Origin of the sequence: Streptomyces sp. RB17 (genome assembly GCF_009604455.1) — a bacterium.
Taxonomy (GTDB): domain Bacteria; phylum Actinomycetota; class Actinomycetes; order Streptomycetales; family Streptomycetaceae; genus Streptomyces.
Genome location: NZ_WEGL01000001.1, coordinates 681,767 through 737,324, shown reverse-complemented (window position 1 = coordinate 737,324; position 55,558 = coordinate 681,767). Strand labels below are relative to the sequence as shown.

The 55,558-nt window shown below is 69.5% G+C and carries 53 protein-coding genes and 4 pseudogenes (2 of these 57 cut by a window edge); 26 read left to right on the top strand and 31 right to left on the bottom strand.

Annotation, left to right across the window (positions count from 1 at the left end; genetic code table 11):
• Positions 1-300 (bottom strand): annotated as a pseudogene (locus SRB17_RS03380) (ATP-binding protein) (its annotated part extends 63 nt beyond the left edge of the window); the annotation flags it as partial.
• Positions 301-437: 137 nt separating this feature from the next.
• On the opposite strand from SRB17_RS03380, the gene SRB17_RS03375 reads away from it, so the two are divergent.
• Positions 438-1,325: a helix-turn-helix transcriptional regulator gene (locus SRB17_RS03375; protein ID WP_323374906.1), complete on the top strand. Its 888-nt coding sequence runs from the start codon at positions 438-440 to the stop codon at positions 1,323-1,325.
• A gap of 3 nt (positions 1,326-1,328) precedes the next feature.
• Positions 1,329-1,535, top strand: a complete 207-nt coding sequence (locus SRB17_RS03370) for a DUF397 domain-containing protein (protein WP_323374905.1) — start codon at positions 1,329-1,331, stop codon at positions 1,533-1,535.
• A gap of 140 nt (positions 1,536-1,675) precedes the next feature.
• Here SRB17_RS03370 and SRB17_RS03365 read toward each other — a convergent pair whose 3' ends face one another.
• From SRB17_RS03365 to SRB17_RS03355, 3 genes are all read right to left on the bottom strand, one after another.
• Complete coding sequence (locus SRB17_RS03365; protein ID WP_153534439.1) at positions 1,676-2,356, bottom strand: hypothetical protein; 681 nt, start codon at positions 2,354-2,356, stop codon at positions 1,676-1,678.
• Positions 2,357-2,568: 212 nt separating this feature from the next.
• Complete coding sequence (locus tag SRB17_RS03360) at positions 2,569-3,030, bottom strand: hypothetical protein (RefSeq protein WP_153534437.1); 462 nt, start codon at positions 3,028-3,030, stop codon at positions 2,569-2,571.
• 381 nt (positions 3,031-3,411) lie between these two features.
• Positions 3,412-3,852 carry a gamma-glutamylcyclotransferase family protein gene (locus SRB17_RS03355; protein WP_323374904.1) on the bottom strand — a complete coding sequence of 147 codons (441 nt, stop codon included), beginning with the start codon at positions 3,850-3,852 and terminating at the stop codon, positions 3,412-3,414.
• Between the two features lie 138 nt (positions 3,853-3,990).
• Here SRB17_RS03355 and SRB17_RS03350 point away from each other — a divergent pair, with 138 nt between their 5' ends.
• The 8 genes from SRB17_RS03350 to SRB17_RS03315 all read left to right on the top strand — a co-directional run bounded on the left by SRB17_RS03350 (position 3,991) and on the right by SRB17_RS03315 (position 13,221).
• Positions 3,991-5,643 (top strand): M4 family metallopeptidase, encoded by a 1,653-nt coding sequence (locus SRB17_RS03350; protein WP_153534433.1) that lies wholly within the window; start codon positions 3,991-3,993, stop codon positions 5,641-5,643.
• A gap of 351 nt (positions 5,644-5,994) precedes the next feature.
• Positions 5,995-6,501: a hypothetical protein gene (locus tag SRB17_RS03345; protein WP_153534431.1), complete on the top strand. Its 507-nt coding sequence runs from the start codon at positions 5,995-5,997 to the stop codon at positions 6,499-6,501.
• A 247-nt stretch (positions 6,502-6,748) separates the two neighbouring features.
• On the top strand, positions 6,749-7,387 hold the full coding sequence (locus SRB17_RS03340; RefSeq protein ID WP_153534429.1) for a class F sortase: 639 nt from the start codon (positions 6,749-6,751) through the stop codon (positions 7,385-7,387).
• A 148-nt stretch (positions 7,388-7,535) separates the two neighbouring features.
• The gene (locus SRB17_RS03335) at positions 7,536-8,753 is read left to right on the top strand and encodes an NAD(P)/FAD-dependent oxidoreductase (protein WP_153534426.1); all 1,218 of its coding nucleotides are present in this window, start codon (positions 7,536-7,538) and stop codon (positions 8,751-8,753) included.
• A complete protein-coding gene (nirB, locus tag SRB17_RS03330; protein WP_153534424.1) occupies positions 8,753-11,359 on the top strand; it encodes a nitrite reductase large subunit NirB in 2,607 nt (868 codons plus the stop codon). Before SRB17_RS03335 ends, nirB begins: the two co-directional genes overlap by 1 nt.
• On the top strand, positions 11,356-11,709 hold the full coding sequence (gene nirD / locus SRB17_RS03325; protein ID WP_153534422.1) for a nitrite reductase small subunit NirD: 354 nt from the start codon (positions 11,356-11,358) through the stop codon (positions 11,707-11,709). The genes nirB and nirD overlap by 4 nt, the downstream gene beginning before the upstream one ends.
• Before the next feature lie 55 nt (positions 11,710-11,764).
• Complete coding sequence (locus tag SRB17_RS03320; RefSeq protein ID WP_323374903.1) at positions 11,765-12,349, top strand: helix-turn-helix domain-containing protein; 585 nt, start codon at positions 11,765-11,767, stop codon at positions 12,347-12,349.
• 74 nt (positions 12,350-12,423) lie between these two features.
• Positions 12,424-13,221, top strand: a complete 798-nt coding sequence (locus SRB17_RS03315; RefSeq protein ID WP_153534418.1) for an SDR family NAD(P)-dependent oxidoreductase — start codon at positions 12,424-12,426, stop codon at positions 13,219-13,221.
• Between the two features lie 22 nt (positions 13,222-13,243).
• Here the strand turns inward: SRB17_RS03315 and SRB17_RS03310 are convergent, their stop codons facing one another.
• The 3 genes from SRB17_RS03310 to SRB17_RS03300 are packed head-to-tail and all read right to left on the bottom strand — an operon-like array spanning position 13,244 to position 16,261.
• Complete coding sequence (locus SRB17_RS03310) at positions 13,244-14,077, bottom strand: carbohydrate ABC transporter permease (RefSeq protein WP_153534416.1); 834 nt, start codon at positions 14,075-14,077, stop codon at positions 13,244-13,246.
• Entirely contained in the window at positions 14,070-14,972 is a 903-nt protein-coding gene (locus SRB17_RS03305; RefSeq protein ID WP_323374902.1) for a sugar ABC transporter permease, read from the bottom strand. Before SRB17_RS03305 ends, SRB17_RS03310 begins: the two co-directional genes overlap by 8 nt.
• Positions 14,969-16,261: an ABC transporter substrate-binding protein gene (locus SRB17_RS03300; RefSeq protein WP_153534414.1), complete on the bottom strand. Its 1,293-nt coding sequence runs from the start codon at positions 16,259-16,261 to the stop codon at positions 14,969-14,971. Before SRB17_RS03300 ends, SRB17_RS03305 begins: the two co-directional genes overlap by 4 nt.
• A 384-nt stretch (positions 16,262-16,645) precedes the next feature.
• Here SRB17_RS03300 and SRB17_RS03295 point away from each other — a divergent pair, with 384 nt between their 5' ends.
• Complete coding sequence (locus SRB17_RS03295) at positions 16,646-17,035, top strand: DUF4232 domain-containing protein (RefSeq protein WP_194293887.1); 390 nt, start codon at positions 16,646-16,648, stop codon at positions 17,033-17,035.
• 92 nt (positions 17,036-17,127) lie between these two features.
• Here SRB17_RS03295 and SRB17_RS03290 read toward each other — a convergent pair whose 3' ends face one another.
• The 3 genes from SRB17_RS03290 to SRB17_RS03280 form a co-directional block, all read right to left on the bottom strand.
• Positions 17,128-19,419, bottom strand: coding sequence for an FtsX-like permease family protein (locus tag SRB17_RS03290; RefSeq protein ID WP_323374901.1), 2,292 nt, complete (start codon positions 19,417-19,419; stop codon positions 17,128-17,130).
• Positions 19,416-20,102, bottom strand: a complete 687-nt coding sequence (locus tag SRB17_RS03285) for an ABC transporter ATP-binding protein (RefSeq protein ID WP_323375110.1) — start codon at positions 20,100-20,102, stop codon at positions 19,416-19,418. Before SRB17_RS03285 ends, SRB17_RS03290 begins: the two co-directional genes overlap by 4 nt.
• Before the next feature lie 63 nt (positions 20,103-20,165).
• Positions 20,166-20,579 (bottom strand): hypothetical protein, encoded by a 414-nt coding sequence (locus SRB17_RS03280; protein WP_153534405.1) that lies wholly within the window; start codon positions 20,577-20,579, stop codon positions 20,166-20,168.
• A 186-nt stretch (positions 20,580-20,765) separates the two neighbouring features.
• Between SRB17_RS03280 and SRB17_RS03275 the strand changes: the two genes are divergently transcribed.
• Positions 20,766-21,182, top strand: coding sequence for a TIGR03668 family PPOX class F420-dependent oxidoreductase (locus SRB17_RS03275; RefSeq protein ID WP_153534403.1), 417 nt, complete (start codon positions 20,766-20,768; stop codon positions 21,180-21,182).
• A 663-nt stretch (positions 21,183-21,845) separates the two neighbouring features.
• Here the strand turns inward: SRB17_RS03275 and SRB17_RS03270 are convergent.
• From SRB17_RS03270 to SRB17_RS03230, 10 genes and pseudogenes are all read right to left on the bottom strand, one after another.
• Positions 21,846-22,406: a hypothetical protein gene (locus SRB17_RS03270; protein WP_153534400.1), complete on the bottom strand. Its 561-nt coding sequence runs from the start codon at positions 22,404-22,406 to the stop codon at positions 21,846-21,848.
• Between the two features lie 551 nt (positions 22,407-22,957).
• The gene (locus tag SRB17_RS03265) at positions 22,958-23,233 is read right to left on the bottom strand and encodes a tyrosine-type recombinase/integrase (RefSeq protein ID WP_228395883.1); all 276 of its coding nucleotides are present in this window, start codon (positions 23,231-23,233) and stop codon (positions 22,958-22,960) included.
• Positions 23,210-23,653 (bottom strand): annotated as a pseudogene (locus tag SRB17_RS03260) (transposase); the annotation flags it as partial. The pseudogene SRB17_RS03260 and the gene SRB17_RS03265, both read right to left, overlap by 24 nt.
• A 42-nt stretch (positions 23,654-23,695) precedes the next feature.
• A pseudogene (locus SRB17_RS03255) lies at positions 23,696-23,866 on the bottom strand (VOC family protein); the annotation flags it as partial.
• Between the two features lie 197 nt (positions 23,867-24,063).
• The gene (locus SRB17_RS45300) at positions 24,064-24,240 is read right to left on the bottom strand and encodes a hypothetical protein (RefSeq protein WP_194293886.1); all 177 of its coding nucleotides are present in this window, start codon (positions 24,238-24,240) and stop codon (positions 24,064-24,066) included.
• A 243-nt stretch (positions 24,241-24,483) separates the two neighbouring features.
• Complete coding sequence (locus tag SRB17_RS03250; protein ID WP_153534398.1) at positions 24,484-24,750, bottom strand: hypothetical protein; 267 nt, start codon at positions 24,748-24,750, stop codon at positions 24,484-24,486.
• Between the two features lie 917 nt (positions 24,751-25,667).
• Positions 25,668-25,841, bottom strand: a complete 174-nt coding sequence (locus SRB17_RS03245) for a CsbD family protein (protein WP_153534395.1) — start codon at positions 25,839-25,841, stop codon at positions 25,668-25,670.
• Between the two features lie 134 nt (positions 25,842-25,975).
• Entirely contained in the window at positions 25,976-26,332 is a 357-nt protein-coding gene (locus tag SRB17_RS48405; protein WP_416237019.1) for a hypothetical protein, read from the bottom strand.
• Positions 26,333-26,543: 211 nt separating this feature from the next.
• Positions 26,544-29,264 carry a pyruvate, phosphate dikinase gene (ppdK, locus tag SRB17_RS03235; protein WP_323374900.1) on the bottom strand — a complete coding sequence of 907 codons (2,721 nt, stop codon included), beginning with the start codon at positions 29,262-29,264 and terminating at the stop codon, positions 26,544-26,546.
• A gap of 422 nt (positions 29,265-29,686) precedes the next feature.
• Complete coding sequence (locus tag SRB17_RS03230) at positions 29,687-30,907, bottom strand: ROK family protein (protein ID WP_153534392.1); 1,221 nt, start codon at positions 30,905-30,907, stop codon at positions 29,687-29,689.
• Positions 30,908-31,038: 131 nt separating this feature from the next.
• Here SRB17_RS03230 and SRB17_RS03225 point away from each other — a divergent pair, with 131 nt between their 5' ends.
• The 3 genes from SRB17_RS03225 to SRB17_RS03215 all read left to right on the top strand — a co-directional run bounded on the left by SRB17_RS03225 (position 31,039) and on the right by SRB17_RS03215 (position 36,398).
• Positions 31,039-32,568, top strand: coding sequence for an MGH1-like glycoside hydrolase domain-containing protein (locus tag SRB17_RS03225; RefSeq protein ID WP_323374899.1), 1,530 nt, complete (start codon positions 31,039-31,041; stop codon positions 32,566-32,568).
• A complete protein-coding gene (locus tag SRB17_RS03220; protein WP_153534390.1) occupies positions 32,565-34,502 on the top strand; it encodes a glycogen debranching N-terminal domain-containing protein in 1,938 nt (645 codons plus the stop codon). Before SRB17_RS03225 ends, SRB17_RS03220 begins: the two co-directional genes overlap by 4 nt.
• A gap of 111 nt (positions 34,503-34,613) precedes the next feature.
• Positions 34,614-36,398, top strand: coding sequence for a CDP-alcohol phosphatidyltransferase (locus tag SRB17_RS03215; protein WP_228395824.1), 1,785 nt, complete (start codon positions 34,614-34,616; stop codon positions 36,396-36,398).
• On the opposite strand, the gene dusB is transcribed toward SRB17_RS03215, so the two are convergent.
• Complete coding sequence (dusB, locus tag SRB17_RS03210) at positions 36,399-37,529, bottom strand: tRNA dihydrouridine synthase DusB (RefSeq protein WP_153534388.1); 1,131 nt, start codon at positions 37,527-37,529, stop codon at positions 36,399-36,401.
• A gap of 195 nt (positions 37,530-37,724) precedes the next feature.
• Here dusB and SRB17_RS03205 point away from each other — a divergent pair, with 195 nt between their 5' ends.
• Entirely contained in the window at positions 37,725-39,176 is a 1,452-nt protein-coding gene (locus SRB17_RS03205; protein ID WP_153534386.1) for an MFS transporter, read from the top strand.
• On the opposite strand, the gene SRB17_RS03200 is transcribed toward SRB17_RS03205, so the two are convergent.
• Both SRB17_RS03200 and SRB17_RS03195 read right to left on the bottom strand, forming a co-directional pair.
• Positions 39,173-39,487, bottom strand: a complete 315-nt coding sequence (locus SRB17_RS03200; RefSeq protein ID WP_153534384.1) for a hypothetical protein — start codon at positions 39,485-39,487, stop codon at positions 39,173-39,175. The genes SRB17_RS03205 and SRB17_RS03200 overlap by 4 nt on opposite strands.
• A 33-nt stretch (positions 39,488-39,520) precedes the next feature.
• On the bottom strand, positions 39,521-40,420 hold the full coding sequence (locus SRB17_RS03195) for a helix-turn-helix transcriptional regulator (protein WP_194293885.1): 900 nt from the start codon (positions 40,418-40,420) through the stop codon (positions 39,521-39,523).
• A 101-nt stretch (positions 40,421-40,521) separates the two neighbouring features.
• On the opposite strand from SRB17_RS03195, the gene SRB17_RS03190 reads away from it, so the two are divergent.
• Positions 40,522-41,949: an MFS transporter gene (locus SRB17_RS03190; RefSeq protein ID WP_153534382.1), complete on the top strand. Its 1,428-nt coding sequence runs from the start codon at positions 40,522-40,524 to the stop codon at positions 41,947-41,949.
• A 136-nt stretch (positions 41,950-42,085) separates the two neighbouring features.
• Positions 42,086-42,310 (top strand): hypothetical protein, encoded by a 225-nt coding sequence (locus SRB17_RS03185; RefSeq protein WP_153534380.1) that lies wholly within the window; start codon positions 42,086-42,088, stop codon positions 42,308-42,310.
• A gap of 176 nt (positions 42,311-42,486) precedes the next feature.
• Here SRB17_RS03185 and SRB17_RS03180 read toward each other — a convergent pair whose 3' ends face one another.
• The gene (locus SRB17_RS03180) at positions 42,487-42,768 is read right to left on the bottom strand and encodes a hypothetical protein (protein WP_153534378.1); all 282 of its coding nucleotides are present in this window, start codon (positions 42,766-42,768) and stop codon (positions 42,487-42,489) included.
• On the opposite strand from SRB17_RS03180, the gene SRB17_RS03175 reads away from it, so the two are divergent.
• Positions 42,761-43,039, top strand: a complete 279-nt coding sequence (locus SRB17_RS03175) for a PKD domain-containing protein (RefSeq protein ID WP_153534376.1) — start codon at positions 42,761-42,763, stop codon at positions 43,037-43,039. The two genes, SRB17_RS03180 and SRB17_RS03175, sit on opposite strands and share 8 nt — an antisense overlap.
• Here SRB17_RS03175 and SRB17_RS03170 read toward each other — a convergent pair.
• Positions 43,020-43,616: a TetR family transcriptional regulator gene (locus SRB17_RS03170; protein ID WP_153534374.1), complete on the bottom strand. Its 597-nt coding sequence runs from the start codon at positions 43,614-43,616 to the stop codon at positions 43,020-43,022. The two genes, SRB17_RS03175 and SRB17_RS03170, sit on opposite strands and share 20 nt — an antisense overlap.
• A 53-nt stretch (positions 43,617-43,669) precedes the next feature.
• The gene (locus SRB17_RS03165; protein ID WP_153534372.1) at positions 43,670-44,680 is read right to left on the bottom strand and encodes an aldo/keto reductase; all 1,011 of its coding nucleotides are present in this window, start codon (positions 44,678-44,680) and stop codon (positions 43,670-43,672) included.
• 160 nt (positions 44,681-44,840) lie between these two features.
• Between SRB17_RS03165 and SRB17_RS03160 the strand changes: the two genes are divergently transcribed.
• On the top strand, positions 44,841-45,884 hold the full coding sequence (locus SRB17_RS03160; RefSeq protein WP_153534370.1) for a chitinase: 1,044 nt from the start codon (positions 44,841-44,843) through the stop codon (positions 45,882-45,884).
• Positions 45,885-45,897: 13 nt separating this feature from the next.
• Here SRB17_RS03160 and SRB17_RS03155 read toward each other — a convergent pair whose 3' ends face one another.
• Positions 45,898-46,464: a TetR/AcrR family transcriptional regulator gene (locus SRB17_RS03155; protein ID WP_323374898.1), complete on the bottom strand. Its 567-nt coding sequence runs from the start codon at positions 46,462-46,464 to the stop codon at positions 45,898-45,900.
• 85 nt (positions 46,465-46,549) lie between these two features.
• On the opposite strand from SRB17_RS03155, the gene SRB17_RS03150 reads away from it, so the two are divergent.
• Positions 46,550-46,978 (top strand): nuclear transport factor 2 family protein, encoded by a 429-nt coding sequence (locus tag SRB17_RS03150; RefSeq protein ID WP_323374897.1) that lies wholly within the window; start codon positions 46,550-46,552, stop codon positions 46,976-46,978.
• Positions 46,979-47,069: 91 nt separating this feature from the next.
• Here the strand turns inward: SRB17_RS03150 and SRB17_RS03145 are convergent, their stop codons facing one another.
• A complete protein-coding gene (locus tag SRB17_RS03145; protein ID WP_323374896.1) occupies positions 47,070-48,452 on the bottom strand; it encodes a glycine--tRNA ligase in 1,383 nt (460 codons plus the stop codon).
• A gap of 197 nt (positions 48,453-48,649) precedes the next feature.
• On the opposite strand from SRB17_RS03145, the gene SRB17_RS03140 reads away from it, so the two are divergent.
• The 4 genes from SRB17_RS03140 to SRB17_RS03125 all read left to right on the top strand — a co-directional run bounded on the left by SRB17_RS03140 (position 48,650) and on the right by SRB17_RS03125 (position 51,773).
• The gene (locus SRB17_RS03140; protein WP_153534366.1) at positions 48,650-49,609 is read left to right on the top strand and encodes a metal ABC transporter substrate-binding protein; all 960 of its coding nucleotides are present in this window, start codon (positions 48,650-48,652) and stop codon (positions 49,607-49,609) included.
• Between the two features lie 20 nt (positions 49,610-49,629).
• Complete coding sequence (locus SRB17_RS03135; protein WP_153534364.1) at positions 49,630-50,397, top strand: metal ABC transporter ATP-binding protein; 768 nt, start codon at positions 49,630-49,632, stop codon at positions 50,395-50,397.
• Positions 50,397-51,299 (top strand): metal ABC transporter permease, encoded by a 903-nt coding sequence (locus SRB17_RS03130; protein ID WP_153534362.1) that lies wholly within the window; start codon positions 50,397-50,399, stop codon positions 51,297-51,299. Before SRB17_RS03135 ends, SRB17_RS03130 begins: the two co-directional genes overlap by 1 nt.
• A gap of 63 nt (positions 51,300-51,362) precedes the next feature.
• Complete coding sequence (locus tag SRB17_RS03125) at positions 51,363-51,773, top strand: Fur family transcriptional regulator (RefSeq protein ID WP_323374895.1); 411 nt, start codon at positions 51,363-51,365, stop codon at positions 51,771-51,773.
• A gap of 30 nt (positions 51,774-51,803) precedes the next feature.
• Here SRB17_RS03125 and SRB17_RS03120 read toward each other — a convergent pair.
• The 3 genes and pseudogenes from SRB17_RS03120 to recO all read right to left on the bottom strand — a co-directional run bounded on the left by SRB17_RS03120 (position 51,804) and on the right by recO (position 54,841).
• Positions 51,804-53,134: pseudogene (locus tag SRB17_RS03120) on the bottom strand (histidine-type phosphatase).
• A 40-nt stretch (positions 53,135-53,174) separates the two neighbouring features.
• Positions 53,175-54,026 (bottom strand): isoprenyl transferase, encoded by an 852-nt coding sequence (locus tag SRB17_RS03115; protein ID WP_153534359.1) that lies wholly within the window; start codon positions 54,024-54,026, stop codon positions 53,175-53,177.
• Positions 54,027-54,094: 68 nt separating this feature from the next.
• Positions 54,095-54,841, bottom strand: coding sequence for a DNA repair protein RecO (gene recO, locus SRB17_RS03110; RefSeq protein ID WP_153534357.1), 747 nt, complete (start codon positions 54,839-54,841; stop codon positions 54,095-54,097).
• Between the two features lie 88 nt (positions 54,842-54,929).
• Here recO and SRB17_RS45950 point away from each other — a divergent pair, with 88 nt between their 5' ends.
• On the top strand, positions 54,930-55,558 hold the 5' portion of the coding sequence (locus tag SRB17_RS45950; RefSeq protein ID WP_323374894.1) for an AMP-binding protein. The gene runs 400 nt beyond the window's last position; the window shows 629 of its 1,029 coding nt (coding positions 1-629); it begins with the start codon at positions 54,930-54,932; its stop codon lies beyond the right edge, outside the window.

Here is a 55,558-nt window from a genome sequence, read left to right as displayed (position 1 = left end):
GTCATCTGCGGCGGCCTCGCGGAGGTGCGGCCGTAATTCCCCCCTCGGGTCGGACAGGGAAATTCGCAGAACACGTTCCATAAGAGTGAGTTCGACGCGGAAGAGCCGCTCTCGGAGGCATCCGTGCAGTACGGCGTTGCCGCCCAGCTCGGAGACCAACTGGGCGGCATCGGCGGCGAGTTCCGGATAACCCCACTCGGTGAGCAGGCGCTGGGCTCTCTGCCGGGCCAGGGTGACGCTCCTGGGGAGCGGGGTGTAGTCGAGGCGGTCGTGACGCAGGGGTGTTTCGGGGGCAGACATGCGGCGCACCTCCAGCGCCGTGTGTTCGATGCGTCACGGAAAGTAGTAGGGGCGTGCCTCCATTGCAAGTTATCGATGGAGGAATTCATCCATATGAGGTTTGTGTGGCACTCCGCACAAGGCCCAGACTGATCGCCGTGAGCACACAGCACATGACGCAGGGCAACTGCACGTCCTCAGTCCTTGGGCGCCGACTCGGCGGCGAGCTTGCCAAGTTGCGCATGGCAGCTGGCCTTACGCAGAGCCATGCCGCCAAGACACTGACGGCGTCCACAACCAAGGTGGCCAAGATGGAGGGTGGTTGGGTGTCGATGCGGGATCCGGACATCCGCGCCCTGTGCGAGCTGTACGGCGTCCGTGATCCCGGAGTCGTCGGCGCGTTACTGGAGTTGGCCCGAGTCGACCGGGAGCGTCGCAGAGCGAAGGGCTGGTGGGACGACTACACGATCTCCGGCCTCATGCAGGAGTACGTCGCACTGGAGAGCGCGGCAACGGTCATCAGGGTGTGGCAACCCGCGTTCGTTCCGGGACTGCTTCAAACGCCGGAGTACGTACGGGCTGTGAGGAACACGCCCGTGGCTGCATTGAGGGAGGGCGTGCAGCCGGATGACGACTTCATCGCGGCCCGGCTCGCCCGCAAGCACCGCCTTACCGATGACCCGCCGCTGAAGCTGCGGGTGGTGATCTACGAAGCGGTGTTCCGCAGCATCCCTGGAGGCGCTGAGACGGCCAAAGCACAGCTTGACGAGCTGGTGAGGGTGGCCGACCTGTCCAACATCAGCTTGCGGGTCTTCCCGTTCAGCGGCGGAGCGCACGCGGGCCTCAACGGGTCGTTCAACATCCTTTCGTTCGCTGCCCCTGGGGCCATGGACGTCGTATACGTAGAGGCTCCCTTCGCCAGGCGATGGGCGGAAGGGGGAGAAGCGGCGACCTCCTACGACAACCTGTTCCAGAAGATTGCCGAATGCTCCCTCTCCGAGAGAGAGTCGGTGTCGCTCCTCAGTAAGCTACGTAAGGATCTGTGAGCCGTGCCTGCATTCGAGTACCGCAAGTCCAGCTACAGCGACCACGAAGAGGAGTGCGTCGAGGTAGCCACCAACATCCCGACGATCATCGCCATACGCGACTCCAAGAACGCCATCGGACCGGCACTCCGAGTCCCACCCATTGCGTGGAGGACCTTCCAGACCGCCCTTGCGAGCGGACGCCTTCGACGGGCCCTGGGGTCCGTCTGACCAGAGGTCGGATCCGTCGATCTACAGAACGTGCTGCGGCAGTGCGTCCGACGTAGCGGCGTACGAGCGCGCAGCCAGGCCGGACAGGGTTACCCTGCCCGGCCCGAGGCTGTACTCGCTCGTTGCCCAACGCCGCCGCATCAATGAACTGCACTCAGCTTGACGTGCTGCTGAACCTCCGCAGGTGTCCAGCCGGTGCCAGGGTCGTCACCTGTGACGTTGAAAGTCATGAAGTACTCCACCGAGCTTCCGACTCGGCCGGCGTCCAGATACACGGGCACGGTTTGCTGGCCGATCCTTGTCGTCAACCGGAGAGCGATGCTGCTCTGAGCGGTGAGGTGGCCGCCATATTCCGCCACCTCCATGTGCTGTCGCACGCCGTTCCCCGTACCGGTGAAGCCCTTGCAGCTGGTGTCCGCATTCGACAGGCCCGACATGACCTTCTCGGCACCGCCACCGGGATACGAGGCGAGACGAATCCGCACCATGACGCCGGAACGGTCCTTCGCCACAGCGCTCCGTTCCACCGCAGCAACCGCCTTGACGGCCCCACTCTCGCTCAGCGCGTCGGCGATGGGCTGGCATGCCGGCTTGTCAGCCATCATCCGCTGACCGCCAATCGGCCAGGCCGACGACTTGGGAACGCTCACCTCCCATCCGGACACGTCACCACTCTTGATCGCAGCGCCCTCGAGTTGCTTGCGCGTCAGCGCCGGCGAGGCGTTCTTGCCTGAGGAGGTTCCTTTTGCAGCCGCGACCCCACCACCTGACCGCTCAATAGGCTTGGAGTCATTTCCTGCACAGGCCACAGCGAACGCCATTGAGACACCAGCGCACAAGACTGCGAGTGATTAAGGAGCTGATGCCCAGATGTCGGCAAACGCAGCGCAACCGTGGCACGGGCGGACGGGTCGCAACACCGAGTCGGTCAAGGCGATCCGCACGTTTGGCCTGGCGATGTCAAGCAGAGTAGAAAAGGCTTACGCTGTCCGGCGCTCTGGCCACCAAGTAAATCTGTGACTCCGCCGAGGGCTTATACTGTCGGAATAGTTGCGACCGTCACTTGCCCATCCATCAGGCATTCTATGAGAACGGAACTACCAAGCGGGTAAATCCAGAAGTGCGGCCCCACATCAAGGATCTCCCGTGCATGCCGGACGGCAACATCCGCAGGCAGCGTGACAGTGGGTAGTACGAGATTCCCCCAGAAGATTGCGACTCGCACCCCACTTTCCACGTAAGGCGACAGCAATTCCGATGCCATCCTCGTCCAGCCCTCCTCATCATCCCACCAAAGACGATCCTCATACGAAGCGGAGTCCCAGTCAAGAGCTGCACTGAAAGTCGGCGGAAACCGATTAAGGCTCATCGTCTCCAATTTCCGACTATCGGTCCATCCCAACTTCACAACCTGACGGCCGTCGCGATCCTCAGGATCGTTCATAAAATCCGGAAGATAGTCTGGGCGACTTGCATATTCGTTGTTCTCAGTCATCTTGGAGCACCTTCAACCAGGGCGCAACGGTATCAGACGGCCACCTAATGGCATATTTACGGACGGCTGAACCCTTTCCGGTCATCACGTTGATGTGTGCACCCTTCTCCGGGTCAACGTCCAAGCGAAACTCCCTGTACTCACCACCGCTTTTTCCGGTAAACCCAGTCACTTTCCCAAAGGTTTCAACCGCGCTTTCCAGCCGCCCTCTGAGAGTCCTCCGTGTACCGGCATCAAGCGTCCCCATGATGTCCAGTGCCGGGACTCGCAAACCCCGCCTCGTAAGGGCGCCGACCGACCAAGGGGCGCACGGCTCACCGCGGGCCGTACGCCCCCTCCGCGCATCCAGGCCCTGCACATGAACACGCCGCACCATGACCGTCAGCGCCGGGACAGCCAGTCGCCGCCCTCGATCGGCTTTCCCTGGGCGCGCAGTTGGCCGGCGACCCGTGGGGCGGCCAGGTAGACCCAGGCCAGGGCGGTGGTGCCGTCGGTGCGGATGACGTGGCGGGCCACGCGTTCGTAGAGGTTGCGGGGGTCGCCCGGGGTGTACTCCTCCAGGCGGTCCAGGGCGGCGAGCAGGGCGGCGTACGTCTCCGGGCGGGCCGTGACCAGTTCGCCCCGGATCTCGCCGCCCGGCCGTTCCACGGCGTAGGGGTAGCCAGGGCCGGCGTAGAGCGCGGCGCCGGGCAGGCGGGCAGGTTCCTCCGCCGCGGTGCGGTCGCGCAGGAACAGGTCGTGGTTGGGCTCGCCGGGGCGCAGGGTGCCGTAGACGAAGAAGGGCAGCGGGGTTCCGGGCTCCTCGGGGTCCGAAGTGATCACGGAAACGATTCTGGACCCCCTTCGGCTCCTCACACATCTCCATGGAGGGGCTATGGACATGACATGTCATGGTCCCTTAAATCTCTGAGGACACAGCGCCGCCCCCACGCCTAGCCGGGCGCTTCCCCGAGGAGACCGATGAGCCGGATACGCCAGCACGTCCGAGGATCCCGTCGTCTCGCCACCACCGCCGGCGTCGCCGTCACCACCGCGACCCTGCTGTCCGTGGCCCTCTCCCCCACCGCCCACGCCGACGCCGGTCCGACCCGGGCCACCGCGATCCAGAACGCGGCGTCGGCGCTCCTGGCCCATGCCACGAGCCTCGGGCTGACCTCCGCCGAGGACACCAGCGTCCGCGACGTGATCGTGGACAAGGACGGCACCCAGCACGTCCGCTACGACCGCACGTACCACGGACTGCCCGTGCTGGGCGGCGACTTCGTGGTCCACCTCACCCCGGACGGCGCCTACCGCAGCGCGAACCGGGCCACCCGCAGCGAGATATCCCTCGCCTCGGTCCTCCCGAAGGTCTCCGCCGCCAAGGCCGCCGACCTCGCCGTGAACGCCCTGCGGGCCGTCAACCTCGGCGACGCGCTGAAGCAGGTCAAGGCCAGGCCCGAGCTGATCGTCGACGCCCTGCACGGCAGCCCGAAGCTCGCCTGGCGCACCGACGCGGCCGGCCTGGACTCGCTCGGCAACCCGGTCGCCCGGACCGTGCTGACCGACGCCCGCACCGGCCGGCAGATCGACGCCTGGGACAGCATCGAGACCGCCGCCGGCGACGGAAAGTCGCTCTACAGCGGGACGGTGCCGCTGGAGACGACCCCGTCGGGATCGTCGTACCAGCTCAAGGACCCGACGCGCGGCAACACCTACACCGGTGACGCCGAGGGCAAGACGGACCTGTGCTTCCTCAGCATCTGTTTCAGCCGGGCCCCCGCGGACCTGTTCACGGACGCCGACAACCACTGGGGCAGCGGCACCACCTCCGACCGCGCCTCGGCCGCCGTCGACGCCCAGTACGGCACCAACATGACCTGGGACTACTACAAGAACGTCCAGGGCCGGAACGGCATCGGGGGCGACGGCAAGGGCTCGTACAACCGCGTTCACTACGGCAGCAACTACAACAACGCCTTCTGGGACGACAGTTGCTTCTGCATGACGTACGGCGACGGTGACGGGACCACCTTCGGGCCGCTGGTCGCCCTCGACGTCGCCGGGCACGAGATGACCCACGGGGTGACGGCGAAGACCGCCGCGCTGACCTACTCCGGTGAGTCCGGCGGGCTCAACGAGGCCACCTCGGACATCCTCGGCACCATGGTGGAGTGGTACGCGAACAACCCGTCCGACCCCGGTGACTACCTCATCGGCGAGAAGATCGTGAAGCCCGGCTTCGGCCACACCGCCCTGCGCTACATGGACAAGCCGTCGAAGGACGGCAACTCGGCGGACTACTGGAGCAGTTCGGTCGGCAACCTCGACGTCCACTACTCCTCCGGCGTCGCCAACCACTTCGCCTATCTGCTGGCGGAGGGCAGCGGCCCGAAGACCATCAACGGCGTCAGCTACGACTCACCGACGTACAACGGCTCCACGGTCACCGGCATCGGCCGGGACAAGGTCGGCAAGATCTGGTACCGGGCGCTGACGGTCTACATGACCTCCTCCACGAACTACGCGGGGGCCCGCACGGCGACCCTGAACGCCGCCAAGGACCTGTACGGCGCGGGCAGCACGGAGTACAACGCGGTGGCGGCGGCGTGGAGCGCCGTCAACGTGAACTGAACCCCACAGCGGATACGACGGTCGCGGCCGCCCCGGTGCTGGGTCCGGGGCGGCCGCGGTGCGCTCGCCGCGATGACCTGCCGTCACCCGCGACCCGCCGTCACCCGTGACCCGCCGTCACCCGTTCAACGCCCGGCGGCGCTCCATTCGTGTGCTCTTCGCACGGCCGGGTCACCGGCCCTTCCGTGCGCCCGTGACCTGCTGGAACTCCACGACGGTTACTCCGTGTGGGGCGGGTCGCGGCACCCGTTCACCACGTTCCTGACGGGCACTCAGGGAGCGGGCCCGGGCGAAAGCCATTTTCCTCGGAAGGGCAGAGGGACACACCAGTCGGACCACCTGGGGAGCACCATGCGACGCACCGCTCGTCTGCTGACCGGCACCGCGCTCGTCGTGGTGGCCGCGGCACCCGCCCGGGCCGGCACCGGCAGCCTGGACGTGTACCCCTCCAGCGTGGTGCCCGGCGGCCAGGTCACGGTGAACACCGCCGCGTGCGGCGAGAAGGGCTCGGCGGTCGGGAACGCCGGCGCGGTCGGCGCCGGCACCTTCACGCTGGCGCCCAGCTCGCACCAGGGCGAGGCGATCGGGCAGTTCCAGGTGCCCGAGGGCGCGCAGCCGGGGACGTACGAGATCGTCGCCAAGTGTGCCGAGGGCGACAAGCAGGTGACCGGCGACCTGGTGGTGGCCTTGAGCGCGGCGCACGAACAGGTGCAGCCGCGAGGAAGTGTGAAGACGGGGGTCGGCGGCGCACTCGGCGCCGACCCCGTGCAGACCGCGGCGGGTGTGGCGGCGCTTGCCGTCGCCGCCGCGGGCGGTACCTGGCTCCTGCATCGCCGGGCGAGAGGCGACGGGATCTGACGGACACCCTCCGCTGTCCGTCAGCCGGTACCGCTCATCCCGCCCCCTCCGGGTCCGACCGCCCCTCGCGGCCCGGAGGGGGAGGGGGTGAAAGGGGATCCGCCCCCGGTCCTCGGGGGACCACCCCCGGACCACGGGGATCCGCCCCCGATCCACGGGGATGGTCCCCCAGTCCCCGGGGGTCCATCCCCGGCCCTCGGGGATCCGTCCCCGATCCGCGGGGGACCGACTCCGGGAGAGGGTTCGTATGCGCACCAGAACCAGGCGCGACAGGCTCGGCGACACCGCGATAGCCGCGGTCACCGTCGTGGCCCTCGGCTCCGGGGTGTGGCTGCTCGGCGACGGCGCCGGGACGCACACGCCGCCGCAGCCCGCCGCGGCCGAGGGACGCCCCGAGCCGAGTGGCGGGCGGCTCGCGGCCCCCGCCCTCGTCCCGTCCATACCCACCCGCATCCGCATACCCGAGATACGTGTGAACGCCCCGCTGATGGGTCTGTCCCTCACCCGCTCCGGCAGCCTGGACGTCCCCCCTGCGCAGAACAAGAACCTGGCCGGCTGGTACGAGGCCGGCACCATACCCGGCGAGACGGGCACCGCGATCGTCGCCGGCCATGTCGACAACACCGAGGGGCCCGCCGTCTTCTACGACCTGGGCGCGCTCAAGCGCGGCGCCCGCATCGACATCGACCGCCGCGACGGCTCCGTGGCCGTGTTCACCGTGGACGCGGTGGAGGTGTACGCGGCGAGCAACTTCCCCGACGAGAAGGTCTACGGCGCGGCGCCCCGCCCCGAGCTCCGCGTCATCACCTGCGGCGGCGGCTACTCCAGGGCCACCGGCTACCAGGGCAACGTGGTGGTGTTCGCCCACCTCACCGGGAGCCGCTGAGAGCAGTGCCCCGACGGCGCCGCAGCCGAAACCCGGCCCACCGCACCCGGGACCTCACACGCCGGGCCGGCGGCAGCTGAGGGCAGCGTTCCTCACGGGAAACAGAGGTGATGCGGCCGGGTAACGTCCGGACCGCACGCTCAAGGGCATGACCTCGAATACGCGTGTGGTGGTGATCGGCGCCGGCCTCGCGGGCGTACGGCTCGCCCGGCGGCTCGGCGAGCTGGGCACGCCCACGCTGCTCGTCGGCGAGGAGGAGCACCCCCCGTACAACCGGGTGCTGCTCGCCGAGGTGCTGGCCGGCCGGTACGCCCCCGAGGTGATCGGCCTGCCGGCGCCCGAGGGGCTGCTGCGCGCCCGGGTCACCGGTATCGACCGGGGCGCCCGGACCGTCGAGTGCGCCGACGGCACGTCGATCGCATACGACACGCTCGTTCTCGCCACCGGCTCCAACCCGGTGCTGCCCCCGCTGCGCGGCCTGTTCACCCCGGACCACCAACTCCCCGAGGGCGTCCACGCGTTCCGCACGCTGGACGACTGCCTGGGGCTGGCCAAGGCCGTCCGGCCGGGGGTGCGCGCGGTCGTCATCGGCGGCGGGCTGCTCGGTGTCTCCGCCGCCCGCGCGCTCGCCGTGCGCGGCGCCCAGGTGGTCCTCGCCCAGCAGGCCGAGCGGCTCATGGAGCGCCAGCTCGACCCGGACGCCTCCCGGCTGGTGCTGCGGCACCTGACGGACCTGGGCGTCGAGGTGCACACCGAGTGCCGGGTGCGGGACGTGCGCTGTGTCGCGGGGGCCGTCCGATCCGTGGAGATGTCCGACGGGTACGCGCTCGACGCCGACCTCGTCGTACTCGCCTGCGGGGTGCGCCCGCGCACCGGACTCGCCGAACAGGCCGGTCTCGCCGTGCACAAGGGCATCCTCGTCGACGACGCGCTGCGCACCTCCGACCCGCACATCCACGCCGTGGGCGACTGCGTCCAGCACGATGGCACGGTCTACGGCCTGGCGGCCCCGGCACTCGAACAAGCCGACGCCCTGGCCGAGTTGCTCGCCGTGGACCCGGACGCACGCTATTCCGGTACCCGTTCCCTGACCCGGCTGACCCTCACCGGCCCGGGCTCCCCCTTCGACCTGGCCGCGTTCGGCGAGACCGAGGCGCGCCCCGGCGACGACGTCGTACGGCTCGCCGACGCCACCCGCGGCACCTACCGCAAGGTCGTCGTCCGCGACGACCGCCTGGTCGGCGGGGTGCTCGTCGGCGAACTCGGGACCGTCGGCGCGCTCGCCCGCGCCTGGGAGGGAGCAGAGCCGCTGCCCTCCGACGGCGGCCCCCTGCTCCACCTGCTCACCAATGATGGAGGCTCCTGATGACCAGCGCCCTGGGGGTCACCCCCACGATCGTGCTCGTCGGCCACGGCATGGTCGGCCAGCGCTTCCTCGAAGCGCTCGCCGAGCGCGGCCTGACCGCCACGCACCGCGTGGTCGTGCTGTGCGAGGAGCCGCGTCCCGCGTACGACCGCGTCGCCCTCACCTCGTACTTCTCGGGCAGGACCGCCGAGGACCTCTCCATGACGGACATGGAGTTCATCAAGGACCACGGCATCGAGCTGTACGTCGGCGACCCGGCCGAGACGATCGACCGCGAGGCTCGGACGGTCACGGCCAGGTCCGGTCTGGTCTTCGCGTACGACACCCTCGTGCTGGCCACCGGCTCGTACCCGTTCGTTCCGCCGGTGCCGGGCAAGGACGCCGAGGGCTGTTTCGTCTACCGCACGATCGAGGACCTGCTCGCCATCGAGGAGTACGCGACGACGCGGGCGACGACCGGCGCCGTGGTCGGTGGCGGTCTGCTCGGGCTGGAGGCGGCCGGTGCGCTGAAGGGGCTCGGGCTGACCACGCACGTCGTGGAGTTCGCGCCGCGGCTGATGCCGGTGCAGGTCGACGAGGGCGGTGGTGCGGCGCTGCTGCGGACCATCGAGGGCATGGGCCTGAGCGTGCACACGGGTGTGGGCACGCAGGAGATCCTCACGGGCGACTCCGGTTCCGTCACCGGCATGAAGCTGTCCGACGGCTCCGAACTCGCCGCCGACATGGTGGTGTTCAGTGCCGGCGTGCGCCCCCGCGACCAGCTGGCCCGGGACTGCGGCCTGACGGTCGGCGAGCGCGGCGGCATCACGGTCGACGAGCAGTGCCGTACGGTGACCGACCCGCACGTCTTCGCGATCGGCGAGTGCGCGCTGGCGGCGGACGGCCGGGTGTACGGCCTGGTGGCCCCCGGCTACGAGCAGGCGGAGACGGCCGCGGCCACCATCGCCGAGGACGAGGCGGCGTTCACCGGCGCCGACCTCTCCACCAAGCTGAAGCTGCTCGGCGTGGACGTGGCGTCCTTCGGCGACGCGCACGGCCGCACGGAGGACTGCCTGGACGTCGTCTACTCCGACTCCCGCGCCGGCCTGTACAAGAAGCTGGTCATCGGCCCGGACGGCACGCTGCTCGGCGGCATCCTCGTGGGCGACGCCGACGCGTACGGCACCCTGCGCGCGCTGACCGGTTCGGTGCCGCCCATCTCCCCCGAGTCGCTCGTCCTGCCCGCCGGAGCCGACTCGGGGGCCCAGCTCGGCCCGTCCGCCCTGCCGGACGAGGCGATCATCTGCTCGTGCCACAACGTCAGCAAGGGCACCATCCGGGGCGCGGTGACGGAGCACAAGTGCACCACCGTGCCCGAGGTGAAGAAGTGCACCAAGGCGGGCACGGGCTGCGGCTCCTGCGTCAAGGTGCTCGGCCAGCTCGTCAACGCCGAGCTGGAGGCGTCCGGCGTCGAGGTCGACAAGGGCCTGTGCGGCTGCTTCTCCCAGACCCGCGAGGAGCTGTACGAGATCGTCCGCGCCCTGCGCATCACGTCGTACCAGGAGCTGCTGGACCGGTACGGCCGTGAGGGCGCCCGGGGCGGGGAGGGCTGCGAGGTCTGCAAGCCGGCCGTCGGCTCGGTCATCGCCTCGCTCGCCCCGACGATCGGCGCGAGCGGCTATGTCCTGGACGGCGAGCAGGCGGCCCTGCAGGACACCAACGACCACTTCCTGGCCAACCTGCAGAAGAACGGTTCGTACTCGGTCGTGCCGCGCATCCCCGGCGGTGAGATCGCGCCCGAGAAGCTGATCGTGATCGGCGAGATCGCCCGCGACTTCGGCCTCTACACGAAGATCACCGGCGGTCAGCGGATCGACATGTTCGGCGCCCGGGTGGAGCAACTGCCGTTGATCTGGGCCCGTTTGGTGGATGCCGGCTTCGAGTCGGGCCACGCGTACGGCAAGGCGCTGCGCACGGTGAAGTCCTGCGTGGGCTCCACCTGGTGCCGCTACGGCGTCCAGGACTCGGTCAGGATGGCGATCGACCTGGAGCTGCGCTACCGGGGCCTGCGCTCCCCGCACAAGCTGAAGTCGGCGGTCTCCGGCTGCCAGCGCGAGTGCGCCGAGGCCCAGTCGAAGGACTTCGGGGTGATCGCCACGGCCAACGGCTGGAACCTGTACGTCGGCGGCAACGGCGGCGCCACCCCGCGCCACGCGGACCTGCTGGCCCAGGACCTGTCCGACGCCGAACTCGTCCGCCTCATCGACCGGTTCCTGATGTTCTACATCCGCACCGCTGACCGCCTGGAGCGCACCTCGACCTGGCTGGAGCGGATCCCGGGAGGCCTGGACCACGTACGCGACGTGGTGGTGCACGATTCACTCGGCATCTGCGACGAGCTGGAGCAGCTGATGCGGGCACATGTCGCGCACTACCGCGACGAGTGGGCGGAGACCGTCAACGACCCCGAGAAGCTCGCCCGGTTCGTGTCCTTCGTCAACGCCCCGGACACCCCGGACCCGGTCGTCGCCTTCGTCCCCGAGCGCGACCAGATCAAGCCCGACCTGCCGCTGCTGAACATTGGCCTGCGGCCCGCCGACGACGTCCTGGAAGGAAGCGCCCGATGACCCTGGCTGTCGAGACCACCGACCTGAAGGTCCAGCTCCGGCTCGCCGACGACGACTGGTTCACGGCCTGCGACCTGAGCGTGCTCACCCCGGGCCGCGGGGTGGCCGCCCTGCTGCCGGACGGGCGCCAGGTGGCCCTCTTCCGGGACCGCGCCGACCGCCTCTACGCCGTCGACAACCGCGATCCCTTCACCGGCGCGGCCGTCCTCTCCCGCGGCCTGACCGGCACCCATGTCGGCCGCCCGTTCGTCGCCTCGCCCCTGCTGAAGCAGCGCTTCGACCTGGTCAGCGGGGAGTGCCTGGACGACGGGGAGGTACGGGTGGCGGCGTACGAGGTGCGGGCGGCATAGCTCCCGATCCCGGCTTGCTTGACCGGTCGTTCCAGATAAGCCTAGGCTGCCGTACGTGGCCAGAACCAAGGAATTCGACCCCGAAGCCGCGCTGCAGTCGGCCCTGGAGCTGTTCTGGCGGCGGGGCTACGAGGCCACGTCGATGGCCGATCTGGTCGAGCACCTCGGCATCGGCAGGGCGAGCCTGTACGCGACCTTCGGGAACAAGCACGCGCTGTATCTGAAGGCGCTGGAGCGCTACGAGGAGTCGGGGCTCTCCCGGATCGTGCGCGAGCTGTCCCAGCCGGGCCCCGCCCTGCCGGCCGTGCGAGCGGTCGTACGGCGGTACGCGGCGGAGGCGGCCGACGAGCGGCTGCGGCTCAGCGGCTGCCTGGTCACCAACACGGCCGCCGAGCTGGCCCCGCACGACCCGGCGGCCGCCCGGCGTGTGGAACGCAACTGGGACCACCTGGAGACACTGCTGCACTCCGCACTGGTCCGCGCCCAGAACCAGGGCGAGCTGCCGGCGGGCCGCGATCCGCTCGCCCTGGCGCGCACGCTGCTGGTGCTGATGCAGGGCCTGCGGGTCGTCGGCAAGGCGTCGGCGGACCCGGCCCGCGTCCGGGACGCGGCGGAGCAGGCGCTGGCGCTGCTCGACTGACGAACGCCCTCCGTCCGGAGGGCGTTTTTCGCGCTCTCATACTGAAACGATCGTTCAATATAAAGGAGATCCTCATGGCTCGCTTCACCGGCCGGACGGCCCTCGTCACCGGCGCCGGATCCGGTATCGGCCGGGCCGTCGCCGTCGCCTTCGCCGCCGAAGGGGCCCAGGTGGTCGTCGCCGGCCGGCGGCCCGAGCCCTTGGCGGAGACCGTCCGGCTGATCGAGGAACAGGGCGGCAAGGCCCTCGCGGTGAGTGCCGACGTCTCCCGTGCGTCCGACGCCGAGACGCTGGTCCGGGCGGCCGCCGACCTCCCCCACCCTCGGCTTCGCTCGGGCGGGGGGACCCCCATCGGCTCGCTCGACGTGGCGGTCAACAACGCGGGCGTCTTCCGCGGCGGGCAGCCCCTCGTGGACCTCCCGGAGGAGGACTGGCACACCCAGCTCGCGACCAACGTCACCGGTGTCTTCCTGGCCCTCCAGGCGCAGATCCGCCGGATGCGCACCCAGCCGGCGGGCGGCGCGATCGTGAACATCTCCTCCACCTTCGGCCCGCACACCGCCTCCCCCGGGGCCGCCGCCTACTCCGCGACCAAGGCCGCGGTGACCGCGCTCAGCCGGGGCGCCGCCCTGGACCACATCCGGGACGGCGTCCGGATCAACGTGGTCAGCCCCGGCGCCACCGAGACCCCCATGTCCCTGCGCCCGGGCGAGACCGAGTCCGACCGGGCCGAGCGTGCGCGTGCCACCCTCCCGCTCGGCCGGATCGTCGCCACCCAGGAGGTCGCCGCCGCCGTCCTCTACCTGGCCTCGGACGACGCGGCCTCGGTCGTCGGCACGGACCTGGTGGTGGACGGCGGCGCCACGCTGTAGCCGCCGTAACCGGTGTCGGGGGTCAGTCGATCCCCGACCGCTCCACTCCCGCCACGATCCACCGCTGGAAGCACAGGAACACCAGCAGCAGCGGCAGGATCGACACGACGGCCGCGACGAACAGCTCGTGCAGCCGGATGACCTGGGAGGTGGTGAAGGACGACAGGGCCACCTGCACCGTCCAGGCGCTCTGGTCCTGCCCGATGACCAGCGGCCACAGGAAGGAGTTCCAGGCGCCGAGGAACACGATCGTCCCGACGGCGGCGAACACCGGGCGCGCGTTCGGGACGACGACGAGCCAGTACGTCCGCCAGTACCCGAGCCCGTCGACCTGCGCCGCGTCCTCCAGCTCCCGTGGAAAGCCGAGGAAGTACTGGCGGAAGACGAAACAGGCGAAGGCCGAGAACAGGGTGGGGACGATCAGTCCCCGCAGCGTGGAGATCCAGCCCAGCGACGACACCAGGACAAAGCTGGGTACGAAGGTGACGGCGGCCGGGACCAGAAGGGTGCCCAGGATGCCGTAGAAGACCTTGTTCGCGTGCCGGTACGGGATGCGGGCGAGGCCGTAGCCCGCGAGCGACGACAGGAGCAGGGTGCCCAGTGTGGTCGCGACGGCGATCAGCGCGGAGTTGAGCAGCGAGCGCGCGAACGGGACGGACGGGTCGTCGAACAGCTCGCGGACGTTCCCCCATCTCAACTCCCGGGGAAAGAAGGTCCATTCGGGCGAAGTGATGTCCCGTTCGCTCGACAGCCCGTTGCGCACGAGCAGATAGAACGGGATCAGAAAGACCAGCGCGAGCACGACGACCAGTGCCAGCCTGAGCGCCCGCCCCGCCCGTACCAGGGCGTCATCCATCGGCGTCCGTCCTTCCCAGCTTCAGCCAGCGCGCCTGCCCCACCGTGACGATGGCGATGATCAGCGCGAGGATCACCGCGCCCGCGCTGCCGAGCCCGAGGTTCTGCCCCTGCCCGAGGGCGGTGTAGTAGAGGTAGACCAGCGGCGGGCGGGCGTACGGCGGATAGCCCCGCGCGTCCGACAGCAGGTTGTAGAACTCGTCGAAGGCCTGGAAGGCGTTGATGACGAGCAGCAGCACCACCGCGACCGAGGTGGCCCGCAGCTGGGGCAGGGTGATGTGCCGCAGCACCGTCCAGCCCGGCCGGGCCCCGTCCACGGCGGCCGCCTCGTACAGCACCGGGTCGATCCGCTGCAGCCCCGCCAGGAGGAGAATCATGTAGAAACCGGCCTGCAGCCACAGCCGTACGGTCACGATGACCAGCCAGTACCACGGCGGATCGGCGCCGGCCAGCCAGGCGACGGGATCCTGGCCGAACCACCCGAGAACGGTGTTGGCCAGTCCGAACCGCACCCCATTGAAGATCGACATCTTCCACACCAGCGCGGCGACGACGTAACTGCACGCGGCCGGGAGGAAGAAGACCGACCGGAAGAAGGCGCGAGCGTGTTTCAGCCGGTTGACCATCAGGGCGAGCGAGAGGGAAAGGAGGTACGTGACCGGCACGATGAAGGCGGTGAAGAGAAGAAAGGTCCGCAGGCTGTCGACGAACGCGTCGTCCTTCAGCATCGCCGTGTAGTTGTCCAGGCCGACGAAGTGCGTGGGCGTGACGGTGTTGTGCGCGTCGAAGAGGCTGAGGCCCACGCTCCACAGCAGCGGAACGTAGGTGAACACCCCGAGCCCGAGCGCGAACGGCCCGACGAACACCCAGAACCAGAGCGCCCTGCGCCGCCTCACGACGCCTTCTTCACCTTCTTCGCACTGTTCGCACTCTTCGCGTTCTTCACGCGGTCGAGTTCGGCGGCCACCTTCCGTACGACGGACCGCAGTTCACCCTCGGGGCTGGCCCCGCTCCTGATGATCCGACTCAGCGCGTCCTGATAGGCGGTCTGGGCGGCCGGCGTCCACAGCAGCGGCTGGGCGTAGCCGTGGTCGGTGGTGAAACGCACGGCGTCGGCAGCGGCCCCCGACCGCAGCGCGGTGGCCTTCCTGGCGAGGGAGATCCGGGCCGGGATGTGAAAGCCGTACGACAGCGCGAAGTCCTCCTGATAGTCGGTCCGCTGGACCCAGAGCCAGCGCACGTACTCCTTCGCGGCCTCCTTGTGCCTGCTCCGCGCGCTGACGGCGGCACCGTACGCCCCGACGGGTACGGCAGGCTTCCCCTGGCCGCCGTCCCTGGGAAACGGCAGCACCCCGAAGTCGTCCCCCAGCTCCTTCTTGATCTGCGGCAGCGCCCACAGCCCGGACCACTGCATCGCGGTCAGCCCCTGGGTGAAGGCGGACGGGTCGGACCAGTCGGCGGGCGCGCCGAGGAGGAGGGACTTGTCGGCGTACAGCCGGTGCAGCTTGCCGAGGGTGCGGGCGGCGGCGGGATCGTCGAAGCCGACCTTGCCGTCCTCGGTGACGAGCTCCAGCCCGGCGGCGTACAGGGGCGTACCGCCGAGCACACCGGCTCCCCCGTCGTTCCCCAGGAACAGCCCCTTGACCTTGCTGCTGGTGAGCCTGCGGGCCGCGTCCACGAGGGCGTCCAGCGTGTCCGGCGGCTCGACCCCGGCGTCCCGCAGCAGGCTCTTGCGGTAGTAGAGCATCTGCATGTCGATGACCTGCGGAACGCCCCAGACCCGGCCGTCGTACGTCTTGGGCGCGAGCACGGCCGGATTGACGTCGTCCTGGACGCCCTTGAGCAGATCACTGAGGTCGACGACCTGCCCACCCTGAATCTGGTCCAGCGTCGGCCCGTTGACCTCGAAGACGTCCGGTCCGGAGTCGGTCAGCAGGGCGGCGGCGGTCTGCTGGTCGTAGTTCCCCGGCCGCCACTGCACCCTGACGCGCGCCTTGCGGTAGGCGCCGGCGTACCGCTCGACGGCCTGCTCGGTACCGGCCTCACCGTACTGGTGGTACCACTGCGACAACTCGGCCGAACTTCCACTCTCCCGCCCGGTGTTGGACCCACAACCGGCGAGTAACCCGCCCCCTGCCACCGTCCCGGCTCCCGCGACCAGCAGTCCCCTACGGCTCATCGTCATCGTCGGTGCCCCCTGACGTCGATCGTCTTCGTCGATCCTCTTCGTCATTGATGCACGGCCCAACGATCAACCATGCGAGTCGATGACGAAAGGTGTGCTGCGGCCGCGTGTCAGGGGACCCGCAAGGGGGTGGGCAGGTGGGCACAACTTTTCCGGCCCGGGATGCATCGAACACAGTGACGTTCATCCACCCGTTCGCCCGATGGAGGCGGATGTGTCATGTTTCCGTATCCTCTGAATACCCTGAAATCCCTCCGGAGACTCTCCGGGCGCGGCCCGGCGGCCGTACTGACCGCCGCTCTCCTGGGCCTCACGGCCGCGGGAGCCGCGTGGAGCGCGACCCCGGCGGCGGCACGGACCTCGTCCACCGTCCGGACCTGCACCGTGAGCGACCTGTACCTCTCCATGGGCCGCAAGGAAGGCGCGGCGGGGTCGCTGTACTGGCCGATCCGGTTCACCAACACCAGCACGACGAGCTGCGCCCTGCGCGGCTACCCGGGCGTCAGCGCCCTTGACACCGCGCACCACCAGACAGGCCCGGCCGCCACCCGCAGCGGCCGGTCGTACGGCACGGTCACGCTCGCCCCCGCCCACTCGGCGTCGGCGATCGCCCGCACCACCAACGGCCCGATCGGCGGCCCCTGCCTCCGCACCGGCACCTACCTGCGCGTCTACCCCCCGGCCTCCCACACCGCGACCCTGGTCCCGGCCCCCTGGACGATCTGCTCGGCGGTGTTCCAGGTCGGGCCGGTGAACACGCAGGGCGCGTTCTGAGGGGGAGGTCCCGGGGCGCATTCCCAGAGGGGCAGAAAAGCCGAAGGGGCGGCACCCATACCGGGTACCGCCCCGAACGACTCCCGCGCCTCTCAGTCCCGTCGGATCAACTCCGGATCGATCCTCCGCCCGATCAGCGGCAACGAGCCGAGCACGGCGACGACAACCGCCCCGAGCGCAGACGCGAGCAGCAACGGCACGCCCTTCCCGTCCCAGAAGATCGCACCACCTCCCGTGACGAGGTAACTCGACTCGGCGGCCTTCCCGGTGACGACCGCCAACACCAGCCCGAAGGTCAACGGCAACACGACCTGCGCAACCTGCACGGCCCGCAGGGTGCGGGGCCGCGCACCGAGCAAGGCCAGCGCCGTTACCTGCGGCTTCCGTTCCATGGCCCGGTCCGTGGCCGCCACCAGGTAGGCGGCCACACCGATGATCAGGCCGAGCACCATGCCGATGGCAAGCAGGGTTTTGACGACAGCGATCTGTTGGAGGGCAGTTACGTTGATGCCGTAGGGGTCGACCGCGATCGTGGGGTCGACGCCGCCGATCCCGTCCAGTACGGCTCGCACCGTTCCCGGGTCAGAACTGCTGAGCAGGACGAGAGACGCATCCTCGGGCCGATAGCCCGTAGGGAGAAACGACGGCGGAAGCAGAACGCCGGCATCAAGCGCCGAAATGCCGTCCCAGTCGCGGTACCGAAGGGTCTCTTTCGGAACCCTGAGGTGCATGAAGCGGCCATGACCCGCCTTCCGCAGGTGGAAAGCAAAGGCATCTCCCGGATTACCGTCCCAGCTGGCTCCTTGGGCCTGGTCCAGGAGCCGAACGGGACGGCCGCCCACGCATCCGTCGGCACTCGGAACCAACTTGTGCAACTGACCGCAGGTAGCGACCACCGCGTGGATGGTGGGCTCGAATACGTCGGTGTGGGGATCGATCCATGAACTCATTTGGACGGCGTGTCCCCGGATGCCTGTAATGCTCTCCAGAGCGTGCTGTTGCTTGGCCGTCACACCGTCGAGCCCGATGCTGTAGATCTGCACGGGTGATTCGCTCTTGGACACCTGGTCGAGTTCGATCAACACGCCTTGGACGAGCGAGGCGGCATACACCAACAGGACCAGGCCCGTCGCCACGCGGAGGGCCCCGCCCGGTTCCGCCTCGTTGCGACGCATGGCGAGACCCAAGAACAGCGAGCCGCTCCAGCGCCCCACCCTGCGGGCGAGGGCTCGTGAGAGGAGCGGAAGCGTCAGTACGAGACCGACACCGACCAGTACAACGGCGAGTGGCATGAGGACGGCGGAGACTCGAGTGTCCCGCGGCGCATGGCCCGTCGCACCCGCCACGCAGTACCCTGCGACAATACCGAGCCCGGGGACGAGAGAGAGCATCCCCCATTTAGCAGGCGGTTTCTGAACGGCCCTGCGCCGTACTGCCAGCGGGTTCGACGCTGCCTTTCGAGCACTTGTCCGGCCCGCAAACCATGCGAGGGTAGGGCAGCCGACCAGACAGACGAGAATCGTCGAGAAGCTGAGGGCACCGTCACTCGGATACCACTTGAAGCCGGGAAGGCCTGCCCGACTGACAAGTTGGTTGGCCAACTCGTAGATTCCGATGCCGAGTACGGTACCGAGCACTGCAGCAGCCACCGTCTCGGCCGCATTCACCCGTTGAACGGCTTTCGTACTCAGGCCGAGAAGTCGTAGGGCAGCCAACCGCCGTACGCGGACGGCCGCAGAAAGCCTGGCGCACACGGAGAGGAAGACCGCGAGTGGCAGCAATACCACACCGGCGAGGGTGAACCGCACAATGTCGAGCGTCGAGTTCTCCACTGTGGGGCTGGGCGGGTAGGGCGTGCCGAAGAGCGTTACAACATCGGCTTCCTTGAGATTGTGCGGGGAGACGCCGATGTACGCGTACAGCTCGTCGGGGTGTGCGAGGCCATGGGCTCCGATGAGTCGTCGCTCCCGCCCTGGGAGGAGTTTGGCCAGACCTGGCTCCGCGTGGAGCACCTCGCGCAACCGCGGCGACAGGACGATCTCACCTGGGGACGGGAGTTCCCCCAGCCCCGGTGGCGGCTCGATGTGTTTGGTACCGGGTGCGATGAAAACGCGGGTCATGGGCCGGGAGCCGAGCGGGTCCGTCCTGGTCAGCTCCCGTGGGGCCCCCTTGATGCCGGTGCAGTGCCCCTGCGAGTCCCTGGCGCAGGTCGGCTGTCGCGCTGCCATGCGAGCGTCCTGGGCTGCCAGGATCCCCGGGATGGTCAGGACTACGGCGAGGCAGCTCACGCCGATCGCGCTGCCCAGGGTCATGAGGAGAAACCTCACCCGGTTCCCTCGCCCGCTGCCCAGGAGCAGGCGCAGCCCTAGGAGCAGCTCTCTCACGTCGCCTCCCGGGCTCGGGCGGCGAGAACTCCGTCGCGCATCGTGTAGTGGCTGTCCGCGCCGGCTGCCACCTGCTCGTCGTGCGTGACGAGCACCACGGCTGTCCCCTGAGTGCGCGCGAGGCTCAGGAACTCCTCCAGTACGGCCGTGGCGTTGGCGCTGTCGAGGGAGCCGGTGGGCTCGTCTGCGAACACGACGGCCGGCCGGTGGACCAACGCCCGGGCGACGGCTACGCGTTGGTTCTGTCCTCCGGATACCTGCGAGGGCCGGCGCCGCCGCAGATCCGCGAGGCCGAGCCGACCGAGTACCTCGCCCGCGGCGGCGAGCGCGGAGGCCTTGCGTTGTCCGGCCAGGCGAAGAGGCAGGGCTGCGTTCTCCTCGATGGTCAGCTCCGGAAGCAGTTCGCCGTACTGGAAGACGAACCCGAACCGCTCGCGGCGGAGGGCGCTGAGTTCCTCGTCGCTCAGTTCAGCGAGGATCTGCCCCTCGAAGCGGACCTCGCCGCGGGCGACGGGCAGCACTCCGGCCAGGCAGTACAGCAACGACGACTTGCCCGAGCCGCTCTGCCCGGTGATCACCGCGACCTCTCCGCGGCGCAAGGAAATCTCCGCCTTTCGGACCGCCGGTGTATCACCGTAGAAGAGGTCGACGCCCGCGGCGGACAGGACTTCTGACGTGTTGATGGCTTCCCCTAGGGAGAGTGCGAGCCCGGATGCAGGGATCCGGGCTCTGGATGTCGGTAATTCCTAGTGGTTGGCGAAGTGCTGCCCGGGAGAGCAGTTGTCCGGACGGAGGCTTCCACGGTCACGACACGCACGCATGTACGCGTTCTCGGTGTAGCGCTGAGCGCCGTCCCAGTTGGAGTGGTGCATCCACACTGATTGCTTCTGCATCCCGTAGTACCGAACCCAGTCGTGACCCTCGACGCGGACCTGGAGATAGACGTTGTGCCCATCGGCCGAGTCAAAGTCGGAGAGCCGCCCCTGCCACTCGAAAGCTCCGTGGTTGGTTCCGGCCGGGTTGAACCTGTACTGCCCCTCCGTCAACCTGACACCCTCCGACTTGAGCGTCGGGATCGGTGAGCCCCAAGCCGCGGCCGCCGTCCCCGCAGCCGTAAGGATCAGACCGGCCGCCGCCAAGCCCGCCAACGCCTTCTTCATCTCGGTACCTCCGTCATCACCGGCGGCTCCGACAGCCACCGCGAGATCACGGAATGTAACGCCATGAAAGCGCAAAGAAACGATCTGCCTCCTCAATCACCATCACATCAGGTGATCCGCAACCAGACACCGACCAAAAACCGCCTGTCTTCCTCGGCATGCCCAGGGCCTCACTACCGTGGGACGATGAAGCTCTCACCGCTCGCCGCCCGGGAAAGGTTTTCTGCGGCGCCCGTCGCCCGGCTGGCGACCGCCGACGCCGAGGGAGTGCCTCACGCGGTGCCCGTGACGTTCGTCGTGCACGACGACGTCGTGTACTTCGCAGTCGACCACAAGCCCAAAAGCACATGGAATCTGCGGCGGTTGCGCAACATCCGGGAGAACCCGGCGGTGACGGTGCTGGTGGACCACTACGACGACGAATGGTCAAGACTGTGGTGGGTGCGCGCCGACGGTCAGGCGGAAGTCCTGGAGGAGGGACAGGAGCGACTTCACGCAGTGGAACTGCTGTGCGGCAAGTACGACCAGTACAAGGAGTTCCCTCCTCAGGGTCCCGCGGTCGCCGTTCGGGTCAGACGGTGGAGCGGCTGGGCCTTCACATAGCCTGACCTCGCGAAAGGGAAACCACGCGGATCACTTCGGTGTGTTCAAGAGGCGCGAACGACGGCCCGGCCGAACCGATCAGTCAGGCCCTCAGCGGCTCGGGCGCAGCATCGGCGCACGGCCGCGTCTCCCGCGCCGAAATCATCGTGATCCACGGCGGCAACCAGGCGTACGAGTGGGAGTTGTTCTCCCGGATCCCTCTCGGCGCCCCTCGGCACAGCGGGCCGTCTCCGCTAGGTGCCGTTGGAGCCGAGCGGCCATCGGTTGCGACGGCACACGGGACGGCTTGGCGGCGGGCCGCCGGTGGGGCGACCGTCACGCCGGAGAGGCGGCACCCCCGCACAAGGTGTATGACCAGCGCCCTGAGCTGGGAATTCGAGATTCCCCGGTCCCCGAAGGGCACGCTCACGGCACATCGCTCAGAGTCGCCTGGCTCAGCGTGCCCAAGCCCCTGTCACACCTGCTTAGGCGTCGTTTGCCGCAGATCGTGAAGCATCGTGCTGGCCGGCGGGCCGATCGCCGCCCACGCGAAAGAACGTGCTGGGAACGCGATGGCCACTCGGCCGGCATTAAGGTTCGCGCGAAGCAGCCGCGCATGTCGTGTTGCTGAAGAGCATTCAGGGTCTGGGCGTATGACTTTTTCCATCCACCCAGACCCTGAAATCAGCCGTTGTTGTTGTTGTTGGTGTTCGTGCGACCGCCCACATTATTATTGTTGTTGTTGTTGTTTCCGGCGGCATTGTTGTTATTGTTGTTGACGATGACGGTAATCCGCAGCCCGTCATCGTCGACGAAGTCCATCCGGTCGTCGGCGCCATCCTTGAACTCCGCCCGGTCGTCGGCAGCAGCGTCGTCGTCGGTGTCGTCCTTGAAGCCCGCCCGGTCGTCGGCAGCAGCGTCGTCGTCGGTGTCGTCCTTGAAGCCCGCCCGGTCGTCGACAGCAGCGTCGTCGTCGGTGTCGTCCTTGAAGCCCGCCCGGTCGTCGGCAGCAGCGTCGTCGTCGGTGTCGTGCGCACCATGCTCGGGGGCGGTGAAGGTACTGCTTGAGCGGAAGGTCTTGAGCGAATCATGACCTGCGGCGTGCGCCATAGGCGCCGCCGAGAGACCTACCATCCCGCTGCCGAGCACGATCAGGGCCGCCGACCTCGCACTCAGGCGGGCACGCCTCGAGGGAGTGTCCTCGTCCGGGCGCCGGTTGCGCGTCACCTTGCGCTTGGGGAACATCTTGCGTCACGTCCTCTCTCCTCGCATAGCCGAGGGAACTGTCCGATTGATTCGAGGATGCAAGCGTTGAGTTGCATCCAGCCTCATCACGCTTTCCGTGCGAACTGCCTGAAATAACGGCTCGACCTGCGGTTTTAGGCCAGACGCTGGCATGTCTGCGATATGTGGCTCAGCGCCGATGGCGCCTCTGGAGGCCAGGCGATAAAGTGATCAGCTCAAATTGACATGACGGCCCGTCGGTTTGTCCGGCAGGCCGTTTCTGTTTGCCCGTCCGGCCATGGGCAGGCCGGTGCCCCGGCTGTTCGCGCCGGGTGGGTGCCGGGTTCCACGGCTCCCGTGGCCTGATGGAGCTGACCGACCGACGTCGCCGCCACCACCGCAGGCGGCTACTACGTCGACGTACGCCGGCCGCACCCGCAGGGCACGACGAGGTCTTCGGCTTCGGACCGTACCGACGGCAGCCGACGCCGACACACCCAAGTGCACGGAGAGGCGGCATCCCCCGCACAGTGTGTACGGCTGACTTCCTGAGCTGGGAAGTCAGCCGTCTCTCATACCTGGAGGGTCGATGGCTTGGCGTGACCAAGCCTCATCTGCACCTGCTTCGGGGTCGCCCCATTCTTGATCAGGACTGAGGCGTAGAAGTGCCGCAGATCGTGAAGCGTCGTGTCCTCGGGCACCGGACCTTGCTGCCCGACTTCTTCAGGTGGACGTTCGGCCGCTTGACGTTCCGGGCCCACACTTTCGCCCAACTGCCACGCCGGATCGCTCCGCCAGTCCCGCTGATGTACAGCAAACGAGCAGTGCAGGCGGGCGATGCCGAGCATGGCGTGGTGGACACCGGCGCCTTTCAAGCGGCAGTCGCGGAGAATCATCCAGCCCTTCATGCGGGCGAAGGCGTGCTCGACCCGGGCACGGACCTTGCGGTGAGAGGTGTTGTGTTCCTCCTTCCAGGCAGGGAGTTCGGCCTGGCCACGTTCGCGGCGATGCGGAACGACCAGGCCGGTACCCCGGTAACCGCCGTCGGCGATCACCGTCGTGCGGCCGACGGCATCTTTCGCGCCGGACATCTCCCATGCCTTGCAGTCGTTTCGGTTGCCCGGGACAGGCTGGCCGACGGTGACGATCAGCCGGGTGTCGGCGTCGATGGGGACTTGGTGATCGGTCGAGTAGCGGTAGTTCTTCGACTGCTCGGCGATGGTGTGGTCGCGGGTGGGGACCAGGGTGCCGTCCACGATCAGTACAGATCATTCCGGGGCTGGGCAGCCGCTGGTGGTAATCAGTCTGTCAGGGACAGGCAGAACGTCGTCTTCGGTGCTGGTGATCCCCAGAGAGCGCAGACGTGCCAGTTCCGCATCGTCGTAGGGTGCGACGGCGTAACCGTCGAGAGCCGCGGCCCAGAAGCGGGCCGTGGCAGCGGGATGAGCGCAGTCGAAGACGATGTCACGGAGTCGCGCCATCCGCCCATGATCCACGCGCATGACGGACGATGTCACGCAGTTTTCAGCACAAGGCCGGCCAGGATCCAGGACCCCGAAAGTCACTTACGGGACAACCTTTAAACAGGGCGCGGTACCAGGGAGACGCCGTCACGATGAGTGCCTTCACCGCCTCCGGATGAAGCGGTTGGTCTCCGGATAGAAGACCTCTGACGGCTTCATTGTGAGCCATCTTCAGGTCTGCTGGTGCAGACGTTCCAGGGCGTCGCAAAGGTCGACGGCGCGATGAACGCCGACCGCTCAACGTTCGTCTCCGTCCGCTCGCGGTGTACGACCGTCTCCTGCCAGCGTTCAGCGATGGTTCTGAATTTCTGCTTGCCCAACTCCCGGTTCACGAAGGTGCCGTCGTCGAGCTCAGTCGCCGCCTAGGCGGCACGGGAGTCCGCGGCAGCCTTCTTCTCGAGGTTCTCCTTGCGCTGCTTGCCGGACAAGTCCCGGTAGCGCACCTGCCAGCGCTTCCCCAGATCACTCGCGCCAAAGCAGCTCCCTGCCAAAGCCGTTCCACCGACCTCGTGGCCAACTGACAGGCCCCAGACGGTGCGCCGGCGGGTTGGCGGGTCTGCTGAGGGCACCACCTGTCAGCTTGTGATCAACTCAATCGTGACAGTCGTCGCGCCATACACGAAGACGGCACCACCGATGATGAAGATCCATCCAATGATCTTGTTGATGATGCGCTGCGCGTCCTGGTCGCGCGCGGCAGCCGCAATATGGCTCGACAGGCCCCGGAAGTCCCGCACGAATGCCAGCCCCAAGCAGAGGCAGGACGTTCCGGCGGCGAACAACGCCAGCAGCAACCAACCCGGAACCTGCCCATTTTCCTGCACCGCCTGAGCGACTTCCATCGCGCGATCGTAACGTCACGTGTGTCCCAAAGCGCCGCGCGATCCACCACTAGGATCACGGTGCGCCATCGCGGTTCACCGCTGCGCGCACAGGGCGGCGCAAGCCCACGAGAGAGGGTCACACGTGCCTTCTGCGTGCCTGATCGGACAGCGAGCGATGGGGAACAGCGGGGAACGCCGGGCGCGTCCCAGGGACGCGCAGGTCAGCGTCTTGCCAGATCGGGCCGGATCCGATCACGCGATCTTCCGAACCAGGGCGCCGGCGTGCTGGCGCGGTGCCAGGCCATTGAGACTCCGCCGTCCGCACGCCAAGTTGCAGTCCCAGGGTTGACTCGGCGGGCACTTCAAGATCAGTGCGGTGGGTCGGTTCCTGGTGATGGGGGCAACGGGTCCTTACGGCGGTTGCGGAGACGGGCCCTGGCGGTGGCCGTTGTGATCGGCTGGGGGACGGCGGGATGCGCCTCGGAGATCGGCTGTCCGAACCGCTGCGCTGGCGGACGAGGTTGAAGGGGCTGTTCCACCGGTTGCCGGGTGGGACAGCCCCTTCGCCGCCTCTGCGGCACAACCGACTCCGTCGGGCCGTGTTCGAGGGGAGCGTTCAGGCTCTCCACCGGGATGGCGGCGCCTGGCAGCACGCCCGCTTCTCCGGCTACTGCTGAGCGACCCAGCTCGTCGGGCGTCGCGTCGCGTCAGTCTGCTGGGATCTGCTGTTGTGGTTCAGCCTTCAACTATGGCGCGTTGCGGCGTGTTCCTTGATGGCGTTCGCCTTGGCTTCTTTGATCCATCCCATGGTGTTCCCCTCCCCTTTGAAAGTGGGCCGTGTGTCCGGCGTTCGGTTCCGCGACGACTTCGGCAGCAGAAAGGGCCCTCACCCCTTGTCGGGGTGAGGGCCCAGCACTCATGAGCGGCGCCAGGGATCAGCGCTTGAACATGTCCTTGATCTTCTCCTTGGCCTGGCGTGCGTCACCCTTGGACTTTTCCGCCTGGCCCTCGGCGACCATCGGGTCATCAACGGCGGCTCGTCCCGTGGCCCTCTTGATCTTTCCTTTGGCCTGCTCGGCCTTGGCCTTCGCCTTCTCACCAGCCGACATGGCAGACACGCCTCCTGCCGTGGTCAACGACTTGTCCGCGTTCAGCGGTGAGTCCCGTGTGCCCAGCACGGCCCCTCACAAACGGGGGATATGCCCATGAAAAGACGGGACGCAGCGGACCCGACGCGCCGAGATCAGGCGCTGCGCGGCCGTCGCCCCGTGGTCTTCTTCGCCGTCGTCTTCTTCGCCGTAGCCTTCTTGGCAGGCTGCTTCTTCGCGGCCGTCTTCTTCCTCGGCTGCGGCAGCTCGTGTACCTCGGCCGGCCCGGTGTCCTCGCCGCGGGCGGCCTTCACCTTCGATACGGACTCCTGGGGCACGAAGGCGGCGATCTCGATGGCCTTCGCGGTCGGCAGCGGGAGGTTGCTCAGTTCCTCATCCGTGATAGGGATGACCTGCGTCTTCGACAGCTCGTGGCCCTTGCGTGACGACTCCGAAGCTGATCGCGCCGCTCCAGATGGTTCGGGGCATGGCAGACCTCCGCGGTAGCCCAACGGCTTCACGCTGGTGCAACGGCAACCGACGCCAACGAACACCATTTTGCCTGGTCAGCGACGCAGCCTCGACAGTCTCCGCGGATGATGCACAGAGAGGCGGCACCCCCGCACAGGGTGTCGCCTCTCCTCTTTCGTGCGCCGGAGCCGTCGCCGATCGGTGAGGGTCGGGGACCGACGGCGGCTCCGGGGCTCGCGGGGCCGGGTGGGCCTAGCGGTGGTCGCTGCCCGCTGACTGCGTCGCCGCGCGCCCTGCCTCCAGGCGGGCCACCGGGATGCGGAAGGGGGAGCAGGAGACGTAGTCCAGGCCGACCTCGTGGAAGAAGTGGACGGACTCGGGGTCGCCGCCGTGCTCGCCGCAGACGCCGAGCTTCAGGTCGGGGCGGGTACGCCGGCCCGCCTCCGCCGCCGACTTCACCAGGGAGCCGACGCCGTCCCTGTCGATCGTCTCGAAGGGGCTGACGCCGAAGATGCCCTTCTCCAGGTATGCGGTGAAGAAGCTCGCTTCCACGTCGTCGCGGCTGAAGCCCCACACCGTCTGCGTCAGGTCGTTCGTGCCGAAGGAGAAGAACTCCGCCGCCTCGGCGATCTGACCCGCCGTCAGGGCGGCTCGCGGGAGTTCGATCATCGTGCCGATCGCCAGCTTCAGCTGCGTACCCGTCGCCGCCTCGACCTCCGCGATGACCTTGTCGGCCTCCTCGCGGACGATCTCCAGCTCCTGGACCGTGCCGACGAGCGGGATCATGACCTCCGCGCGCGGGTCGCCCTTCGCGGACTTGCGCTCCGCCGCCGCCTCGGCGATCGCGCGGACCTGCATCGTGAAGAGGCCGGGGATGACGAGGCCGAGGCGTACGCCGCGCAGGCCCAGCATCGGGTTCTGCTCGTGCAGGCGGTGCACCGCCTGGAGCAGGCGCAGCTCGTTCTCGTGCGGCTCCTGGCGGGACTCGGCCAGGGCCACGCGGACCGACAGCTCCGTGATGTCGGGGAGGAACTCGTGCAGCGGGGGGTCGAGGAGGCGGATGGTGACCGGGAGGCCGTCCATCGCCTCGAAGAGTTCGACGAAGTCCTTCTTCTGGAGGGGGAGCAGCTCGGACAGGGCCGCCTCGCGCTCACTCTCCGTGTCCGCCAGGATCAGCTTCTCGACCATCTCGCGACGCTCACCGAGGAACATGTGCTCCGTGCGGCACAGGCCGATGCCCTGGGCGCCGAAGCGGCGGGCGCGCAGCGCGTCCTCGGCGTTGTCCGCGTTGGCGCGGACGCGCAGGCGGCGCTTGCGGTCGGCGAAGGCCATCATGCGGTGGACCGCCTCGACCAGTTCGTCCGCGTCGTCGGCGCCCGGGTGCATCCGGCCCTCGAAGTACTCCACCACGGGGGACGGAACCACCGGGACCTCGCCCAGGTAGACCTTGCCCGACGAGCCGTCGATGGAGATCACGTCGCCCTCCTCGACGACGTGTCCGCCGGGGACCGTCATACGGCGGCGCTTGGTGTCGACCTCCAGCTCCTCCGCGCCGCAGACACAGGTCTTGCCCATGCCTCGGGCCACCACGGCCGCGTGGGAGGTCTTGCCGCCGCGGGAGGTGAGGATGCCTTCCGCCGCGATCATGCCGTCCAGGTCGTCGGGGTTCGTCTCGCGGCGGACCAGGATGACCTTCTCGCCGGAGCGGGACCACTTGACGGCCGTGTAGGAGTCGAAGACCGCCCTGCCCACCGCCGCGCCAGGAGACGCGGCGATGCCGCGCGCCACCTTGTCGACCTTCGCCTGCTCGTCGAAGCGCGGGAACATCAGCTGGGCCAACTGAGCGCCGGTGACGCGCTGGAGGGCCTCCGTCTCGTCGATCAGGCCCTGGTCGACGAGCTGGGTCGCGATGCGGAAGGCGGCGCCGGCGGTGCGCTTGCCGACGCGGGTCTGGAGCATCCACAGCTGACCGCGCTCGATCGTGAACTCGATGTCGCACAGGTCCTTGTAGTGGTTCTCCAGCGTCTCCATGATCTGCATGAGCTGGTCGTACGACTTCTTGTCGATCGACTCCAGCTCGGCCAGGGGGACGGTGTTGCGGATGCCCGCGACGACGTCCTCGCCCTGGGCGTTCTGCAGGTAGTCGCCGTAGACGCCCTGGTGGCCGGAGGCGGGGTCACGGGTGAAGGCGACGCCCGTGCCGGAGTCGGGGCCCAGGTTGCCGAAGACCATCGAGCAGACATTGACGGCCGTGCCGAGGTCGTGCGGGATGCGCTCCTGGCGGCGGTAGAGCTTGGCCCGGTCGCCGTTCCACGAGTCGAAGACCGCCTTGATGGCGAGGTCCATCTGCTCGCGCGGGTCCTGCGGGAAGTCCCGGCCGGCCTCCTTCTTGACGATCTTCTTGAAGGTGGTGACCAGCTTCTTCAGGTCGGCGGCCTCCAGGTCGGTGTCGACCGTGACCTTCTTGGCCTCCTTGGCCGCCTCGAGGGCCTCTTCGAAGAGGTCACCGTCGACGCCGAGGACGGTCTTGCCGAACATCTGGATCAGGCGGCGGTAGGAGTCCCAGGCGAACCGGTCGTCGCCGGCCTGCTTGGCCAGGCCCTGCACCGACTTGTCCGACAGGCCGATGTTCAGGACCGTGTCCATCATGCCGGGCATGGAGAACTTGGCGCCGGAGCGGACGGACACCAGCAGCGGGTTGTCGGGCTGGCCGAGCTTCTTGCCCATGCGGGACTCGAGGGCGTCGAGGTGCGCACTCACCTCGTCACGCAGTGCCGCGGGCTCCTCGCCGCTCTCCAGGTAGACCTTGCAGGCCTCGGTGGTGATGGTGAAGCCGGGAGGGACCGGCAGACCGAGGTTGGTCATCTCGGCGAGGTTGGCGCCCTTGCCGCCGAGGAGGTCCTTGAGGTCCTTGTTGCCCTCGGTGAAGTCGTAAACGAACTTCACTACGTGGGGTTCTTTGTTTTCCGACACGGGTCTCGACTCCTTGAGGCCACGGTGGCTGCCCTGACGGCCAGGAACATACCCAGATCGAAGGCGCATGGGTACGTCCACTTGTGCGTCATGAGCCCGTAACCAGTCGTCCGCCAGCGGATCGAAAGTCAAGGCTTGGCAAGCCAGCACCGCCAGATGTGTTCACTTCTTGAACGCAAGCTCCTCCAAGGGGCCGGAATTTCGCTCAGATGAGCGCCCATCCCGCACGTCTGATTTCGATCGATGAACAATCAAGGGGTGGCACCCAGTGCCACCCCTTGGAGAAGTGCAGTCGCCCATGATCCGCTCATCTGAGCGCAACCCTTATCAAGGGTGGCGAGAATCACGCTGCCACAGCCCGCCTGATTTCACCATGCGGACCGCTTCCCGGTACCCGGAAACACCCACGTCACACGCCCGCCTCAGACGCCCAGCGCCCGCAGCCGCTGCTCAGCCCGCTCCGGCGCGTAGAGGTGTTCCACGACCAGCGCCCCCGCTCCGATGAGCGCGGCCCGCTCCCCCAGCCGGGAGGTCACGACCTGCAGGTGGGCCGTGGAGCGCGGCAGGGCCCGCTGGTAGAGCAGCTCGCGCACCCCGGTGAGGAAGGGGGTTCCGGCCAGGTCGCCCGCGATCATCAGGACCCCGGGGTTCAACAGGGTCACCACCGTCGCCAGTACGTCACCGACCCGCCGCCCGGCCTCCCGGGCCAGCGCCGCCGCCTCCGGATGTCCGGCCGCCAGCAGATCCCGTACGTCCGCGCCGGAGGCGGCCGGCACCCCGCTCTCCGCCAGCCGCCGGGCCACGGCGCCCCCGCTCGCGACGGCGGCGAGACAGCCGTGCGAACCGCAGCGGCACAGCGCGTCCGCGCCGACCCGGATGTGCCCGATGTCGCCGGCGCCGCCGTCGATCCCCCGGTAGATCGAGCCGTCCACGACCACCCCGGCGCCGATGCCCGTGGACACCTTGACCAGCACGAAGGCCGCGCAGTCGGGGTGGCCGGCGCGCTGTTCGCCGTACGCCATGAGATTCGCGTCGTTGTCGACCAGGACGGGGACGGCCGGAGCGCCGGTGTGTTCGGTGAAGGCGCGGGAGAGGCGGCCCGTTATGTCGTAGCCGTCCCAGCCCGGCATCATCGGCGGCTGCACCACGCGGCCGGTCCCGGTGTCCACCGGGCCGGGCACGGCGAGCCCGATGCCGCAGGCCTCCGCCGCCGGACGCCCGGCCTTCTCCAGCAACTCGCCGAACCATCGCCCCAGTTCGGGCAGTACGGCCTCCGGGCCGTCCCCGATCACGAGCGTCCCCGAGTGCTCGGCGAGGATCTCGCCGGTCAGGGAGAGGACCGCCGCGCGGGCGTGCCGGGTGTCCAGGTCGGCGGCGAGCACCACAGCGTGGGAGTCGTCAAACTCCAGGGTGATGGAGGGGCGGCCGCCGAGCGGCGAGTCGACCGGGCCGCCGGCGCCCTCGCGCAGCCAGCCGGCCCGGAAGAGGCGGTCGAGTCGCTGGCCGACGGTCGCGCGGGACAGTCCGGTGGCCTGCTGGAGCGCACCACGGGTCACCGCCCGTCCGCTGCGGACGAGTTGGAGCAGCTCCCCGGCACCGGCCGGACCGCCGCTCTTCCCGAGTCTTCCCGGAGTTCCGGTCATGCGCACCCCCTTGTGTTTCCCAAGCCTGCATTACATATTGAGTTTTGCGTGTTAAATAGACGTAACTCTACGACAGTCAACGCCAAACCCGGTCGGGCCGGCCGGGCGTCTTCGTCTTCGGGGAGTCCCGAGTGGATCGCAGCACGCAGCTCACCGTCCGTCCCGCGGGGCCCGCGACGTACCGGACCGCGGGTGGTCCCCCGGTCTCCGGCGGCTCCCTGCGCGTCAGGGCGGCGCAGGTGCTCGACGCGAACTGGACGGGCGGCTCGACGGTCCCCTCCCGCAGCCTGTATCCGCACCAGTGGTCCTGGGACTCGGCGTTCATCGCGATCGGCCTCCGGCACGTCTCGCCGCTGCGGGCCCAGACCGAGCTGGAGACACTGCTGGCCGCCCAGTGGGGCGACGGGCGCGTCCCACACATCGTGTTCAACCCCTCCGTACCGCTCGACGCCTACTTCCCCAGCCCCGACTTCTGGCGCTCCTCCACCGCCGGCCGCGCGGCGGGCGCCCCGCGCACCGTACAGACGTCGGGGATCGTGCAGCCACCGGTGCACGCGCTCGCGGCCTGGCTGGTGCACCGCGCCGACCCGGGGCTGTCGCACGCCCGCGGCTTCCTGGCCCGGATGTACCCGCGGCTGGCCGCCTGGCACCGCTATCTGCTGCACCGCCGGGACCTGGGCCGCGCGGGGCTGGTGTCCGTGGTCCACCCCTGGGAGCAGGGTATGGACAACAGCCCCTGCTGGGACGCCCCGCTGGCCCGGATCACCCCCGCCCCGGCCCGCTCCTTCCGCCGCGCCGACCTCGACCACGGGGCGCCCGAGGACCGGCCGACGGATCTGGACTACGGACGGTATGTGCGGCTGGCAGCCGACTACCGGGACGCGGGGTACAGGGACGGGACGGGTGGGAGGCCGGGGGACGGGACGGGTGGGAGGCGGGGGGACGGGGCGGGTGCGAGCAACGGGGCCGGGCATGGGGAGTTCGCCGTGGAGGACCCGGCGTTCAACGCCCTGCTCATCGCCTCCGAACACGCGCTGGCCCGGATCGCCGAGGAACTGGGCGCGCCCGGCACCGCCCGGCACGCCCGCGCCGAACGGCTGACGGAGACGCTGGTGCGGCGGCTGTGGGACCCGGCGTCCGGAATGTTCCTGTGCCGGGACCTGCACGGTGGGCCGATCCGTGAGCGGAGTGTCTCCGGGCTGGTGCCGCTCCTGCTGCCCGGGCTGCCGCGCGAGGTCGCCGCCGCGCTCGTGCGCACGCTGTGCGGGCCGCACTTCGGGTTCGGCGGGCGCACCCGGCTCGTGCCCAGCTACGACCTGCTCGGCGAGGCCTTCGATCCGCACCGGTACTGGCGCGGCCCGGCCTGGTTCAACACGAGCTGGCTGCTGGAGCGGGGACTGCGGGTGCACGGCGAGCGGGAGCGGGCCGACGCGCTGCGCGCGGCCGTGCTGCACCTCGCCGAGGCCACCGGCTTCGCGGAGTACGTCGACCCGTACACCGGCGAGGCCTGCGGCGCGACCGGCTTCGGCTGGACCGCGGCGCTCGCCCTCGACCTGCACCACGAGCTGCACAAAGAGCTTCTCAAGGGCGCCCGCGAGGGCGTGTCCGAGGCGGCCACCGGCACGTTCGACAGAAATGACGAAGGAGGCGACCGGGCATGACGGACCGGCATCATCTGCTCGTGCACGGGGCGACGTTCGCCGCCGTGGGCGACCGGGGCGACATCAGCGGGGTCCGGGGCAGCGGCTCCCCGGACGGGTTGTTCGTACGGGACGCCCGGCACCTCAGCCGCTGGCAGCTCACCGTCGACGGCGCCGTGCCCGAGGTGCTCACCCCGGTCACCGACGATGACGCGGCCGGCTGCGTCCTGGTCCCGCGCGGCGGCCGGCAGGAGCCCCCCGCGCACACCCTCTTCCGCCGGCAGGCCGTCGGCGACAGCTCGTTCGTGGAGTCGCTCCGGGTGACCAGCAACCGCCCGGTGCCCACCACCGTCCGGCTCGCCCTCACCGCCGACGCCGACTTCACCGACCAGTTCGAACTCCGCTCCGACCACCGCACCTACGCCAAGCCCGGCGCCGTACGCTCCCGTGAAGTCCTCGACGACGGCATCGAGTTCACCTACCGGCGCGCCGAGTGGCTGTCCCGTACGACCATCACCGCCGACCCGGCCCCCGACGCCGTGGAGGAGACCGGCACGGGCGCCCGGCGCCTGGTGTGGACCCTCGACCTGGCACCGCACGGCACGACCGAGCTGCTGCTGCGGGTGATCGCCCGACCGCACGGCGACAAACGCGCCCTGCGCGTGCCTCGCGACCCGGCGTCCATGCGCGAGCAACTCCTGGCGCTGGAAGGAGAGTTCGCGGAGGGCGTGGCCTTCCCGACCGGCTGGCCGGAACTGGCGGCGGCCTGCGCGCGGGGCCTCGCCGACCTGGCCGCGCTCCAGGTGCCGGCGCGCGGGCCCGACGGCGAGGAGGTGCGCGTCCCGGCCGGCGGCGCCCCCTGGTTCCTCGCCCTCCTGGCCCGGGACGCCCTGCTCACCTCCCTGTTCGCGCTGCCGTACCGCCCGGAACTGGCCGCCGCCACGCTGCCCGCGCTCGCCGCGACCCAGGCGACCGGCACCGGCCCGTCCCCGCTCGCCCAGCCCGGCAAGATCGTGCACGAGGTACGGCACGGCGAGCTGGCCCACTTCGGGCAGGTGCCGTTCGGGCGGTACTACGGCTCGGTCGACGCGACCCCGCTGTTCCTGATCCTGCTCGGCGCCTACGTCGAGCAGACCGGGGACACCGGCCCGGCCCGGCGCCTGGAGCCGCACGCGCGTGCCGCCGTCGGCTGGATGCTGGACCACGGCGGTCTGACCTCGCGCGGCTATCTCGTCTACCGCGCCGACGAGGGCGGCCTCGCCAACCAGAACTGGAAGGACTCCCCCGGCGCGATCTGCTGCGCCGACGGCACCCGGCCCACCGGCGCGGTGATGGCGGCAGGCGCGCAGGGCTACGCGTACGACGCGCTGCGCCGCACGGCGTGGCTGGCGCGGACGGCGTGGGGCGACGAGACGTACGGCGCCCTGCTGGAGCAGGCCGCCGCCGATCTGCGGGACCGGTTCCAGCGGGACTTCTGGATGCGGGAGCACTCCTTCCCGGCGCTCGCGCTGGACGGCGAGGGCCGCCAGGTGGACGCGCTGGCGTCCGACGCCGGGCATCTGCTGTGGTCCGGGCTGCTGGACAAGGAGTACGGCGAGGTGGTGGGCCGGCGGCTGCTGGAGCCGGACTTCTTCTCCGGCTGGGGTGTGCGGACGCTGGCCGCGGGGCAGGCGGCGTACCACCCGCTGTCGTATCACCGGGGTTCCGTGTGGCCGCACGACAACGCGCTGATCACGTTGGGGCTTGCGCGTTACGGGTTGCATGACGAGGCCCGGGCGGTGGCGCGTGCGCTGGTGGATGCGGCGGTCGTTGCCGGGCATCGGCTGCCGGAGGTGCTGGCCGGGTACGGGAGGGACACGCATCCGGAGCCGGTGCCGTATCCGCATGCGTGTGTGCGGGAGTCACGGTCGGCCGCGGTGCCGCTCGCGCTGTTGACAGCGGTGGGTGGGGCTTAGGGAACTGTATTTGCCCGGTGTTTGCTCAGTGCCCTGAACAGGGGCCGGCCGATGACCGTACGGGACGGCAGATCGGGTCTCACAGGGAAGGACGCCGGGTTGTCCCAGGACATGAGCACGCGCGAATCAGCCGTAGCGGAAGCCGAAGCGGCCGAGCCGGAGGAGTCCCCCGAGTCCATACCCGGCCCGCGCCGCCCCTTCCCGCGCCCCTGGACCGCCTGGTCGGCGTGGGTGCGGCGGTGGCGCGAGGCACATCCGACGGCCGCCCAGGCCCTGTCCGTCACCGTCACCGTGCTCGCCGCCGCCCTCGTCGTCGCCGCGCTGGTGATGCCGAACTCCGTGGTGCGGCTGGGGCCTTCCGCGTTTTTGCGGATACCGGCGGAAGCCGTGATCGGGGCGGCCGTGATGATCGCGCTGCCGCGCCGGCCGCGGGTGGTGCTGGCCGCCGTGTCCGGGGTGGCGCTGGGCGCGATGACCGTGCTGAACGCGCTCGACATGGGCTTCAAGCAGTACCTCGGCCGTGGCTTCAACGTCGTTCTCGACTGGAGCCTGTTCGGCGACGCGGAGTCGTATCTGGAGGACTCGCTCGGCCGTACGGAGACCCTGGCCGCCGTGGCCGGTGTGATCGCCCTCGTGCTGCTGCTGTTCGTGCTGCTGGCGCTGTCCATGGTCCGGCTGAGCGATCTGCTCGCCCGGCACACCGCCATCGCGACCCGGGGCACGCTGGTCGCCGGGGTCGTCTGGATCACCTGCTCCTCCCTCGGCCTGCAGCTGTCCGGCGTACCGCTCGCCTCCGACAGCACCGCCACCGCGCTGAAGGCCCAGGCCCACCTGGTCTCGGCCACGCTCAAGGACGAGGCGGAGTTCCGGAAGGTCGCGAAGGTCGACGCCTTCGGGAACACCCCGGGCAGCCAGCTGGTCCCGGATCTGCGGGGCAAGGACATGATCTTCACGTTCATCGAGAGCTACGGCCGCAGCGCGGTCGAGGACCCGATCATGGCGCCCGGTGTGGACAGCACACTCGACGCGCGCACCAAGGCGCTGGCGAAGGCCGGCTTCCACGCCAAGAGCGGCTGGCTGACCTCGGCGACCTACGGCGGCAGCAGCTGGCTCGGCCACTCCACCACCATGTCGGGCCTGTGGATCAGCAACCAGCAGCGCTACCGCACGGTCATGGCCAGCGACCACCTCAGTCTGACCGAGGCGTTCAAGAAGACCGGCGCGTTCGACACGGTCGGGGTGATGCCGGGCGTGCAGAAGGCATGGCCGGAGCAGAAGTGGTACGGCCTCGACAAGGTCTACAACGCCTTCGAACTCGGCTACAAGGGACCGAAGTTCAGCTGGTCGACCATGCCGGACCAGTACGCGCTGCAGCAGTACCAGGACCGGGTGCACAGCAAGAAGCCCGCCGACGGCAAGGCACGGATGTCGCTGCTCATCCTCACCTCCAGCCATCAGCCGTGGGCGCCGATCCCGAAGATGGTCGGCTGGGACCAGCTGGGCGACGGCTCGATCTTCAAGGGCATCCAGGCGGCGGGCAACAAGCCGGCCGACGTCATCGCCGACACCACCAAGTCCCGTCAGGAGTACGGCAAGTCGATCCAGTACTCGGTGACCGCCCTGACCCAGTGGCTGACGCGCTACGGCAGCAAGGACACCGTGCTGGTCTTCCTCGGCGACCACCAGCCCATCGCCCGGGTCAGCGGCAACCACGCCAGCCGTGACGTGCCGGTCTCGATCGTCGCCAAGGACCCGAAGGTGCTGGACGAGATCGCCGACTGGGGCTGGACGGACGGCCTGCGTCCCGCGCACAACGCCCCGGTGTGGAAGATGAGCGCGTTCCGGGACCGCTTCCTGACGGCGTACGGCTCGACACCGCACCCGAAGAAGGGCTGATCACCCTCCGGATGTGTCGAGTTCCGCGTCCTCGCTGACGCCCGCGCAGTCGTACGGGTCCTTCAGCCAGCCGTCCGGCAGCACCACCCGGTTGTTGCCGGACGTACGGCCGCGCGGCCCGTCCGCGCCGGCCGGCCACGGCTGGTCGAGGTCCAGCTCGTCCAGGCCGGCCCGCAGTTCCTGGAGCGAGGACGTGATCGCGAGCCGCTTGCGCATCTCCGAGCCGACCGCGAAGCCCTTCAGGTACCAGGCGACATGCTTGCGGAAGTCCACCACGCCCTTGGACTCGTCGCCGATCCACTCGCCGAGCAGGGTGGCGTGCCGGACCATGACGCCGGCGACTTCCCGGAGCGTCGGCCGCGCGAAGGACGTCCGCCCCTCGAAGGCGGCGACCAGGTCCGCGAACAGCCACGGCCGCCCCAGGCACCCGCGCCCGACCACCACCCCGTCGCAGCCGGTGCGGCGCACCATTCGCAGCGCGTCCTCCGCCGACCAGATGTCGCCGTTGCCGAGCACGGGGACCTCCGGGACGTGCTCCTTCAGCCGGGCGATGGCGTCCCAGTCGGCGGTGCCGCCGTAGTGCTGGGCGGCCGTGCGGCCGTGCAGCGCGATGGCCGTGACGCCCTCCTCGACGGCGATGCGGCCGGCGTCGAGGTAGGTGATGTGGTCGTCGTCGATGCCCTTGCGCATCTTCATCGTGACCGGGAGGTCACCGGCGCCGCTCACGGCCTCCCGGAGGATCGCCCGCAGCAGGTTCCGCTTGTACGGGAGGGCCGAGCCGCCGCCCTTCCTCGTCACCTTCGGGACCGGGCAGCCGAAGTTCAGGTCGATGTGGTCGGCCAGGTCCTCCTCCGCGATCATGCGGACGGCCTTGCCGACGGTGGCCGGGTCGACGCCGTACAGCTGGATCGAGCGCGGTGTCTCGCTCGCGTCGAACCTGATCAGCTGCATGGTCTTGTCGTTGCGCTCGACCAGCGCCCGGGTCGTGATCATCTCGCTGACGAACAGGCCCTTGCCGCCGCTGAACTCACGGCACAGGGTGCGGAAGGGCGCGTTGGTGATCCCCGCCATGGGTGCGAGCACGACGGGCGGCGCGACGGCGTGCGGGCCGATGGAGAGCGGGTGGGTCATCGTCAGGGCTCCGGGACGGATGTGCGGCACAGGACACTGGGCAAGGTCCCATTGTCCCTCACCGCCCCGACAGCTCGGCAGGCCGCTCCGGCCGCGGCGCCGGGCGGGGGGACGCCCACGATGATCGTGTAGAGCGCATCATTTAGGCACACTATTAGTTAGACGCACTATCGAGTTGAGCGTACGATGGAATCCATGCCCGAGCTGAGCCACCGACGTCGTCTCCTCGTGCTCGCGATCTGCTGCATGAGCCTGCTGATCGTGAGCCTGGACAACACCGTGCTGAACGTGGCGCTGCCCTCCCTGCAGCGCGATCTGCACGCCACCACCTCCGGCCTGCAGTGGACGATCGACGCCTACACCCTGGTGCTCGCCTCGCTGCTGATGCTCGCGGGCTCGACGGCCGACCGGATCGGCCGCAAGCGGGTCTTCATGACCGGCCTGGTGATCTTCTCCGTCGGCTCGCTGCTGTGCTCGCTCGCGCCGAACCTGTCCCTGCTGGTGGTGTTCCGCATGGTGCAGGCGATCGGCGGCTCGATGCTCAACCCGGTCGCCATGTCGATCATCACCAACACCTTCACCGAGTCCCGGGAGCGGGCCCGCGCGATCGGTGTCTGGGGCGCGGTGGTCGGCATCTCCATGGCGGCAGGGCCGCTGGTCGGCGGCCTGCTGGTGCAGTCGGTGAGCTGGCGCGCGATCTTCTGGATCAACCTCCCGGTCGGCCTCGCCGCCCTGCTGCTCACCCTGCGCTTCGTCCCCGAGTCCCGCGCGCCCAAGGCCCGCCGCCCCGATCCGCTCGGCCAGCTCCTGGTCATCGCCCTGTTCGGCTCGCTGACGTACGCGATCATCGAGGCGCCGGACTCGGGCCTGACCGCGGTGGCCCCGTTCATGGCGCTCGCCTTCGTGGCTCTCCTCGGTCTGCTCTGGTACGAGCCCCGCCGCGACGAACCCCTCATCGACCTGCGCTTCTTCCGCTCGGCTCCGTTCAGCGGCGCCACGGTGATCGCGATCAGCGCGTTCGCGGCGCTCGGCGGATTCCTCTTCCTGTCCACGCTCTATCTGCAGAACGTCCGCGGTCTCGACGCCCTGCACGCGGGCCTGTGGATGCTGCCGATGGCCGCGCCGACCTTCCTGTGCGCCCCGCTGTCCGGCCGCCTGGTGGGCAGCCGCGGCCCCCGTCTGCCCCTGCTGATCGCCGGTACGGCGATGACGGTGAGCGGCGTCTTCTTCGCGGCCTTCGAGGCGGAGACGTCGAACGCCACCCTGCTCGTCGGCTACGTCCTGTTCGGCATCGGCTTCGGCTTCGTGAACGCGCCGATCACCAACACGGCCGTCTCCGGCATGCCCCGCGCCCAGGCCGGGGTCGCCGCCGCCGTCGCCTCCACGAGCCGGCAGCTGGGCCAGACGCTCGGCGTCGCGGTGATCGGCGCGGTCCTGGCCTCCGGCATCGGCTCGTCGCCCATGAAGCACGCCTTCGTCTCCGCGGCCCGCCCCGGCTGGTGGATCCTCACCGCCTGCGGCCTGGCCGTCCTCGTCCTCGGCCTCCTCACCAGCGGCCACTGGGCCCACCGCACCGCGGAACGCACGGCCGAGACCCTGGAGTCGGCGGAGATCCGCCAGACCGTGGGAGCGACCGGGCGCGGCTAGTCGCCGGCCGTGTCCAGGCGGAACGGCGATCCCCGGTTCGTCGGGGTCCAGCCCTTGGCCAGGGCGTGCCGGACTGCCTCGGCCACATCGGAGGGGCGGACCGGGACGGGAGCGTGGCCGAGGCGGTTGCCGGGGTGAGCGTGGCCCGTCGTGACGGCCGGCGTGGTACCGGGGGTGCCGGCGTGTTCGACCGCGAAGGTGCACGCGGTCCAGGCCATGGCCTGGGCGTAGGTGGGCCTGTGCCGAAGGCGCCAGCGGTAGGTCGTGCGGTCGACGACGATCCGGCGGGCCCCCTTGCGGGGCAGCGCCATCGGTCCCCCCTCCCTCTCGGATCCCTCAGGCCCTCAGGTCCTCGTGGTGGCCCCGCGGGCGATGCCGTACAGCCTCTCCAGGCGCTCGCGGGTCTCCTCGTCGGCGGGGGTGTACGTCACCATGCGGGCGCCTTGTTCGGGGCCGAGCCACAGGTCCGTGTGCTCCAGTTTGAGGTGCCCGACATGGGCGTTGAGGAACTCCTTGGTCTTGGAGCGGGTGCCGACGACCTCGTAACGCTCCCAGTTCTCGCGGAAGTCGGGAGATTCGGCCTTCAGGCGCTTCAGCAGCATCTTCCAGGCCGGCTCGCCGAGATGGCCGGCCATGGACGCGCGCAGCCGGGCGGCCATCAGGCGCTGGGTCTCCTCCAGGTGCACGACCGCCGACTGCCAGTCCTTGTTCGTGTACACGAGGAGCATGCTGTTGCGGTCCTCCGCCGGTATCGCGTCCAGGTCGCTGAGCATGCGGCCGTAGGTGAGGTTGTAGGCGAGGATGTCGTACCGGCTGTTCTGGATGCACGCCGGGACCGGCTCCAGCCGGCGCAGCACCTCGCGCAGGGCCGGGGTGACGCTCGGGCAGCTCGCCGCCGGGCTGGGATCGGTGGTGCCGGCGAGCCGGAAGAGGTGGGCACGTTCGCTGGCGTCCAGCATCAGGGTGCGGGCCAGGGCGTCCAGGACCTGCACGGAGACCTGGATGTCACGGGCCTGTTCGAGCCAGGTGTACCAGGTGACGCCGACCGCGGAGAGCTGCGCGACCTCCTCCCGGCGCAGTCCCGGCGTACGGCGCCGGGCCCCGCGCGGCAGGCCGACCTGCTCGGGGCTGATGCGCTCGCGGCGGCTGCGCAGGAACGCGGCCAGCTCGTTGCGCCGGATCTCCGAGCCGCGGGTCGTCGGCTGCGGGGCGGGCGTCGTGCGGTCCGTGGCCATGGTGGTCATGGTTCCAGGGTGCCCGCCCCGTCATCCTGTTGCCAGGTAGTTCTTGTACCAGGATGAGGACACTCTGGTACCCGTCTGCGCGGGGGCTCAGGCTCGGGGGCATGAGTGAAACCGTCACCACCCCGGCCGTCCGTACGACGGCCGCACCGCCCGCACTCGGCGGGCTCGGGCTGTTCACCGTACTGCTGGCCGCGGCACTGCCGCTCATCGACTTCTTCATCGTCAACGTCGCCCTGCCGACCATCGGCACCGACCTCGCCGCGAGCGAGGCGGTCCTGGAGCTGGTGGTGGCCGGGTACGGGGTCGCCTACGCCGTGCTGCTGGTGCTCGGCGGGCGGCTCGGGGACCTGTTCGGACGGCGCCGGCTGTTCCTCGGCGGAATGGCCGCGTTCGGACTGACCTCGCTGGCCTGCGGGCTGGCGCCCGACGCCTGGAGCCTGGTCGCGGCGCGGATCGCGCAGGGCGCCTCGGCCGCCGCGATGCTGCCGCAGGTGCTCGCCACCATCCAGGCCACCACCCGCGGCGCACGCCGCGCGAAGGCCATGAGCCTGTACGGCGCGACCGCCGGACTGTCCATGGTCGCCGGTCAGATACTCGGCGGGGTGCTCGTCGCCGCCGATGTCGCGGGCACCGGCTGGCGGTCGGTGTTCCTCGTCAACGTGCCCGTGGTCGCTCTCGGTCTGTTCCTCGCCGTGCGGTTCGTGCCGGAGACCCGGTCGCAGCACCCCGAGCCCGTCGACTGCCCCGGCACGGTCCTGCTCGCGGCGTCCCTGCTGACGCTGCTCGCCCCGCTCACCGAGGGCCGGGCCGCCGGCTGGCCGCTGTGGACGTGGCTGTCGCTGGCCGCGTTCCCGTTCGCCGCCGGGGCGTTCTGGGCCGTGGAGCGGCGGGCGGACCGGGCGGGACGGACCCCGCTGGTGCCGCCGAGTCTGCTGGCGCTGGCCTCGCTGCGGCGCGGTCTGCTCCTGATCCTGCCGTTCTCGATCGGCTTCAGCGGGTTCATGTTCGTCATCGCGCTGGCGCTGCAGCAGGGCGCCGGGCTCGGCCCGGTCGCGGCCGGGCTCGCGCTCGCGCCGATGGCCGTGGTGTTCCTGTTCGTCTCCCTCGCCGGGCCCCGACTGACGGCCCGCCATGGAACCCGGGTCGTCACCGCCGGCGCGGTGGTCCAGGGCGTGGGGGTGCTGCTGATCGTGCTGGCCGCCTGGCGGGACTGGCCGCACCTGGACTTCGGTGCGCTGCTGCCTGGCGCGGCTGTGGCCGGTGCCGGACAGGCGCTCCAACTGCCCAATGTCTTCCGGATCGTGATGTCCGAGGTGCCGCCCGCCCGGGCCGGTGTCGGCAGCGGTGTGATGGTCACCACCCAGCAGTCCGCGCTCGCCCTCGGCGTGGCCACGCTCGGCACGCTGTTCCTCACCCTCGTACCGAGCATGGGCATGCGGGACGCGCTGGTCACGACGCTGCTGGTGCAGTTGGCCGGGGTCGTGCTGACCGGACTGCTCAGCCTGCGGCTGCCGCGTGAGGTCGGCTGAGCCGGGCCGGGGCCGGAAGGCTCCGGCCACGGCTTGGACAACTCCATGTGAAGCTCCCCCTGTTGATGTTCGTCTTGCTGCACACTCCTGTCGCGGCCGGGGTGTGCCACAAGCAGACGAGAGGGCGTGAGGCGTCATGGCGCAGGGCAACAGCACGAGCAAGGTCAGCCGCTGGGACGGGCACGGCCGGGAGCACGTCGTCCGGGTACAGCGCACGGGGGTGCAGCGCACGATCAGATGCGACACGTGCGGCTGGCGCAGGGGCGCCCAGTTCCTGCCGTGGCTGAAGGCGGAGGAGCATCTGGCCGAGGCCCATCAGGCGACGGTCGATCCGTCGGCGGACCGACAGCCCTCCCGTTGACCGCGCGGGTCCGAAGAGACCCCGGACGTCCCCACTGACCTGCGCACTTTCCTGATCGCTCGGCCGGTTACCGAGCGTTTCGAGTGGCCGACGGAGTGAAGTCGGGTCAGCCTGGGATACGTCCGATCGAGCGATCGACAGGAGATGAACATGACCTCCGTACTCCGCCACCACCGCTATGGCCGCACGCTGGGCACCGGCGTTCTGACCGTGGCGTTGCTCTCCGGCGGTACGACCGGAGCCTTCGCCCAGACCAGCACCCCGACCCCCACCCCGACCCCCACGTCGACCGGCTCGCCGACCCCCACGTCGACCGGCTCGCCGACCGCCTCACCCACGATGACCCGCAGCGGCATGGCCACCATGAGGCCGTCGCGGACGCCGACCTCCACCCCCACGAGGACCCGCACCGGCACGCCCACCATGAGGCCGCCGCGGACCGCGCCCGCGATGGGCATGATCACCGTCTCGGCCAACCACAAGGCCGTCAAGGTCGGGAGCACCGTGGTGTTCACCGGTCGGGTCAGGGCCGTCAAGTCCGGCTCCACGGTGGTGCTCCAGCACCTGAAGAACGGCAAGTGGGCCACGCTCAAGTACACGGGGGTCGTCAACAAGAACGGCACCTACACGATCAAGCGGACCTTCAGCGACAAGGGCACCCATCACGTACGGGTGGCGACCAAGTCCGGCGCGATCCACTCCTCGCCGGTCACCGTGAAGGTGAGCTGAGCCCCCGTATCAGCAGGTCCACGACGGCCGTGAACTCCTCGTCCACGCCGGGGGCGGTCCACTCCCGGGCGTAGCAGGGGTCGTGGAAACGGCCGGTGGCCTGGAAGACGGCTCGGGCCGCGGCGGCCGGGTCGGGCACCGGGAAGGTGCCCGACCCGGCCCCGTCCGCGATGATCCGGGTCAACTGCGCGGTCAGGTCGGCGATGTGCTCGCCGACCGCCGTGCCGTTCTCGTCGGTCAGCACCGTGTAGGTGGCGAAGAGTTCGGGATCGTCGCCCGCCTTGTGCCGTTTGGCCGCGAACAGCGCCGCGAGCCAGGACCGCAGCCGCTCCTCGGCGGTGCCGTCCGCCGCGACGATGACGGCCAGTCTCTCCGACGTGCGGTCCAGCCAGCGCTTGGTGACCGCCTCGCGCAGCGCCGCCTTGGTACGGAAGTGACGGTAGACACTGCCGTGGCTGACGCCGAGCGCGCGGGCCACGTCGACCACGGTGGCCTTGGCCGGGCCGTGGCGGCGCAGCACCTCCTCGGTCGCTTCGAGGATGCGCTCGGCGGTCAGGGTCTCGGTGGGCGGTGCCATGCCTTAGACCGTACCTGGAGCCATGGCCAGCGCTCGCCGCCGTGGAACCATGGTCAGCGCTCGCTGTCGAGGTGTGTCATCTGCGCGGTCGGGTAGCGGTCGCCGGCCGCCGCGTCCGCTGGCACGGCCTCCTCGATCGCCGCCAGGTCGGCCGCGTCCAGGGTGACGTCCAGCGCGCCCAGCGACTCGGAGAGCCGCTCGCGGGTGCGGGCGCCGACCAGCGGCACGATGTCCTCGCCGCGGGAGAGCACCCAGGCGATGGCGGTCTGCGCGACGGTGACGCCCTGCTGCTCGGCGATCTTGCGCAGGGCCTCGACCAGGTTCAGGTTGTGCTGGAGGTTCTCGCCCTGGAAGCGGGGCGAGTGGGCGCGGAAGTCGTTCGCGGCGAGCTGCCGGTCACGGGCGAAGTGCCCCGAGATCAGCCCGCGCGAGAGCACGCCGTACGCCGTGATGCCGATGCCCAGTTCGCGGGTGGTCGGCAGGATGTCCCGCTCGATGCCCCGGCTGATCAGCGAGTACTCGATCTGCAGGTCGGAGACGGGGGCGGTGGCGGCGGCCCGGCGGATGGTGTCGGCGCCGACCTCGCTCAGGCCGACGTGCCGGACGTACCCCTTCTCGATCAGTTCGGCGATCGCGCCGACGGTCTCCTCGATCGGCACGTCCGGGTCGAGACGGGCGATCCGGTAGACGTCGATGTGGTCGACGCCGAGGCGCTGCAGGGAGTAGGCGGCGAAGTTCTTCACGGCGGCGGGGCGGCCGTCGTAGCCGCTCCAGTTGCCCTCCGGGTCGCGCAGGGCGCCGAACTTCACGCTGGTCAGGGCCTGCTCGCGGAGGGCGGCCGGGGCGGTGCGCAGGGCCTCGCCGATCAGCATCTCGTTGTGCCCCATGGCGTAGAAGTCGCCGGTGTCGAGCAGCGTGACGCCCGCTTCCAGGGCGGCGTGGATGGTCGCGATGGACTCCGCGCGGTCGGCGTCGCCGTAGAGCGCGGACATGCCCATGCAGCCGAGGCCGAGGGCGGAGGTCTGGGGGCCGGTGGTTCCGAGGGTTCGGGTTCGCATCGTCATGCCGTTCACTGTGCCATGACAGCTGACAGATTTCAATATCTGTCATTCCATTCTTGTCAGCCGTCGACGGGACTTTGGTCCAGACCTATTGACGAGAGGTCTGGACCAGAGCACTGTCATGCCTACGACACCTCACCGCACCCCCACCGGGAGGCCTCGCATGATCAGACGTCTGCTCGCCACCGCGCTCACCGCGGCCGCCCTCGTCCCCCTGGGAATCGCCACCGCCCCCACCGCCTCCGCCACCGACACCTGCACGGTGAAGTCCCGGCCGGCCGGGAAGGTGCTCCAGGGCTACTGGGAGAACTGGGACGGCTCCGCCAACGGCGTCCATCCGCCCTTCGGCTGGACCCCGATCACCGACTCCCTTATCCCCACGCACGGTTACAACGTGATCAACGCGGCCTTCCCGGTCATCCGCTCCGACGGCACGGCCCTGTGGGAGGACGGCATGGACGCGGGCGTGAAGGTGGCGACGCCCGCGGAGATGTGCGCGGCGAAGGCGTCGGGCGAGACGATCCTGCTCTCCATCGGCGGCGCGGCGGCCGGCATCGACCTGAACTCGACCGCCGTGGCCGACCGTTTCGTCTCGACGATCGTCCCGATCCTGAAGAAGTACAACTTCGACGGCATCGACATCGACATCGAGACGGGCCTGACGAACAGCGGGAACATCAGCCAACTGTCCACGTCCCAGGCCAACTTGATCCGCATCATCGACGGCATCCTGGCGCAGATGCCCTCCGGCTTCGGCCTGACGATGGCCCCCGAGACCGCGTACGTCACCGGCGGCAGCATCACCTACGGCTCGATCTGGGGCGCCTACCTGCCGATCATCAAGAAGTACGCCGACGACGGCCGGCTGTGGTGGCTGAACATGCAGTACTACAACGGCAGCATGTACGGCTGCTCCGGCGACTCCTACGAGGCCGGCACGGTCGCGGGCTTCACCGCCCAGACCGACTGCCTGAACAAGGGCCTGGTCGTGCAGGGTACGACGATCAAGGTGCCCTACGACAAACAGGTCCCCGGCCTGCCGGCCCAGCCCGGCGCGGGCGGCGGCTACCTGTCACCGTCCCTGGTCGCCCAGGCCTGGAACCACTACGGCACGTCTCTCAAGGGCCTGATGACCTGGTCGATCAACTGGGACGGCTCGAAGAACTGGACCTTCGGCGACAACGTCAGGGCCTTGCAGCACCGTTGAGCGACACCGGCCGTCAGCCCTCCGGTTCCACCAGCGCCTTGATCGCCGGCCGGAGCAGGGCGGCGACGCGGTCGGCGGGGGCGTCACGCAGCGGGGTCAGGCCGAGGAGCTGGTGGCCGATCGTGACGCCCAGCAGGGTGGTGACGAGCAGTGCGGCGCGCAGCTCGCGGTCCTCGGCCCCGGGCAGCACGCCGCCGACGCCGCCGATCTGCCGGCCCAGGGTCTCGCGGGCCTGCTCGGCGGCCGCCGGGTCGGTGAGCATGGAGCGCAGCATCGCCAGCGCGCCCTCGGGCAGGCCGCCCAGCTTGAGGCCGAGCGTGGCCAGCAGCTGATCGACGAGCGCGTCGGCGTCGGTGGCCGTCGGCAGCGCGGGAACGGCCTGCACGGCCCGGGTGAACAGCTCGCGCTTGGAGCCGAAGTACTGCATGACCAGCGCCGGATCGACGCCCGCCGCGGTCGCCACGGCGCGGATGGTGGTGCGGTCGAACCCCTTCTCGGCGAACAGCTCCCGGGCCCGGTCCAGGATGCGCGCCTCGGTGGTACGGCGGCGGTCGGCGCGGGTCTGGCGAGGGGCGGGCACAAGTTCACTCTACAGTCGTTGACCGAATGTCCGGCCGATCCCTAGGGTGATTGGGTCAACGCCTGTTGAGCGAACGGAGTGACCCGTGCCGGACGACCTTCAGTCACCCGCCCCGCGCACCCTACGCGAGGTGCTGGACCGCTACTACCGGGCCATGCTCGACAAGTCCGCGGACGATCTCGCCGATCTGTACGCCGTGGACGCGGTGCACGAGTTCCCGTTCACGTCCCCCGGCTTTCCCCCGCGCTTCGAGGGGCGCGAGGCGGTGCGCGCGGGCTACCGGGCGGCCTGGGGCGCGAGTCCTGCCCGGGTGGAGGAGATCAGGAGGATCTCGGCCTACGAGACCACCGAGCCGGGAGTGCTTGTCGCCGAGCAGGTGGTGGTGGGCACCCTGCCGGCCACCGGCACCTCCTTCAGCGTCCCCGGCCTCCTGGTCCTCCACGTCCACGAGGGCCTGCTCACGCGAGTACGGGACTACATGGACGGCGTGGGGGTGGCGGCGGCCAGGTCGTGAACACAAGGCTCCGGTGAACACAAAGGCCCACCCACCCAGCCGATGGATTCGGGCGGGTGGGTGGGCAAAAACGACTGAGGCGCCGCAGGCCTCAGCAGCCGAGCAGACGCTGAGCCAGGTAGCCCTCGATCTGGTCCAGCGACACCCGCTCCTGCTTCATCGAGTCCCGCTCACGCACCGTAACCGCGTTGTCCTCGAGCGTGTCGAAGTCCACGGTCACGCAGTACGGTGTACCGATCTCGTCCTGGCGCCGGTACCGGCGGCCGATCGCGCCCGCGTCGTCGAACTCGATGTTCCAGTTCTGCCGCAGCGCCTGGGCGAGCCCCTTGGCCTTCGGGGACAGCTCGGGGTTGCGGGACAGCGGGAGGACGGCGACCTTCACCGGGGCGAGACGGTGGTCGAGGCGCAGCACCGTCCGCTTCTCCATCTTGCCCTTGGCGTTCGGCGCCTCGTCCTCGACGTAGGCGTCGAGCAGGAAGGCCAGCATGGTCCGGCCGACACCCGCCGCGGGCTCGATGACGTACGGCGTCCAGCGCTCGCCGGCCTCCTGGTCGAAGTAGGACAGGTCCTGGCCGGAGGCCTTGGAGTGGGCGCCGAGGTCGTAGTCGGTCCGGTTGGCGACACCCTCCAGCTCGCCCCACTCGCTGCCGCCGAACTGGAAGCGGTACTCGATGTCGGCGGTGCGCTTGGAGTAGTGGGAGAGCTTCTCCTTCGGGTGCTCGTACCAGCGCATGTTCTCAGTACGGAGGCCCAGGCCGGTGTACCAGTTCCAGCGCTGCTCCATCCAGTACTCCTGCCACTTCTCGTCCTCGCCCGGCTTGACGAAGAACTCCATCTCCATCTGCTCGAACTCACGGGTGCGGAAGATGAAGTTGCCCGGCGTGATCTCGTTGCGGAACGACTTGCCCATCTGGGCGATGCCGAACGGCGGCTTGCGGCGCGAGGTGGTCTGCACCTGGGCGAAGTTGGTGAAGATGCCCTGGGCGGTCTCCGGGCGCAGGTAGGCGATGGAGCCGCTGTCCTGCGTCGGGCCGAGGTGCGTCGACAGCAGACCCGAGAACTGCTTGGGCTCGGTGAACTGGCCCTTGTTGCCGCAGTTCGGGCAGTTGATGTCGGCCAGGCCGTTCGCCGGGGCGTGGCCCTTCTTCTCCTCGTAGGCCTCTTCCAGGTGGTCGGCGCGGAACCGCTTGTGACACGCGGTGCACTCGGTCAGCGGATCCGTGAAGGTGGCGACGTGGCCGGAGGCGACCCAGACCTCGGAGGCCAGGATGACGGACGAGTCGATACCGACCACGTCCTCGCGCGACGTCACCATGTAGCGCCACCACTGGCGCTTGATGTTCTCCTTGAGCTCGACACCCAGCGGTCCGTAGTCCCAGGCGGCACGCTGTCCGCCGTAGATCTCACTGCACGGGAAAACGAAGCCACGGCGCTTGCTCAGGCTGACGATGGTGTCGATCTTGTCGGCGGCCACGGTGCTCTCTTCATTACGACGACGGGCGTTGAAGCGAGATGCTTCCAGCGAATGATTCAGGTTACCGGCGCAGGCTCCCCCCGGACCAAATCGGCCCCCCTTCCCCGGCCTCCTCCCCGGCCTCCTCCCCGGGCTCCGACCGGGCGCTCACCGGCGTTTATTGACAACGGTTTCCATATTTGTTGAAAATGACTGTCATGAACGTACGACGACGCCTCATACCCGCCGCCGCGATCACCGCCGTGACCGCCCTCGGCCTCGGCACCCTCACCGCCTGCTCCGGCGACACGGCGGAGGCGGCGAACACCGGCAAGTTCGACGTCGTCGCGTCCTTCTACCCCATGGCCTTCCTCGCCGAGCGGATCGGCGGGGACCACGTCCACGTCACCAGTCTCACCTCCCCCGGCCAGGAGCCGCACGACCTGGAGATCAGCCCCAAGCAGATCGCCATGCTCCAGGACTCCGACGCGGTCCTGTACCTGAAGAACCTCCAGCCCTCCGTCGACGACGCGGTGTCCCAGTCCTCCATCGGGACGAAGATCGACGCGACCACCCTGACCACGCTGGAGGAGCACGGCAACGAGGTCGGCGGCCACGCCGCCGCCCACGACACCCACCAGGGCGAGGAGGCCGGCGCCGAGGACCCGCACATCTGGCTCGACCCGGTGCGCTACGCCCAGGTCGCCGAGGGCGTCGGCAAGGCCTTCGAGAAGGCCGACCCCCAGCACGCCGCCGACTACCGGAAGAACACCGCGACCCTGGTCAAGCGGCTCGACGACCTGAACACGCAGTTCAAGACGGGGCTCGCGCACACGAGGACCAAGGTCTTCATCACCACCCACGCCGCCTTCGGCTACCTCGCCGAGCGCTACGGCCTGACCGAGGAGGCCATCAACGGCCTCGACCCCGAGTCCGAGCCGAGTGCCGCGCGGGTGAGGGACCTGGAGGACATGGCCAAGGCCGACGGCGTCAGCACCGTCTTCTACGAGACGCTCGTCAGCGACAAGACCGCGCAGACCATCGCGGGCGACGCGGGCCTGAGGACTGACGTCCTCGACCCGATCGAGGGCATCACCTCGAAGTCCCGCGGCAAGGACTACTTCTCCGTCCAGGAGGCCAACCTCAAGGCCCTGCAGCAGGCGCTGGGCGCCAAGTGACCGAAAGGGAAGAGGGGATCATGGCAGAGCCCGTCATAGCCCTGCGTGGGGTCACCGCCGAACTCGGCGCGCGTCCCGTGCTGCGCGGCATCGACCTCACGGTCGGCCGCGGCGAGGTCGTCGCGCTGCTCGGCGCCAACGGCTCCGGCAAGTCCACGGCGATCCGCACCATCATCGGCCAGGTACCGGTCAGCGGCGGCACCGTCGAGCTGTTCGGCACCCCGCGCCGCGCCTTCCGCGACTGGGCGCGCGTGGGGTACGTACCGCAGCGGACGACGGCGGCGGGCGGCGTCCCCGCGACGGTCACCGAGATCGTGTCGTCCGGGCGCCTCTCCCGCACCCGGTTCGGCGTCTTCCGCAGGGCCGACCGGGAGGCCGTGCACCGGGCCCTGGAACTGGTCGGGATGGCCGACCGCGCCAAGGACTCGGTGAACGCCCTGTCCGGCGGCCAGCACCAGCGCGTCCTGATCGCCCGCGCCCTCGTCGCCGAGCCCGAGCTGCTGATCATGGACGAGCCGATGGCGGGCGTCGACCTGGCCAGCCAGGAGGTGCTGGCGGCGACCTTGCGCGAACAGGTCGCGGCGGGTACGACGGTCCTCCTGGTCCTGCACGAACTGGGCCCCCTGGAGCCCCTGATCGACCGGGCGGTCGTCCTGCGCGACGGCTGCGTCCTGCACGACGGCCCGCCGCCGAAGGCTCTGGGCCAGCATGCCCTGCCGGGCCACGACCACGTACACCCGCACGCGCCCGCGGGCGCCGAACCGATCCGCACGGGACTGCTGAGCTGATGGACCTCCTGAACTACGCCTTCATGCAGCGGGCGCTCGTCGCGGCCGTCCTGGTCGGCATCACCGCGCCCGCGATCGGCATCTACCTCGTGCAGCGCCGCCAGCCCCTGATGGGCGACGGCATCGGGCACGTGGCGATGACCGGCGTCGGTCTCGGCTTCCTGCTGCACGCCTCACCGGTGTGGATGGCCACGGCCGTCTCCGCGCTCGGCTCGGTGCTGATGGAGCTGATCCGCTGGTACGGCAAGACGCGCGGCGACATCGCCCTCGCCATGCTCTTCTACGGCGGTATGGCCGGCGGCGTGATGTTCGTCAACATCGCGCCGGGCGGCTCCAACGCGAACCTGATGTCGTACCTGTTCGGCTCGCTGTCGACGGTGGCCCCGTCGGACGTCACCGCCATCGTGATCCTGTCGGCGTTCGTGGTCGCCGTGACCCTGGGCCTGCGCCGCCAGCTGTTCGCGGTCAGCCAGGACGAGGAGTTCGCCCGGGTCGCCGGGCTGCCCGTGCGCGCCCTGAACCTGCTCACGGCGGTCACCGCGGCGGTCACGGTGACCGTGGCCATGCGGGTGGTCGGCCTGATCCTGATCTCCGCGCTCATGGTCGTACCGGTCGCCGCCGCGCAGCAGCTCACCCGCAGCTTCGCCGCGACCTTCGCGATCGCCGTCGCCCTGGGTGTCACCGTGACGGTCAGCGGCACGATCACCTCGTTCTACCAGGACGTTCCGCCCGGCGCGACGATCGTCCTGCTGACCATCGCCGCGTTCGTCGTACTGACGGCCCTGGCCACGCCGCTGGCCCGCCGCCGCGCCCGTGCGGCGGCCGCGGCACAGCCAGCCGGAGATCCGGCGGAGTGCACGATTCCGGCCACGCGAGGAGCCGGGGACGAGATCGTCGTCTGACCGCTGCCAGCCCGGGCTGGCACAATGGCCGCCCGGGCAGAAGCGAGACGTGAGGAGACAACGGTGACGACCGCTGGACCGCCCGTGAAGGGCCGCGCGACCCGACAGCGTGCAGCCGTGGCGGCGTGCCTGAACGAGGTCGACGAGTTCCGCAGCGCGCAGGAACTGCACGACATGCTCAAGCACAAGGGCGACTCGGTCGGCCTGACCACGGTCTATCGCACCCTCCAGTCCCTCGCCGACGCCGGCGAGGTCGACGTCCTGCGCACGTCCGACGGCGAGTCCGTGTACCGCCGCTGCTCGACCGGTGAACACCATCACCATCTCGTCTGCCGCGCGTGTGGCAAGGCGGTGGAGGTGGAGGGGCCGGCCGTGGAGAAGTGGGCGGAGGCGATCGCGGCGGAGCACGGTTACGTCAACGTGGCCCACACGGTGGAGATCTTCGGCACGTGTGCTGATTGCGCGGCCGGCTGAACGCCGCGGGGGTGCGTCGGGTCGCTCGCCTCAGCCTCGTCCGAAGCAGTGCTCCAGTTCGTCCAGGTCGTAGAAGGCGCTGCCCCTGGCGATCGGACGGCAGCCCGCCTTGAACGGCGTCTCCCGCTCGTTGTAGAGCATACGGACCAGGTAACGGCCGTCCTTCTCGTACACGTCCCACTGGATGTTGGCGCCGAGGGGAGCGACGGACGCGCCCCGCCAGGGATTGTTGCCGTACGTGTACGCCTCCTCCGGTGTCGTCGGCTTCGTGCTGCCCGGCAGGCCCATCAGCGCGGCCAGGGGGATGATCTCTTCGGCGTGGGTGAAGCGCAGTTCGGCGCCGAGGTCGCTGGCGTCGGCGCGCTTGGCCTCCACCTGCTTGAAGAAGTCGTCCAGGAGGACGTCCGCCATCTTGTACGTGATGTCGCTGTCGGAGAAGCCGGGGCCCTTCTCGTAGAAGTCCTCCACGTCCCCGAGGTAGCCGAACCAGGCGGCGTCCGAGCGGGAGACGAATCGGTCCATGTCCCAGCCCTTGCCGTCCGGGGCAGGGCTCTCCTGGATCATCGCCGGAGCGATCGCGTACAGGTTGTAGACGGCCTGCGCGGCGCCGGCCTGGTCGCTGATCCCGTCGACGAACGGCTCCTCGAAGATCCGCCGCAGCACACTGCGCGCGGCCTCGTGCGTCCTGGGCTGGTCGGTGATGGCGTTCAGCGTGTCCTTGAGGCGCTGGTCGTTGGCAATGTAGTCGCGGTACGCCGCACCGCCCGCCGCCTTGTGGAAGTACAGCAGGTCCTTGTCCGCCGGGTCGCCCCGATCAGCGGCCGCAGCGCGGGGTCGGCAAAGGCGAGGGCACCGGTGTACTCGCTCGCGCTGTCCACGGCCCGCCCCTGCCCGGAGCTGACCACGTCGATCTTCTCGCCCCGGTCGGCGATCCGCGCGAACAGCGCGGGCAGGCGCTGCTGCATGCGCGTCGCGGTGTCCCGCATCTCCTGCCGGCCGCGCCCGCTGAGGTTGCCGTACCCGACCTTCTCCATGGCCGCCATGAGCGCCCGCACCGTCGGCCCGAACTCCCCGCCCCTACCAGTGAGTTGCCCCTCCTCCTGAGCCTTGTCCCACAGCCCGAGGATCAGGTCGCCGTCCTCGCCGCCGGTCGCCGAACGGGAGCCGTGCCGGGAGACGTTCTCGGTGAAGACGGCGGTGTAACCGGCCGGGGGCCACTGGTAGGTGTGTGCGCTCTGCTCGGGCTCGTACGGGGCCTTGGTGCCGTAACTCTCGCGGTGCGCGGGGCCGGCGGCTGCGTGCGCGGGCAGCGCGGTGAGCAGCAGGGCGCCGAGGGCGAGGACAGGCGTGAGACGTCTCATGAGTCCCGCATCCTCGGCGGCCCGCCTGAACCGCCGGTGGCTACGAGATGGACTCGTCGCCCTTCATCGCCGCCTCCATGGCGAGGAGTTCCTCGTTCGGGACGGCACCGCCGAACCGCCGGTCGCGGGAGGCGAATTCGACGCAGGCCCGCCACAGGTCACGGCGGTCGAAGTCGGGCCACAGCACGTCCTGGAAGACCATCTCGGCGTAGGCGCTCTGCCAGAGCAGATAGTTGGAGGTGCGCTGCTCCCCGCTGGGGCGGAGGAAGAGGTCCACGTCCGGCATGTCCGGGTAGTACAGGTACCTCTGGATGGTCTTCTCGTTGACCTTCGCCGGGTCCAGCCGTCCCGCCGCGACGTCCTCGGCCAGCGCCTTCGCCGCGTCGGCGAGCTCGGCCCGGCCGCCGTAGTTCATGCAGAAGTACAGGGTGAGCAGGTCGTTCCCCTTGGTCTGCTCCTGGGCGACCTGCAGTTCCTTGGCGACCGACTTCCACAGCTTGGGCATACGGCCCACCCAGCGCACCCGGATGCCGAGTTCGTCGAGCTGGTCCCGCGTCTTGCGGATGAAGTCGCGGTTGAAGTTCATCAGGAAGCGGACCTCGTCGGGCGACCGCTTCCAGTTCTCGGTGGAGAAGGCGTAGAGGGAGATGTTGCGGACGCCGACCTCGATGGATCCCTGGAGCACGTCGAGGACGCGCTCGGCACCGACCTTGTGGCCCTCCGTACGGGGCAGGCCCCGCTCCTTCGCCCAGCGCCCGTTGCCGTCCATGACGATGGCCACGTGGTTCGGGACCAGCTCGCCGGGGAGCTTGGGCACGCGGGCACCGGACGGGTGCGGCTCCGGCGCCTTGTACTCGCGCCGCTGGCGCCCCAGGATCCCGCGTACGACCATGTGCTTCTCGTCTCCCTCTTGCTTCTCGCTCTTGCTTCTCGCTCTTGTTTCCCGACGTACCTGGGCGCTTACTTCTCGACGTACCTGAGCGACCGCAGCCCGCGCTCCAGATGCCAGTGCAGGTAGGCGGACACCAGCCCGCTGCCCTCGCGGACGTACCGCGCCTCGCAGGCGTCCGCCGTCTCCCAGTCTCCCGTAAGCAGCGCACCGAGGAGCACCAGGGTCTGCGGCGACGGTACGACACTCCCGGGCACCCGGCAGTCGACGCAGACGGAGCCACCGGAGGCCACGGAGAAGAACCGGCTCGGACCGGGCATCCCGCACTTCGCGCAGTCGCTGAAACTGGGCGCGTACCCGTTGACGGCGAGGGAGCGGAGCAGGAAGGCGTCGAGGACGAGGTGGGGCGCGTGCTCGCCCCGAGCGAGGGTGCGCAGGGCGCCGACCAGCAGCAGATACTGCTGCACCGCCGGCTCCCCCTCGTGATCGGTGAACCGTTCGGCGGTCTCCAGCATGGCCGTCCCGGCGGTGTACCGGGCGTAGTCGGTGACGATCCCGCCACCGTACGGCGCGATGGTCTCACTCTGTGTGCACAGTGGCAGACCCCGCCCGATCAGCTCGCTCCCGCGCGCGAAGAACTGCACGTCGACGTGGGAGAAGGGTTCCAGCCGGGCCCCGAACTTCGACTTGGTCCGCCGCACGCCCCGGGCCACGGCACGTACCCGTCCGTGGCCGCGTGTGAGCAGGGTGATGATCCGGTCCGCCTCACCCAGTTTCTGGGTGCGCAGCACGATGCCGTCGTCGCGGAACAGACTCATGGGCACCATTCTCGCCCAAGCGCTCCCCTGTCGATGCCGTTAAACAATATGTTGAAGATGGGCGTGACGGACACGACGTGGGAAGAAGGTGGAGCCCGTGCCGCTTGACGGCTTCACCCCCTGGCCCGAGGACACCGCCCTCGCCTACCGCCGCGCCGGCTTCTGGCAGGGCCGCCCCCTGCCCGAGCTGCTGCACGACTGGACGCGCGAGCACGGCCCACGCATCGCGCTCGTCCGCGGCACGACCCGCCTGACCTACTTCCAGCTGGACCGCCGGGTGAGCCGGATGACGGCCGGGCTGCGGCTGCGCGGCGTCGAGCCCGGCCGACGGGTGGTGGTGCGGCTGCCGAACACGCCCGAGTGGGCGACCGGGGAGAGCCACTGCACCCGCCCCAACCGCAAGCCCTCAAGCTCCCCCGGCATGCCGCCGCCCGCGACTGCGCCCCTACCCCCCGGCCGCAAGCCGCCAAGTTTCCCCGGCGTGCCCTCGCCCGCGACAGACCTCACGCGCTCCGCCGAGGCGGTGATTGGAAGATTTGGGCAAGGCTCCGAAGGTAAAGTGGCTGGTCAGGGGGGTGGTTGCTGGAGGAGGGCGGAACAAATCTGCCAATCACTGACCGATGAGAGGCCCTGGGTGCCGGAGGGGCCAGAGGGTCAGGGGCCCAGAGGGGCCGAAGGGGCAAGAGAGGCCCGTGGGCCATGGGGTCCACCAGCCGC

Coding starts and splice junctions, on each gene's coding strand:
- SRB17_RS03365 (WP_153534439.1), bottom strand. CDS start 2,356: ATGGCGTTCGCTGTGGCCTGTGCAGGAAATGACTCCAAGCCTATTGAG.
- SRB17_RS03360 (WP_153534437.1), bottom strand. CDS start 3,030: ATGACTGAGAACAACGAATATGCAAGTCGCCCAGACTATCTTCCGGAT.
- SRB17_RS03350 (WP_153534433.1), top strand. CDS start 3,991: ATGAGCCGGATACGCCAGCACGTCCGAGGATCCCGTCGTCTCGCCACC.
- SRB17_RS03345 (WP_153534431.1), top strand. CDS start 5,995: ATGCGACGCACCGCTCGTCTGCTGACCGGCACCGCGCTCGTCGTGGTG.
- SRB17_RS03340 (WP_153534429.1), top strand. CDS start 6,749: ATGCGCACCAGAACCAGGCGCGACAGGCTCGGCGACACCGCGATAGCC.
- SRB17_RS03335 (WP_153534426.1), top strand. CDS start 7,536: ATGACCTCGAATACGCGTGTGGTGGTGATCGGCGCCGGCCTCGCGGGC.
- nirB (WP_153534424.1), top strand. CDS start 8,753: ATGACCAGCGCCCTGGGGGTCACCCCCACGATCGTGCTCGTCGGCCAC.
- nirD (WP_153534422.1), top strand. CDS start 11,356: ATGACCCTGGCTGTCGAGACCACCGACCTGAAGGTCCAGCTCCGGCTC.
- SRB17_RS03315 (WP_153534418.1), top strand. CDS start 12,424: ATGGCTCGCTTCACCGGCCGGACGGCCCTCGTCACCGGCGCCGGATCC.
- SRB17_RS03310 (WP_153534416.1), bottom strand. CDS start 14,077: ATGGATGACGCCCTGGTACGGGCGGGGCGGGCGCTCAGGCTGGCACTG.
- SRB17_RS03300 (WP_153534414.1), bottom strand. CDS start 16,261: ATGACGATGAGCCGTAGGGGACTGCTGGTCGCGGGAGCCGGGACGGTG.
- SRB17_RS03280 (WP_153534405.1), bottom strand. CDS start 20,579: ATGAAGAAGGCGTTGGCGGGCTTGGCGGCGGCCGGTCTGATCCTTACG.
- SRB17_RS03275 (WP_153534403.1), top strand. CDS start 20,766: ATGAAGCTCTCACCGCTCGCCGCCCGGGAAAGGTTTTCTGCGGCGCCC.
- SRB17_RS03270 (WP_153534400.1), bottom strand. CDS start 22,406: ATGTTCCCCAAGCGCAAGGTGACGCGCAACCGGCGCCCGGACGAGGAC.
- SRB17_RS03265 (WP_228395883.1), bottom strand. CDS start 23,233: ATGCTCGGCATCGCCCGCCTGCACTGCTCGTTTGCTGTACATCAGCGG.
- SRB17_RS03250 (WP_153534398.1), bottom strand. CDS start 24,750: ATGGAAGTCGCTCAGGCGGTGCAGGAAAATGGGCAGGTTCCGGGTTGG.
- SRB17_RS03245 (WP_153534395.1), bottom strand. CDS start 25,841: ATGTCGGCTGGTGAGAAGGCGAAGGCCAAGGCCGAGCAGGCCAAAGGA.
- SRB17_RS03230 (WP_153534392.1), bottom strand. CDS start 30,907: ATGACCGGAACTCCGGGAAGACTCGGGAAGAGCGGCGGTCCGGCCGGT.
- SRB17_RS03220 (WP_153534390.1), top strand. CDS start 32,565: ATGACGGACCGGCATCATCTGCTCGTGCACGGGGCGACGTTCGCCGCC.
- SRB17_RS03215 (WP_228395824.1), top strand. CDS start 34,614: ATGAGCACGCGCGAATCAGCCGTAGCGGAAGCCGAAGCGGCCGAGCCG.
- dusB (WP_153534388.1), bottom strand. CDS start 37,529: ATGACCCACCCGCTCTCCATCGGCCCGCACGCCGTCGCGCCGCCCGTC.
- SRB17_RS03205 (WP_153534386.1), top strand. CDS start 37,725: ATGCCCGAGCTGAGCCACCGACGTCGTCTCCTCGTGCTCGCGATCTGC.
- SRB17_RS03200 (WP_153534384.1), bottom strand. CDS start 39,487: ATGGCGCTGCCCCGCAAGGGGGCCCGCCGGATCGTCGTCGACCGCACG.
- SRB17_RS03195 (WP_194293885.1), bottom strand. CDS start 40,420: ATGACCACCATGGCCACGGACCGCACGACGCCCGCCCCGCAGCCGACG.
- SRB17_RS03190 (WP_153534382.1), top strand. CDS start 40,522: ATGAGTGAAACCGTCACCACCCCGGCCGTCCGTACGACGGCCGCACCG.
- SRB17_RS03185 (WP_153534380.1), top strand. CDS start 42,086: ATGGCGCAGGGCAACAGCACGAGCAAGGTCAGCCGCTGGGACGGGCAC.
- SRB17_RS03175 (WP_153534376.1), top strand. CDS start 42,761: ATGGGCATGATCACCGTCTCGGCCAACCACAAGGCCGTCAAGGTCGGG.
- SRB17_RS03180 (WP_153534378.1), bottom strand. CDS start 42,768: ATGCCCATCGCGGGCGCGGTCCGCGGCGGCCTCATGGTGGGCGTGCCG.
- SRB17_RS03170 (WP_153534374.1), bottom strand. CDS start 43,616: ATGGCACCGCCCACCGAGACCCTGACCGCCGAGCGCATCCTCGAAGCG.
- SRB17_RS03165 (WP_153534372.1), bottom strand. CDS start 44,680: ATGACGATGCGAACCCGAACCCTCGGAACCACCGGCCCCCAGACCTCC.
- SRB17_RS03160 (WP_153534370.1), top strand. CDS start 44,841: ATGATCAGACGTCTGCTCGCCACCGCGCTCACCGCGGCCGCCCTCGTC.
- SRB17_RS03140 (WP_153534366.1), top strand. CDS start 48,650: ATGAACGTACGACGACGCCTCATACCCGCCGCCGCGATCACCGCCGTG.
- SRB17_RS03135 (WP_153534364.1), top strand. CDS start 49,630: ATGGCAGAGCCCGTCATAGCCCTGCGTGGGGTCACCGCCGAACTCGGC.
- SRB17_RS03130 (WP_153534362.1), top strand. CDS start 50,397: ATGGACCTCCTGAACTACGCCTTCATGCAGCGGGCGCTCGTCGCGGCC.
- SRB17_RS03115 (WP_153534359.1), bottom strand. CDS start 54,026: ATGGTCGTACGCGGGATCCTGGGGCGCCAGCGGCGCGAGTACAAGGCG.
- recO (WP_153534357.1), bottom strand. CDS start 54,841: ATGAGTCTGTTCCGCGACGACGGCATCGTGCTGCGCACCCAGAAACTG.